The sequence below is a fragment of the Variovorax sp. GW458-11-26-14-LB1 genome, assembly GCF_059423965.1.
Map to the genome: position 1 here is coordinate 56,216 of NZ_JBWKYW010000019.1, position 54,502 is coordinate 110,717.

Consider the following 54,502-nt stretch of genomic DNA (forward strand, 5'->3'; position numbering starts at 1 on the left):
ACCGCGCGATCAACGCCGCGGTGGGCAAGGTGCTTGAGGAAAAGCAGGTCTTTCGCATCGACCACTACCTGGGCAAGCCCTCGGTGCAGAACCTGTTCGCGATGCGCTTCGGCAATGCCCTGTTCGAGCCCATCTGGCGCCGCGAGCACATCGCCAACATCCAGATCACCATGGCCGAGGACCTGGGCGTGGAAAAGCGCGGCGCCTTCTACGACCAGACCGGCGCCCTGCGCGACATGGTGCAGAACCACGCGCTGCAGCTGCTGTGCGCCGTGGCCATGGAGCCGCCCATCAACGCGCACGCCGACGCCATCCGCGACGAGAAGCTCAAGGTGCTGCGCGCCCTCAAGCCCTGGACGCCCGAGAGCCTGGGCCTGCACGCGGTGCGCGGCCAGTACACGGCCGGCACGGCCTACGGCGAGCGGGTGCAGGGCTACCGCGACGAGCCGGGCGTGAACCCCGACAGCCGCACCGAGACCTTCGTGGCGCTGCGCACCGAGATCGCCAACTGGCGCTGGGCCGGCGTGCCCTTCTACATCCGCACCGGCAAGCGGCTGGCCTCGCGCGACGCGCGCATCGAGGTCAACTTCCGCCCCACGCCGCACGCCATCTACCGCGCACCGGCGGGCAACGTGAACAAGCTGGTGATCAACCTGCAGCCAAAAGACGGCCTGGAACTGCACATGCTCGCGCAGGCGCAGGACAACCGCCAGCGCGGCGGCAACGGCCACGCCAGCGCCGCCCAACTGGCGCCGGTGCAGCTCGACCTGGACTTCGACAAGCGCTTCGGCGCCGAACGCGTGGGTGCCTACGAACGCCTGCTGCTGGACGTGATCGACGGGCGCCTCAACCTGTTCGTGCGCAGCGACGAGCAGGAAGAAGCCTGGCGCTGGGTCGAGCCGCTCATCGATTCGTGGGAGTCCGACGGCGGTCCGCGCCCCTATGCAGCCGGCACCTGGGGCCCCAGCGCGTCGAGCGCCATGATCGCGCGCGACGGCTTCGCCTGGGGCGAGGAGCAGTAAGACCGCCGCCGAACGCGCAGCGCCTTCAGCCGAACTGAAGGCAGCGCATGCTGAGCGTGCCCGACTGGAAGCCTTCGTAGACCGTCTTCGCACGCTCGCCCGGCGCCGCAGCGCCCAGGGCATACAGGAAGGGGAAGTAGTGGTCCGGCATGGCCACGGCGGTCGACGCCCCTTCGAGTTTTTCGTAGCCGATCAGCGCGCGGTCGTCCCGGCCGGCCAGCGCGGCCTTGACCGCCTCGTCGAACGACTGCGCCCACGGGCGGCTGGCCTTGAGCCCATCGGGCGCGCCGCGGTCGGTGACGCGCAGGTTGTGCACCACGTTGCCACTGCCCATCACGAGCACGCCCTGGTCGCGCAAGGCCGCCAGGTCGCGCCCCACCGCATGGTGGAACGCGGCCGGCTTGTCGTAGTCGATGCTGAGCTGGAAAACCGGCACGTCGGCCTTCGGGTACAGGTGCTTCAGCACGGTCCAGGTGCCGTGGTCCAGCCCCCATTGCTCGGTGGCGATCACCGGCGTTTGCTTGACGGCGCCGATCGCTTCGCGCGCGAGTGCAGGGTGGCCCGGTGCCGGGTATTCGATGTCGAACAGCGCCTGCGGGAAGCCACCGAAGTCGTGGATCGTCTTGGGCCGCGTCTGCACCGTGACCCCGGTCGCGCCCTGGCTGAGCCAGTGCGCCGACACGCTGAGGATCGCAGTGGGGCGCGGCAGTTCGCGGCCCCAGGCGGCGAGGCGGCGCGTGAAGGCGTTGTCCGCCAGCGCGTTCATCGGCGATCCGTGGCCGATGAAGATGACGGGCATGCGGCGCGCCGGTGCTGCGCCGGCCGCGTGTGCGATCTCGGTCATCGACGCCAGCGCGGCGGTTGCGCCCAGCGCCGAGCCCATGAGAAAGCCGCGGCGGCCGAGCAGGCGGGTCATCGGGGTGGAGGTCATCGTGTCAGGGGGTGTGGATTCGGGGCCAACCCGGGACTGTGCAACAGAGTGAGGGCTGGGAAAGTGCGTTTACGCACACCGCCCGGCGCAAGCGCCATGGTTCACGGCACGAATGCACGCAGGCGCTCGCCCAGCGGCGCCAGGAAATCGCGCAGCAAGGGCTCGCGCATCAGCGCGTCGAGGTAGCCCGGCGCCAGTCGCCCGTTCTCCGCATACACCGCCAGCACGCGCAGGCTCTCACCACGCAGCACGGTGGTCGCGTGGACGTCGCCCTGCTGCGCGCAGGCGCCCGCCATGTCGCGCAGCAGCGCCGTGGCATCGTCGGCATCGGGCGCCCATTGCTGGCCATAGAGCCGGGCCAGCCGCTGCGCATCGGCAGATGGCACGTCAGGGAAGACCAGCGGCAGCAGGCGTTCCCGCACACGGGTCAGCGCCGTCACATCGGTTTCCACGAGTCCCGCAACGTGGCGGGTCGTCAGTTGGCTGAGACTGATGCCGAGGTTGGCGAGCCGCGCGCCGCCGCGCACCAGTTCCAGCAACAGGCCGAGCCATGCGAACCGGCCGAGCGTGGCGTCGAAGCCCAGCCCGCGTTGCTGGATGCAGGGCAGCGACAGCATCAGGCCGCCCATCCACAGCGGTTGTTCATGCGGCAGATGCGCCAGCAGCGCGGCCAGGATCTGGTCGTGCATCTCCGGCAGCCGCTGCATCGGCGGTTCCGCGTCGCCGTCGCGGGTGTACCAGGCGCCGACCGCGCCGACCTCCGGCGACGTCCGCAGGAACGCGGACTGCACCTGCAAGCGCTCGGGCGCACAGCGCACGGTCGGCGACCACAAGGCCAGCGCATCGCCGCGCGCCTGCATCAGCCCCCATTGCGCGGCCGCCGCCCAACCCATCCGAACGGGCGCCTGCAACAGCTGCAGCCCGGCCAGCCGCGGATCAGCGGTCATGCGCGCGCGAACTACGGCGACGGTGGCGTCGGTGGAGCCGTCGTCCACCACGATGATCTGGTGCGGCTGCAGGGTTTGCTCAGCGATCGATGCCAAGGCCTCTGCGACGTTTGTCTCATCGTCGCGCGTCACCATCAGCACCGACACCTGCGAAGCAGGTCCACCATCGTTCAGCGCCTGCTGCCCCACCCATCGCTGCCGAGCCGCCGCGAGATAACGCTGCATCGCACCCGCCAGCACCTCATGCTGCGGCGGCAAGGACTGCAGCGCCCGCGGCCCGGCCATTTCCAGCGCACGCCGCCGCGGCGCATCGGCCACCAGCGCGCGCACGCGGTCGACCAGCTCGTCCTTCGTGCACCCTTCGACCGCGTCGCGCAGCACGGGCGGAATCTCGGAATGCGGATACAGCTCCGATACCACGGCCTTGCGGTGCCGCAGCAGGATCGACAGGCGCGGCAGCTCCACGGTGCTGGAGTGGTCGGCCTTGCGCATGTTCAGCCCGACCTTGGCGCGCGGCAGCAAGGCGTCGCGCTGCGCCGGCGTCCAGGCCTTTCCAAAAGGGTAGGCCACCCGCAGTCCGGCGGCCGTCAACGCCTCCAGCACCTGCAGCCGCCGGGGCGTCGTCTCGCCGAAGAAGATGACGTCGATGTCCTGCTGCGCGTCGTCCAGCACCGCGGACTCCGGCAGAAGCGGCGTGGCCAGCGGCTCGAAGCCCGGGCCCACGTAGTCGGATCGATGGATGCCCAGCGCCGGGTGGTGCACCATGTTCTCTAGGCTGTACTCCCACACATGGGCGCGCTGCAGCAGCCGTTGGTAGCCGGGCATCTCCGCAAGCAACGCGGGCAGGGCCGGCTCGAAGTTGACGACGATCGCGTTCGGCGGCAGCTCGTCGTCCGAGGGCAGGCTCAGGCCCATCGCGAAAAAGAAGAGATTGATGTCGTCGTTGTCGACACCCGGCCCCGGCGCGATGCTTGTGGTGTAGCCGAGGCGTTCGCAGGCGAGGCGAAAGCCCTCCATCACCTCCCGCACGTTCTCGTTGCCCAGCGAGCAGAAGCGCAGGTGCGGCCGGTACGGAAAGTCCGTCGGCCAGCCCTGCGGGCTGCCGCCCTCATTCACACACGGCCTTCCTCCACCGCGTGGCAGGCCACCTGCACACCCTTCAGGCTCAGCAGCTGCGGCCGCTCCGACGAACACCGCGCATTCGCATGCGGACAGCGCGGATGAAAGGCGCAACCGGTCGGCGGGTTCAGCGGGTTCGGCACTTCGCCCTGCACCGGCGTGCGCGCACGGCCCGTGTGCTTCATCTGCGGGATCGCGTCGAGCAGCATGCGGGTGTACGGATGCTGCGGCTCGGCGAAGAGTTTCTGCTTGTCCGCCACCTCGACCAGCCGGCCCAGGTACATCACGCCGACCTGGTCGGCCACATGACGCACCACGGCGAGGTTGTGCGAGATGAACAGGTACGTCAGACCCTGCTCGCGCTGCAGGTCCTTCATGATGTTGAGCACCTGCGCCTGCACGCTCACGTCGAGCGCCGAGGTGGGCTCGTCGCACACGAGGAACTCGGGCTGCGTGGCGAGCGCGCGGGCAATCGAAATGCGCTGGCGCTGGCCGCCCGAGAACTGGTGCGGGTACTTGCTCATGTCCAGCGGCGAAAGGCCGACCGACTGCAGCAGCTCGCCCACGCGCTGGCGCAGCGCGTCCTTGTCGCTCAGGATGCCGTGCTCGCGCAGCGGCTCGCCGATGATGTCCTCGACGATCCAGCGCGGGTTGAGGCTCGCGTAGGGGTCCTGGAAGATCATCTGGATGCGGCGGCGCAGCTGACGGCCTTCGGGCGTCTTGAACGCGGCGTGCGCGTCCTGCCCGTCGAACTGCAGGCCGCCGCGCGTGGGTGCATACAGGCCCACCAGCAAGCGCGCCACGGTGCTCTTGCCGCAGCCCGATTCGCCGACCAGCGCGAGCGTCTTGCCGCGCTCGATGGAAAAGCTCACGCCGTCGACCGCGTGCAGCAGCACGCGTGGCTTGCGTTCGAGCACGCGGTTGAGCCAGGGCGGCGAGACGTCGAAGGTGCGCGCGAGGTCGTGCGCGACCACGAGCGGCTCGCCGGTCTTGGTCTTTGCTGCCGCAGCGTCCTTGCGGGGTTCGATCACGGCGCTCATCGGGTCACCTCCGCCAGGGGTTCGGCCGCCTCGGGCGTGGCGCGCTCGCCGGCCGCCAGGGCGTCGTGGTGCTGCGCGGCGATCTCGGCCTGGCCCGCATGCGGGTCGGCGGCGTCGTGCAGCCAGCAGGAGGCGCGCGTGGCGCCCGCATGCATCAGCTCGGGCCGTTCGGTCAGGCAGCGTGCGAAGGTGCGCGGGCAGCGCGGGTTGTAGGCGCAGCCGGTCGGAATGGCATTGAGCCGCGGCATGGCGCCGTCGATCTGGTTGAGCCGTTCGCGGTCGCTCGTCATGTCGGGGATCGACGCCATCAGGCCCGAGGTGTAGGGGTGCGCGGGCTGGTGGATCACCTCGTGCACCGGGCCGATCTCGGCGATTCGGCCCGCATACATCACGGCCACGCGGTCGCAGGTCTCGGCGATCACGCCCATGTCGTGCGTGATGAGCATCACCGCCGCACCACGCTCTTTGCAGACCTGCTTGAGCAGCTGGATGATCTGCGCCTGGATCGACACGTCGAGCGCGGTGGTCGGCTCGTCGGCCACGATGAGCTTGGGCTCGGCCGCGAGCGCCAGGGCAATCACCACGCGCTGGCGCATGCCGCCCGAGAACTGGTGCGGGAAGTGGTCGATGCGCTGTTCGGCGGCGGGAATGCCGGTGTCCTGCAGCAAGCCGATGGCGCGCTTACGCGCTTCGGATTCGTTCACCGGCAAATGCGTGCGGATGGTCTCGATGAGCTGGCGGCCCACCGTGTACAGCGGGTTCAGCGAGGTCAGCGGGTCCTGGAAGATCGCACCGATCTTGCGACCGCGGATGGGGCGCATCGCATCGAAACCGAGGTTGTCGATGCGCTGGCCCTCGAGCAGGATTTCGCCGCCGGCCACGCGGCCCGGCGGTTCGAGCAGGCCGATGATGGCCGCGCCGGTGAGCGACTTGCCCGCACCCGACTCACCCACCACGCCGAGGATTTCCCCGGGCGCGATGTCGAAGGAAATGCGGTCGAGCGCACGCAGCGTGCCGCGGCGGTTCGGAAATTCGACGACGAGGTCTTTGACCTGGAGCAGCGTCATGAGGCGTTCTCCTTTTCTGTTCAGCGCAAGCGCGGATTGAGCGCGTCGCGCAGCCAGTCGCCGAGCAGGTTCACGCTGAGTGCGATCAGCACCAGCATCAGGCCCGGGAACACCGTGATCCACCATTCGCCCGAGAACAGGTACTGGTTGCCGATGCTGATGAGCGTGCCCAGCGAAGGCGAGGTCGGCGGCACGCCGACGCCCAGGAACGACAGCGTGGCCTCGGTGATGATCGCGGTCGCGACCTGGATGGTGGCCAGCACCATCACCGGCCCCATCACGTTGGGCAGCACGTGGCGCAGCATGATGCGCAGCGGCGCCACGCCAGTGACGCGCGCGGCCTGCACGTATTCCTTGTTGCGCTCCACCAGCGTGGAGCCGCGCACGGTGCGCGCGTACTGCACCCAGCCCGTGAGCGAGATCGAGATGATCAGCACGCCGAAGGCCAGCGACTCGTGCGCGCCCGGAAAGAGCGCGCGGCCGACGCCGGCGATGAGCAGCGCCACGAGGATCGGCGGGAACGACAGCATCACGTCGCACACGCGCATGAGGAAGGAGTCGAGCCAGCCGCCGAAGAAGCCGGCCAGCAGGCCGAGCACCACGCCGACCACGACCGACAGCACCACCGACACCACGCCGACGATCAGCGAGATGCGGGCGCCGTAGATCACGGCCGAAAGAATGTCGCGGCCCTGGTCGTCGGTGCCGAGGATGTATTTGGTGGAGCCTTCGGCGCTCCACGCCGGCGGCAGGCGGGCGTCGCCGAGTTCGAGGGTGGCGAGGTCGAAGGGGTTGTGCGGCGACACCCATCCGGCGAACACCGAACAGAAGACGCACACCAGCGCAATGACGGCGGCGGCGATCGCCACCGGCGAGGTGCGGAAGCTGTAGCCGACATCGCTGTCGAGCCAGCGAGCAAGGGTTTTTTTCATCGCCGGGCCGCGTGGGGGTTATTTTTCATCGTGAGGCAAAAAAGAATGGGCCCGCAAGAAGCGGGCCCATGGTCGGGCCGCTCAGGCAGCGGCCCACGGTCGACTTACTTGATGCTCATCCACTTGAAGTACATGAAGTTGTCGGCCAGCTGCACCAGCTCGACCTTCTTGCTCACGCCCCAGGCCAGCGACTGCTGATGCAGCGGCAGGTGGCCGATGTCGTCGGTGTGGACCTTGAAGGCTTCCTTGATCATCTCGTTGCGCTTGGCCTTGTCCGACTCGGACTGGATCTTCTTGGTCAACTCGTCCAGCTTCGGGTTGCAGTAGGCGCCCAGGTTGAACTGGCCCGTGCCCTTGTCGTCGGGGCACGAGGTGAGCGAGCTCAGCGCGTTGTGCGAGTCGTAGGTAGTCGGGGTCCAGCCCAGCATGTAGAAGCTGGTGTCGCGGCGCAGGATCTTCGGGAAGTAGGTGCCCTTGGTCTCGGCCACGAGGTTGATCTTCACGCCGATCTTGGCCAGGTTGGCGGCCACGCTCTGGCAGATCTGGCCGTCGTTGACGTAGCGGTCGTTCGGGCAGTTCATCGAGACTTCGAAGCCGTTGGGGTAGCCGGCTTCGGTCAGCAGCTTCTTGGCGGCATCGACGTCGAAAGGCAAGCGCTTGTCCTGGTCGGCGGTCCAGCCGTTGATGCCCGGGCCGACGAGCAGCGCGGTGGGCTTGGAGGCGCCGCGCATCACGGTGCGCTGGATGCCGGCGATGTCGATGGCCTGGTAGAAGGCCTGGCGCACGCGCTTGTCCTTGAACGGGTTCTTGCCCTTCACGTTCGAGTACTGCAGCTCGTCGCGCTTCTGGTCCATGCCCAGGAAGATGGTGCGCATCTCGGGGCCGGTGATGACGCGGGCGTTGGGCGCGGCGTTGATGCGCGCGATGTCCTGCACAGGCACGGGCTCCATCACGTCGACTTCGCCGGAGACCAGCGCGGCCACGCGGGTCGCGGGGTTGGCGATGGGCGTGAACACGATCTCCTGCGCGTTGCCGTCGATCTTGCCCCAGTAGGTGCCGTTGCGCGTGAACACCGTGCGCACGTTGGGCTGGCGCTCGCGCACGCGGAACGGGCCGGTGCCGTTGGCCTTGAACGAGGCGGTGTTCTCGATGCCCTTGCGGCGGTCGACGGGCTTGGTGGCCTGGTTTTCCTCGCACCACTTCTTGCTCATGATCATGGTGAGCGAGATCACGTCGGGCAGGATCGGGAACGGACCGTTGGTCTCGATTTCGACGGCGAGGTCGCCGACCTTGCGCACGGCCTTGATCTCGCTGAGCGTGGCCTTCATGTCGGAGCCGTCGCCCTGCGCACGCGCGAAGCTGAACACGACGTCGTCGGCGCTGAACGGCGTGCCGTCATGGAACACCACGCCCTTGCGCAGTTCGAAGCGCCACACGTTCGGCGAGGTCTGCTTCCAGCTCGTGGCCAGCAGCGGCGCCAGGCTCAGGTCCTTGTTGCGGCCCACGAGAGTTTCATAGACGTTGGCGGTGACGCTCAGTTGCAGCGACTCGTTGAGCGAGTGCGGGTCGAGCGACAGGGCGTCGCCCTGGTTCGCGATGCGGATGGTCTGCGCGCTGGCGACCATGCTGACGGCGCCCAGGGCGCACAGGACAGCGACCGCAGCCGCTTGCTTCTTGAAACTCATGGGAACACTCCTCGGGTTGAAATCGAACACATCACGGCGCCGCGGTGGCGGCGGCTTTCCCTGGCTGCAGGCTGCGGGTAGCAGCCAGCGGCATGCCCTGCTCGATCAGGCCCGCATGCAAAGCGGCGCCCAGCGGCAGGATCTCGTCGTTGAAGTCGTAACGGCTGTTGTGCAGGAAGGCGCCGCTGCGGGCGTCCTGGCCGATGCGCAGATAGGCACCGGCCTTCTTCTGCAGCATGAAGGAAAAATCTTCGGCACCCATGCTGGGCTCCAGGTTGCGATCGACGTTCTTCGCGCCGACCAGCGCCTGCGCCACGTCGGCCGCGAACATCGCTTCGGGCGCGGTGTTGATCGTGGCCGGGTAGATGCGTTCGTACTTGATCGTCGCGGTCGCGCCAAAGCCGGCGGCAATGGCCGTGCACAGCTCGCTCAGTCGCTGCTCGACCTGCGCCTGCACGCGCGCGCTGAAGGTGCGCACGGTGCCGACCAGCGTGGCCTCGCCCGGGATCACGCTCATCGCGCCGAGATCGCCGGCCTGCACGGCGCAGATGCTGACGACAGCTGCGTCGATGGGGCGCACGCTGCGCGACACGATGGTCTGCGCCGCGGTGATGATGTGCGCGGCCACCACGACGGGGTCGATGGTCTGGTAGGCATGCGCGCCGTGGCCGCCCTTGCCCTTGATCTCGATCGTCACGCGGTCGGCCGCGGCCATCATCGCGCCGCGGTTGATGCCGACGGTGCCGGCCGGCATCGCGGGCCAGTTGTGCATGGCGTAGACGGCGTTCACCGGGAAGCGGTCGAACAGGCCGTCTTCGATCATCACGCGCGCACCGGCCAAGCCTTCTTCGCCGGGCTGGAAGATCAGCACGGCGGTGCCGTCGAAGTCGCGCGTCTCGGCCAGGTAGCGCGCGGCGCCGACGAGCATGGCGGTGTGGCCGTCGTGGCCGCAGCCGTGCATCAGGCCGTCGTTGGCGGAGCGCCAGCCGAAGTCGTTGTCCTCGCGCATGGGCAGCGCGTCCATGTCGGCGCGCAGGCCGATCATGCGGCCGCTGGCCGTCGACTTGCCGCGGATGACGCCGACGACACCGGTCTTGCCGATGCCCTCGTGGATCTCGTCCACACCGCAGGCGCGCAGCGCCTCGCGCACGCGGCCCGCCGTGTAGACCTCTTCGAAGCCGAGCTCGGGGTGGGCGTGCAGGTCGCGGCGAAAGGCCGTGATCTCGGGGTAGAAGCTGGCGATGTGCGCGAAGGCCCGGCCGGAGGCCTGCAGGCGCGGCGTTGCGGCAGCGGTTGCGACACTCACCTCAATGGCCTCCCGCCTTGCCCACGCGCAGCCGGGGATCGACCACGAAGTACAACAGGTCGACCACGAGGTTGATCACCACGAAGATCAGTGCGATCAGGCACAGATAGGCGGCCATCACGGGGATGTCCGCGAAGGTCACGGCCTGGATGAAGAGCAGCCCCATGCCGGGCCACTGGAACACCGACTCCGTGATGATCGCGAAGGCGATCAGGCCGCCGAGCTGCAGGCCGGTGATGGTCATGACCGGCACCAGCGTGTTCTTGAGGGCGTGGCCGAAGTGGATCGCGCGGTTCGACAGGCCCCGTGCGCGCGCGAACTTGATGTAGTCGGTGCGCAGCACCTCGAGCATCTCGGCGCGCACCAGCCGCATGATCAGCGTGAGCTGGAAGATCGCCAGCGTCACCGCGGGCAGGATGATGTGGTGCCAGCCGTCGGCCTTGAACAGGCCGCTGGTCCACCAGCCGAACTGCACGGTGTCGCCGCGCCCGAAGCTCGGGAACCAGCCCAGCGTCACGGCGAAGACGAGGATCAGCAGGATGCCGATCAGGAAGGTGGGCAGCGACACGCCGAGCAGCGAGACGGTCATGAACACCTGGCTCATGAAGGTGCCACGGCGCAGGGCGGTGTACACGCCCATCGGAATGCCGACGAACAACGCCAGGGCCGCGGCCACGAGCGCGAGTTCGAGCGTGGCCGGGAAGCGCTCGCCGATCAGGCGCGACACCTTGGCGCCCTGGCGCAGGCTCAGTCCGAATTCGCCTTGCGCGGCGTTGACGAGGAAGTGCCAGAACTGCACGAAGAAGGGTCGGTCGAGCCCCAATGCGGCGCGCATTTCACGGATCTGGTCGGGCTTGGCATCCTGCCCCAGCAGGAACACGACCGGGTCGCCGACATATTGAAAGAGGAGGAAGGCAATGAACGCAACCGCGATCATCACGATCACGGCCTGGATCAGGCGGCGCAGTACAAAGGCAGTCATTCAGCAACAAGAGTGATCGCGGCATGCTAGCAGTGCAAACAGCGTGCCCGCACGGGGGTTCCCCGGGGGTGGAGGCGCAATTTTTACGAGTGAGAACAGGCGCGCGCCAAAAGAAAAAGCCACCCGGCTTGCGCCGGGTGGCTTTCAGTCTTTCGATTCGAAGCTGGCTTGCGCCAGCATCAAATTAGAAAGCGTGACGGATACCGAAGTCGTAGCCGGTCGAGGTCTTCGGGGTGAAGCCACCCGTGGTCACGAAAGCCGGGCCGCCGACGGTCAGCGAAGCACCGTTCTTGTTGCTCACGCGAGCAACGGTAGCGTACAGAGCCGTGCGCTTCGACAGGTTGTGCACGTAGCCGATAGCCAGCTTGTTGGCCTTCGGGTCAGCAACTGCGGGCTGGAACAGCACTGCGGGCTGGTTGTAGTCGTACTTGACGCTCGAGTACGAAGCGCGGATCAGGCCAGCACCGACCGGCACGGTCACGCCGAGCAGGTAACCGGTCAGGTCGATGTCAGGACGGCCACCGGCGAACGGGGTGACTTCGTAGTCAACCTTGTTCTTGGCGCGCGACAGTTCACCGAACAGCTTCACGGGACCGAAGTCGTACGAAGCGCCCAGGTTCAGCGTGTTGACCTTGGTGGTCGTGCCGACGTAGAACTGGTCACCCACGGTGCTGCTGCCGTAAGCCAGAGCAACGTCCAGGGGGCCGTTGGCGTAGCCGAAGCGACCGCCGACGTAACGACCTTGACGCTGGCTGTTAGCCACATCAGGCGTTGCCAGGCCAGGGCTGTACTTGGTCTTCTCAGCGAAGCCGTACTGCACTTGACCGTAGAAACCACCCAGGTTCGGCGGCAGGAAGTAGCCGATGGTGTTGCTGGCGCGAACGTAGTTGCTGGTGCCAACGTTGGTGAACGGAGCGGTCGAAGCAGCGGGGGTGCCGAATGCGCCGAACGAGCCGCTAGCCGTCGAGATCAGGTTGGTGCCAACGCCGTTGGTGCCGAACGGATCGAACACGGTGTCGTTCCAGAACGTCGGGGTGTAGTCACGGCCCAGACGGATTTCACCGAAACCGCCCGACAGGCTCACGGTCGAACGACGTGCGAACGTGGCGATGCCTTCTTGGCCGTTGTCGTTGCTGATCGGAGCTTCGAGCCAGAAGCTGGCTGCCAGGCCACCACCGAGGTCTTCCGTACCACGGAAGCCCAGACGGCTGGAGTTGTAGCCCGAGTTAGCCAGTTCGCGACGGCTTGCCTTGACGCTGCCCTTGTTCAGGTAGAACGGGTTCAGGAAGGTGGCACCGTTCAGGTCACGCGAGGTGGACGAGTAGCCGCTGATCGACGCGTCGACCACACCAAACAGCGTGACGGACGACTGAGCCGAGGCAACACCGGCAACAGCCAGGGCAGCCAGAGCAACTAGAGATTTTTTCATTGCAAGTTTCTCCAAGGTTAAACATAGGGCTCCGGTGCGAAGGGCTCACCGTGACTGGCACTTTTGTGCTCCCACCGGACCCCGGGCCAACCTCCTTTTGGGAAGTTGATGCTATTGCACCAGAGCCGCTGCGGCAGGGCAAAACAAATCGCCCTAAATCTTGGAAGCCCCGCGTGTTTCGTTGCAGTCGTGCAACAAAGGACTTAGACGGGTGGTTTTGCCACGATATGAAACGAAATGTGCTGTTCTTGCATCGCCGGACAGGTGCGTTCAAATAGACCCATGACCGCCCTGCTCGACCCTGCCCTCACAGCCGCCGATGCGGCTTTGCGCACGCTTTTTGCCCGATCTCACGCCACTCGGGCGCTTCCGCCCGCGATCCAGCCGCAAGGTGAATTGAGCGAATCGGAGCGCCGCGAGGCCGGTGCGCTGATGCGCGTGAACCATGTCGGCGAAGTCTGTGCCCAGGCGCTGTACACCGCCCAGGCCGCCGTGGCGCGGGACCCGGCGCTGCGTGCGCACTTCCTGGAAGCCGCGCATGAAGAAACCGATCACCTGGCCTGGACCCGGCAGCGGTTGGACGACTTGGGCGCCCGCCCGTCCCTCCTGAACCCACTCTGGTATGCAGGCGCCTTCGGTCTCGGCCTGATTGCCGGACGCCTGGGCGATCCCTTGAGCCTCGGCTTTGTCGCCGAGACCGAGCGCCAGGTGGAAGCGCACCTCGAAAGCCACCTGGACCGCCTGCCGTCGACCGATCACGCGTCCCGCGCCGTGGTCGAGCAGATGAAGATCGACGAAGCCCGCCATGCCACGCAGGCCGTCGACGCGGGCGCCGCGGAACTGCCGGCCCCGGCCAAGGCCCTGATGCGCTTGGCATCGCGGATCATGACGACCGTCGCCCACCGAATCTAGGGCCTTCGGTCGCCATCCAACGGGGTTTTCAGGTCTCGATCAGATCGAAGCTGGTCGTGATTTCCGCCGTCTTCGCCAACATGATGCTGGCGGAGCAGTAGGTTTCGTGGCTGAGAGCGATCGCCCGCTCCACGGCGGTGGCCGGAATCCCCTTGCCCGCCACGGTGAAGTGCATGTGGATCTTCGTGAAGACCTTGGGATCCTTCTCGGCGCGCTCGCTGGTCAGCTTGACGCTGCAGCGCTCGATGCGATGGCGCCCCCTCTTCAATATGAGCACCACGTCGTAGGCGGTGCAACCGCCCGTGCCCGCGAGCACGGTTTCCATCGGCCGCGCCGCCAGGTTCTGGCCGCCGTTCTCGGGCTTAGCCGCGTCCGGGGCGCCGTCCATCATCAGGACATGGCCGCTGCCGGTCTCGGCCACGAAGCCCATGGCCGATCGGGTGCCTGCGTCACCGGTCCAACTTACTGTGCATTCCATGGTGTTCAGCTCCAATTGGGATGAATTCGTGCGGAAAAATGCGCACCAAACATCAACTTGTGTGTGGGAAAAGCATCGCCTGCTTGTTGCATCGCAACAAAGGGTGGGTATACTCTATTTCATTGCTGCGCACTTCATGGTGCACACCCAGTTGTCTCCTCCACCCTTCCAATTGGTGGATTTAGCCCCGAGTCGCAAGACTCGGGGCTTTTTTCTTTGTGCGCCTCGATGGCCGCACCACTCTAGCCGTCCACTGCGAAAGGGCAGCTGCTCTGGCTGCCCTGGCTGTTGCCGGTGTTGCCTCGGCTCAGTCGTCCGTCACGCTGTTTGGTGTGGTCGACGCGTCGATCAGCGGCTACTCGTCCACCTCGCGGGACCTGGGCAATGGCGTCACGTACGACAGGCTCGGCTTCCCCATCTACAACCCGTTCTACCTGAACCGCGGCAGCATCAAGGCGAGCCGCCGCGAACTGGCCCACTCGGGCTACAACTCCAGCCGCCTGGGCTTCCGTGGCACGGAAGACCTCGGTGGTGGCTTGGCCGCCAGCTTCTGGCTCGAGGCCCCGATCAGCAACGACGACGGCCAGACGGGCGTCTCGACATTCACGCGCCGTTCGACCGTGAGCCTGTCGGGCGGGTTCGGTGAAGTCCGCCTCGGCCGCGACTACACCCCGACGTTCTGGAACGACACCGTGTTCGACCCGTTCGGCACCAATGGCGTCGGCTCCAACCTGGTCAACACAGCCAATGGCGCATTCGGCGGCTTCACCGGCTATGCCGACGGCAAGAAGCTCCCCGATGCCCTCAAGAACGTTCCGCAGCTCCCCGATGCTGGTGGCAGCAACTACGTTCGCGCCGGCAACAGCATCGGCTACTTCCTGCCGCCGAACCTGGGCGGTTTCTACGGCCAGGTGATGTACGGCTTCCACGAGAAGACCAAGTACAGCCCCGGCACCGCAACGCCCCTCGCGGAAAACGCCTCGCGCACCGGTCGCTATGTCGGCGGTCGCTTCGGCTACGCCAACGGCCCCCTGGACGTTGCGCTGTCTTATGGCAGCAGCACCGTGGGTGACCAGTTCTACGTCGGCACGACCACCAAGGTCAACACGCTGAACCTGGGCGCTTCGTACGACTTCGGTCCCGTGAAGCTGTTCGGTGAACTGTCGCGCGCCAAGAACAAGGTTGACTACGAAGTCGAACCGTACCTCGGCGGCCGTCCCGACATCGACCTGACCGGCTACCTGCTCGGCGTGACCGTGCCGGTCGGTGCTGGCCTGATCCGCGCTTCGTACTCGAGCGTCAAGTACGACGAGAACCTGGTTGCCCGCAACCCGTGGGAAGTGCTGCCCGCCGACAAGAAGGCCAACAAGCTGGCGATCGGCTACGTGCACAACCTGTCGAAGCGCACGGCCCTGTACGCCACCGTTGCTCGCGTGAGCAACAAGAACGGCGCATCGCTGACCGTCGGTGGCCCGAGCTTCCAAGGCACCGGCAACGGTTTCACGCCGAAGACCTCGACGGGCTACGACTTCGGCATCCGTCACGCCTTCTGATCGTTCACTGTCGATTCACATGCTGGCCCACGCCAGTTTGAATCTGCAAACACTCAAGCCGCCCGGTTCAAGCCGGGCGGCTTTTTGTCCTTCCTCAATTCATCCGGCCACGCCTGCTCTGCAGCAGCCCCACATTCATTTCTCCGCTCAGCACCGATGCGTAGAAACGCTCGACCATGTTGACGCTCGTTCGTGCATTGCGTGCCAGCGTCAGCATGTCGATCCCCTGCCCATACAGGAGCCGCAACGTGATGGCCGTATGGCGCAAGCAATACAGCGTCCTCGACTGACCCAGCGGTCCTTTCTCGAGACCGGTCTTTTCGAGCACCCAGTGAAAGAAGAAATTGAGAACCGCCAGCGCGTGCTCGCGGTTCTTCAGGTGCGGCATGAAGATGTAGTCTTCCGCCCCGCCGAAACCATGGATCTCGCGGTACGCGACCAGGCATTCATAGACACGAACGGCAGGTCGCAGGCTCACGATGGGCTGGCTGTGCCGCTTGGTCTCCGGCAGGTTCATCCGCAGGTAGACATGCTTGCCTCGCACCACCTCGATGTGCTTGTGCTTCATGAGCTTGATGTCGCTGGGACGCACGAAGGTGTTGACCATCCAGCGGATCAGCCACGGCAGCTCGTCGGGCATGACGAGCAACTCACGAGCAATCCAGAAACGTTCACCGGCCGTCAGCTGGTCCAGCACCGGGTGCGAATGGCCGCGCAAGCTGCGCGCCGCCGCGATCAGCGCACGGTACTCCGCCACGCTGAAGCTGCCGCGCGGCTGGCTGCGCACCTTGACCTTCGGGAACACCGGGGCCTCGCGCAATGCCCCGACGTGCACGCCATGCATGACCACCTTGCGGAGCAACACGAGGTATTGCGCGATCGTCGTGCTGGTGAAGCCTTGTTCGCCGAGGTGATCGATCAGGCGCTGCACGTCTGCGGTCGCGAACACGGCCACCGGCACATCGCCCAGCAACGGAACGATGTGCGCACGCAATCTGTTGCCCATGACCTGCCATGTGGGCCGTCCGATTTCGCCGCGTTGCACGCGCGCGGCCTCGGCCTGCATCAGTCCCTTCGAAAGGTCACTGACAGAAACTGATAACAAATTCTGCCCAACTGTTAGTGAATTAGCGGGCGCATGAATCGCGGGATAGGTGCGCGCAAAAAAACCGGAATCATTTGCAGCAGGAGCCTTGCGGAATAGGTTTATGACATTTGTGTCCATGCCATTCCCCGCATGCAATACCGATGCCTCTTATGATTGATGGTTAGCAAATGAAAACTCCCTGGAAAAGATCTTGCGCAATGCACCTGTTACTGCGGCGTTAACGCCCGCCGACTATCTCAGAAAAATCCTCAATGCGCGGGTCTACGACGTGGCCGTCGAGTCCGCGTTGGAGAAGGCGCGCGCGCTCAGCGAGCGGCTTGGCAATACCGTGTTGCTCAAGCGCGAGGACCAGCAGCCCGTATTCAGTTTCAAACTGCGCGGCGCCTATAACAAGATGGCGCACCTGAGCAAAGCGCAATTGGCGAGCGGCGTGATTTGCGCTTCGGCCGGCAATCACGCACAAGGCGTTGCGCTCGGCGCGCGCAAGCTCGGCACGCGCGCAGTGATCGTGATGCCCGTGACCACGCCGCAATTGAAGATCGATGCGGTGCGTGGTTTCGGCGGCGAGATCGTGCTGCATGGCGACAGCTATTCCGATGCCTACCTGCATGCGCTCGAATTGCAGACGCAGCAGAACCTGACCTTCGTCCATCCCTTCGACGACCCCGACGTCATCGCGGGCCAGGGCACCATCGCGATGGAAATCCTGCGCCAGCATCAGGGCCCGCTCGATGCGGTGTTCGTGGCGATCGGCGGCGGTGGCCTCATCTCCGGCGTGGCCAACTACATCAAGGCCGTTCGGCCCGAGATCAAGGTGATCGGCGTCCAGATGAACGACTCGGACGCGATGATGCAATCGGTCGCCGCGCACCAGCGCGTGAACCTCCCTGACGTCGGCCTGTTCTCCGACGGCACGGCCGTCAAGCTTGTCGGCGAGGAAACCTTCCGCATCGCGCAGAACCTGGTCGACAGCTACATCTCGGTCGACACCGATGCGGTGTGCGCCGCCATCAAGGACGTGTTCGTCGACACGCGCAGCATCGTCGAGCCGGCCGGTGCGCTGGCCGTGGCGGCCATCAAGCAGTACGCCGCCGAGCATGGCCGCCAGGGCGAGACCTACGCAGCGATCCTGTGCGGCGCGAACATGAACTTCGACCGGCTGCGCTTCGTGGCCGAGCGGGCCGAGGTCGGCGAGGAACGCGAAGCATTGTTCGCCGTGACCATCCCCGAAGAGCGCGGCAGCTTCCGCCGTTTCTGCGAACTCATCAGCCAGCTGCCGGCCGGCGGCGCGCCACGCAATGTGACCGAGTTCAACTACCGCATCAGCGATGCCGCCAAGGCCCACGTGTTCGTCGGCCTCACGACCTCGGCACGCGGCGAGTCGGCCACCATCGCGAAGGTCTTCATCGAACACGGCTTCGACGCACTCGACCTCACGCACGACGAACTCGCCAAGGAGCATCTGCGCCACCTGGTGGGCGGCCGCACGGGGCTGGCGCACGACGAGCGCCTGCTGCGCTTCGTGTTCCCCGAACGTCCGGGTGCGCTGCTCAAGTTCCTGAGCCTGATGCGGCCGAACTGGAACATCAGCCTGTTCCACTACCGCAACCAGGGCGCCGACTACGGGCGCATCCTCGTGGGCCTGCAGGTGCCGGCCGAAGAGTCGGCGGCCTTCGACAGCTTCCTCGAAACGCTGGGCTATCCCTGCGTCGAGGAAACGGCCAATCCGGCCTACCGCCTGTTCCTCCAGGCCTGAAGAAAGGAAGAGAAGAGAAAGAGACCGCCGCGCTTACTGCGCGGGGGTCTGCGCCTGCGGCGGTGGCTCCATCGCGGCGCCCGCCGTGGCGGGAAGTTGCTGCTGTTGCGGCGGCGGCATCACCATCGTCGGCATCGTGGCCGGCAACGGCCCGGCTGGCGCAGGTGACTGCACCGATGGCAGACCGGCAGGCGGCGTCGGAAGCCCCATGCTCAGCGGCGCACGCACCGGCAGCTGCAGCGTGAACGCCGCGGGCCCGTCGCGCTGGGCACCGAGCGTCGCCGCGCGCACGCCCACCGACTGCAGCACATAGCTCTCGCCGACCTTCGAACCCACGCGGAACGGCCGCGGCGGCTTGCCGTCGATCGAGATCAGTGCCGCCCCCTGGTTCGACGGGTCCGCCACCACGCCCGACAGCGCGAAGCGGCTCGCGGCCTCCGGCGCCACGGGGGCGTTCGACGTCACCGTGACCACGCCCAGCAACCGGGCCACCGCCTCGGCATCGGCCGCCACCGGCGCGCGCGGCATCGTGGCCGCTGCTGCCACGGCATCGGCCGGCGACGCCAGCCGCAGCGCCCAGAACACCGCGGCGCCCGCGGCCAACGCCCAAAGCCCCGTCGTTGCAAGTGGGGCATGCCAGCGGGCTGCGGAGTAAGGACTTGTCATGGCCGCGGATTATCATGCAGCGCGCTTACTGCCTCATGTCCCCGCAAGCTATGAACAAACTCCTTCGTTCCGTCTCCCGCACCGCACAACGCGGCTTCACGCTGATCGAACTCATGGTGGTGCTTGTCATCATCGGCGTGCTCGCTGCGCTGATCGTGCCGAACGTGATCGAGCGCGCCGACGATGCCCGCGTCACCGCCGCCCGCACCGACATCAACAACCTGATGCAGGCGCTCAAGCTCTACCGCCTCGACAACCAGCGCTACCCGACCGCCGAGCAGGGCCTGCAGTCGCTGCTGACCCGCCCCACCGCGGGCCCGGCCGCGCCCAACTGGAAGCCCTACGTCGAGAAGCTGCCCAACGACCCCTGGGGCCATCCGTACCAGTACATGAACCCCGGCATCAAGGGCGAAATCGACGTGCTCTCCTTCGGCGCCGACGGACAGAGCGGCGGCGAGGGCAAGAATGCCGACATCGGCAGCTGGCAGTAAGCGCATCGCCCCCGGCCGCGTGGTGCTGCCACCGCCTCGCGCAGCGCGTGGCTTCACGCTGCTGGAGCTGATCGTGGTGATCGCGATCATCGCCATCGCGACCGCCAGCGTGAGTTTCGCGATGCGCGACACCAACGCCGCCGCGCTCGACCGCGAGGCCGACCGCCTCGCCGCGCTGCTCGAATCGGCCCGTGCCCAGTCGCGCGCCAGCGGCGTCATGGTGCGCTGGCGCCTCGTCGAAGGCGGCGGCTTCGTTTTCGACGGCCTACCGGCCGACGCGCTGCCCACCGGCTGGACCCACGCCGGCATCACGGCCCAGCCCCTGCTGGGCGGCGGCACGCCGGTGGCGGCGCTGCAGCTCGGGCCCGACCCCATCATTCCGGCGCAGCAGGTCATGCTGCACAGCGAAGGCCCGCCCGCGCGCATGCTGCGCGTTGCCACCGACGGGCTGCGGCCCTTCACCGTGTTCGCCGTGCCATGACGCAACGGCTGCGGCGCGCCGCGCACAACCATGGCTTCACGCTGGTCGAGGTGCTGATCGCGCTGGGCATCGTCGCGCTCGCGCTGGCGGCCGGCTCGCAGGCCACGATGTCGCTCACGCGCAATGCGCAGCGCCAGTCCGACCTCGTGCTGGCCGGCCTGTGCGCCGAAAACGAACTCGCCAAGGCGCGCCTGTCGCGGCAGATGCCGGCCGTCGGCGACTCGGGCTCCATCTGCCTGCAGGCCGGCCTCACCTTCCTGGTCACGACCACGACCGTGCCCACGCTCAATCCGAATTTCCGGCGCGTCGACGTGCAGGTGCGCGACGAAGGCAGCGCACCGCTGCTGCGCGTGTCGACCGTGGTGGGGCGCGTCTGATGACGAAGCCTTCGCGCGCGCGCGGCTTCACGCTGATCGAGCTGCTGGTCGCCATCGCGGTGATGGCGCTGCTCGCGCTGGTGAGCTGGCGCGGCCTGGACAGCATGTCGCGCGCCACCACGCAGAACCAGCAGCGCGCCGACGCGGTGCTCACGCTGCAGGCCACGCTCGCGCAATGGAGCGCCGACCTCGACGCCATCACCCTGCTCGCGCAGACCCGCCCGATCGACTGGGACGGCCGCGTGCTGCGCATGACGCGCCGCGGCAGCGACACCAGCACGCCGACCGTGCAGGTCGTCGCCTGGACGCTGCGCCCCGGCGCCGACGGCACGCGCTGGCGGCGCTGGCAGTCGGCGCCCTTCGCCACGCGTGGCGAATGGGTGCAGGCCTGGAACCTCGCGGCGGCGTGGGCACAAGATGGCGCCGCGCCCACCGGCGGTGCCACCGATGTGGCGCTGATGCCGGTCAACAGCTGGCAGCTCGCGTACTTCCGCAACAACGCCTGGGTGCCGGCAGAGCCGCTGCCCGTGGCGGCGGCGAACCCGTCCAACCCGGCCGGCGCGCTCATCGCCATGCCCGACGGCGTGCGGCTGGTGTTGACCCTGCCGCCCGGCGACGGGCTCTCGGGCACGCTCACGCGCGACTGGGTGCGCCCGACGCTCGGGGGGCCGCGCTCATGACCGCGCCGCAACGCCATCGCGTGACCAGCACACGCCGCCAGCGCGGCGCCGCGCTGCTCGCCGCCATGCTGACCGTGATGCTGGTCGCCACCTTTTCCGCCGCCGCGCTCTGGCAGCAATGGCGCTCCGCCGAGGTCGAAGGCGCCGAGCGCGCGCGCGTGCAGGCGGCCTGGGTGCTGATCGGCGCGCTCGACTGGTCGCGCCTGATCCTCGGCGAAGACGGCCGCGCCGGCGGCCCCGACCACCTCGGCGAACCGTGGGCCGTGCCGCTCGAAGAGGCCCGCCTCACCAGCTTCCTGTCGGCCGAAAAGAACGTGGCGAGCGACAACCTCGAAGGCCTGCCCGACGCCTTCCTGTCGGGCCGCATCGTCGACGCGCAGTCCAAGCTGAACGTGCTGTCGCTGGTGGACGCCGGCAAGCCGGTGCCGGCCAGCGTCGCGACCTTCACCCGCCTCTTCAACCTGCTGGGCCTGCCGGCCGGCGAGCTGACCCAGATGACCGCACGGCTCGCGAGCGCGCTGCACACCGGCAGCACCGACGCCGCCTCAGGCGGTAGCGGCGGTGGCGGCGGTGGCGGCGGTGGCGGCAGCAGCGGCGGTGGCGATGCCAGCGCCGACACCGGCGCCGCCCCGCTGATGCCGCAGGAAGTCGCGCAGTTGGTGTGGCTCGGCCTCTCGCCCGCCACCGCCGCCGCGCTCGAGCCCTACGTGACGATCCTGCCGGAGCGCACCACGCTCAACCTCAACACGGCCAGCGCCGAGGCCATCAGCGCGAGCGTCGAATCGCTGGGCATCGCCAGCGCGCGCCAGCTGGTGGAGCGGCGCACCCGCTCCTTCTTCAAGAACATCGAGGAAGCCAACGCCGGCCTGCCCAGCGGCGGCTCGCGCTTCAATGCGGCCCAGCACGGTGTGGGCACCCAGTATTTCGAGGTGTATGGCCGGCTGCGGCTGGACCGCACCTGGGTCGAGGAGCATTCGCTGCTCTTTCGCAAGGGCCTGGCCGTGACCACCGTCTGGCGCACCCGTGGCGCGGGCGCCACCATGCCCCCGGCAAAACCCTGACGCCGCTTTCCTTTTCTCTGATCAAAACACCGTCAAACGCACGTAGTCTCTGCAAGATATGCTATTCAAACAATAGCAACAACTTGTAAGCCACCCTCCTACAATCACCGGCTTTTCCGACACCCCCCGACATGACCCCGCTGCTGCTCCTTGCCCCCCTCCCTCCGGCCGATGCCGCGGGCGAGTACGACTGGGCCCAGGCCGGTGAGGACGGCATCGCCCTGCGCGACCAGGGCCGCGCGCTGCTGACGCTGTTGCCGTCGGGCCCCGAGGTCACGCTCGGCATCCCGTCCGCGGCGCTGTCGTGGCACCGCGTCACGCTGCCCAAGGGCAGCATGGGCAGCACCTCGAAGCTGCGCGCCGTGCTCGACGGCCTGCTCGAAGAGCACCTGCTCGACGACCCGGAAGCCCTGCACTTCGCGCTCGCGCCCGACGCCAAGGCCGGCGAGCCGGTGTGGGTCGCGGCCTGCAACCGCATCTGGCTGCGCAGCGTCGTGCAGGGGCTCGAAGCGGCCGGCCGACGCGTCGTGCGCATCGTCCCCGAATTCACGCCGCAGCCGGCCGACGCGCCGCCGCTGCTGCAGGTCACGGGCGAGCCCGAGGCACCGCAGCTCACGGTCTGCGACGGCGATGGCGTGGTCTCGCTGCCGCTGGCCGGCGCGGGCCTGGCCCTGTCGAACGGCCTGCCGCTGGACACCGCCGTCATCACCACCGAACCCGCCGTGGCCGAAGCCGCCGAGCACCTGCTGCAGCGCCGCGTGCCGATCGTGCAGGCGCCGCAGCGCTGGCTGCACGCCACGCGCACGCCCTGGGAGCTCGCGCAGTTCGACCTCGCCGTGACGGGCCGCGCGCGCGCCGGCAAGAAGTTCGCGTCGGTGCTTCAAACACTTCGCTTCGCGCCCGAATGGCGCGCCGCACGCTGGGGCGTCGCGGTGCTGTTGCTGACGCAATTGATCGGCCTGAACGCCTGGGCCTGGAAGGAGCGCAACGCGCTCGAGTCCAAGCGCCAAGCCACGCGCGCCATCCTGACGCAGACCTTTCCCTCAGTGAAGATCGTGGTCGACGCACCGCTGCAGATGGGCCGCGAAGTGGCCGCGCTGCAGCAGGCCGTGGGCGACGTGGCGCCGAGCGATTTCGAACCCATGGTCGGCGCCATCGCCGCCGCCCTGCCGCCCGGGCGCTCGCCCAGTGCCATCGACTTCAGCGCCGGCCAGCTGCGGCTGCGCGGCCTCGGGCTGCAGCCGCAGGAGGTCACGCAGATCACCGCCGCGCTGTCGCCGCGCGGCTACCAGGTGCGCACCGAAGGCGATCTGCTGCTGGTGCAGGCCGAGGCCAACCGATGAACTTCAGCGAACAACTCAAGGCCCGCTGGGCCGTCCTCGGGATGCGCGAGCGCCGCCTCGTCATCGGCGCCGTCGCGCTGGTGGCACTGGCCTTGCTCTGGTGGATCGCGCTCGCCCCCGCGCTGCGCACGCTGGCCGCGGCACCGGCCGAACACGCACGGCTCGACGCCCAGCTCCAGCAGATGGCCACCTTGCAGAACCGCGCGAAGGCGCTGCAGTCGCAACCGCGCCTGGCGCGCGACGACGCCCTGCGCGCGCTCGAAAGCTCGGTGCGCGACGGCCTGGGCGTCACGAACGCGCAGCTCATGACGGCCGGTGGCGATGGCGCCGCCACCGTCACGCTGCGCGGCGCGCCCGCCCAGAACCTGGCGCAATGGCTCGCACAGGCGCGCGGCAACGCCCACGCCGTGCCGCGCGAAGTGCACCTGACGCGCGCGCCCGTCGCACCGCCGCCGCCGGGCGCCAAGCCCGCGCCGGCCACGCCCGACCAACCTCCGCAACCCCGCTGGGACGGCACGCTCGTGATGGCGCTGCCCGCCCCGCGCTGAAGCAGCCCCACGCACCGCACGGCATGGCGAGACGTCCCCCGGTCCCCGACCTCCAGCCGCGCCGCGGCAGCTGGCGCTGGGCCGTGCTCGGCGCCGCGACCGGCATGCTGGTCGCGGTCGTGCTGTTCGCACCGGCACGCTGGCTCGCCTCGGCGCTCTCGGGCTGGACGCAAGGCCGCCTGCTGCTGGTCAACCCGCGCGGCACGGTCTGGAACGGCACCGCCGCCGTCGTGTTCGCCAGCGGCGCCGGCGGCACGCAGGCCGTCTCGCTGCCCGGCCTCTTGAACTGGCGCATGTGGCCGAACTGGCGCGGTCTGTCGGCACGCCTTGATCTTTCCTGCTGCGCGGCGCAGCCCCTCGGCCTGCAGGCCAGCCCGCGCGCCAACGGCCTGCAGCTCGCCTGGCAGGACGCCCGCTCACGCTGGCCCGCCACGCTGCTCACCGGCCTGGGCGCGCCCTGGAACACGCTCAAGCTCGAAGGCGCCCTCGACCTCAATACCCGCGCCTTCGCCATGCAGTGGGACGGCCCCGCCTTGCGCATCGAAGGCCAGGCCACGCTCGACGCCACCGATGTGTCATCCGCCCTGTCGACCTTGCGGCCGATGGGCAGCTACCGCCTGTCGCTCGAAGGCGGCACGCGCCCCACGCTGCTGCTGAGCACGCGCGAAGGCAGCCTCGAACTGAACGGCAGCGGCAGCTGGAGCGGCACCGCGTTGCGCTTCAACGGCGAAGCCAGTGCGGCACCGGGCCGCGAAGACGCACTTTCCAATTTGTTGAACATCATCGGGCGGCGCGACGGTGCGCGCTCGATCATCACCCTGGGTTGATCCGACCATGAAGAAGCCTCTGTCCTCGTCCGGCACCCGCCCCGGCCTCGTCGCGCTCGCGGTACGCCTGCTGATCGCGGCATCGTTCGTGCCGGTGCTGCCGCCCGCCTACGCGCAGACCGGCGACGCCCCGCGGCGCGGCGAACCGATCACGCTGAACTTTGCCGCCGCCGACATCGAGGCCGTGGCCCGCACCATGGCCGTGGTCACCGGGCGCGACGTGGTGGTCGACCCGCGCGTCAAGGGCACCATGAACCTGGTCACCGACCGCCCGCTGGCGCCGGCCGCCGCGTTCAACCAGTTTGCCGCCGCGCTGCGCCTGCAGGGCTTCGCGGTGGTGGAAGCCGACGGCCTGTACAAGGTCGTGCCCGAGGCCGACGCCAAGCTGCAGACCAGCACCGTCAACACCTCCATCGGCGGCGCCAGCGCGGCCGCGGGCAACCAGATCGTCACGCAGATCTTTCGCCTGAACTACGAGTCGGCCAACAGCCTGCTGCCGGTGCTGCGCCCGCTGATCCCGCCGAACAACACCATCAACGTGAACCCGGGCAACAACTCGCTCGTGATCACCGACTACGCCGACAACATGCGCCGGCTGGCGCGCATCATCGCGTCGCTCGACGTGCCCAACGCGTCCGACATCGAAGTCATCCAGCTCAAGCATTCGGTGGCCACCGACATGGTGCCGCTGGTCACGCGGCTGGTCGAAGGCGGCGGCGCGGGTGCGCCGGGCGCGGCGGCACCGGGCGGGGCCGACGCCTCGTTCCGCACCACGCTGATGGCCGACCCGCGCAGCAACTCGCTGATCCTGCGCGCCGCCAACCCCGCGCGCGCGCAACTCGTGCGCACGCTGGTCGAGAAGCTCGACCGTGCGCCAGCCGAAAGCAGCAACGGCGCGGCCGGCAACATCTACGTGGTCTACCTGAAGAACGCCGACGCGGTGCGCCTGGCCGCCACGTTGCGCGCCGCCATGGCCGCGAGCCAGCAGCAGTCGCAGGTGCCGGGCGCGCCCGGCGCCGCGGGCAGCGCCGGCTCGTCGGTGCCGCCGGCCAGCATGCCGATGACGCAGGCCGGCTTCGGCGGCAACAACACCCAGGGCGGCGGTTCGGCCGCGGCCAACGCGCCGCTGAACAACGCCAACCAGCCCTCCACCGGCGGCCAGATCCAGGCCGACCCGAGCACCAACTCGCTGATCATCACCGCGCCCGAGCCGCAGTACCGCCAGATGCGCGCCGTGATCGACAAGCTCGACGGCCGCCGCGCGCAGGTGATGATCGAGGCGCTCATCGTCGAAGTCAGCGCCAAGAAGGCCGCCAACTTCGGCGTGCAGTGGCAAAGCGCGCTGGGCAACAACGCCGTCATCGGCACCAACTCCAGCCTGGCCAGCGCCAACATCCTGGCGCTGACGCAGGCCCTGGCCACGCGCGACGTGGCCGGCATCCGCCCCTCCACCGGGCTGAACCTGGGCATCGCCGGCAAGATCGGCGGCCAGTACATCCTGGGTGCCATCGCCAACTTCTTCAACAGCGACGGCGACGCCAACGTGCTGTCCACGCCCAACCTGCTGACGCTGGACAACGAAGAAGCCAAGATCGTCATCGGCCAGAACGTGCCCTTCGTGACCGGCCAGTACGCCAGCACCTCGGGCTCGGTCGGCATCAACCCGTTCACCACGGTGGAGCGCAAGGACGTGGGCCTCACGCTGCGCGTGCGCCCGACCATCAACGAGAACGGCACCGTGAAGATGACCATCTTCCAGGAGACCTCCACGGTCGACCAGAACACGGCCAAGGACCCCAACGGCCCGACCACCAACAAGCGCTCCATCGAGTCGAGCGTGCTGGTGGAAGACGGCGGCCTCGTGATGCTCGGCGGCCTGCTGTCGGACAACTACGGCAACACCGTCGAGAAGGTGCCCGTGGCCGGCGACATCCCCGTGCTCGGCAACCTGTTCAAGAACGAGGTGCGCACGCGCGACAAGAGCAACCTCATGATGTTCCTGCGCCCCGCCGTGATGCGCGACGGCGCCTCCACCGAAGCCTTCGCCTACGACCGCTACGACGAGATCCGCGGCATGCAGCAGCGCACGCAGCCCAACACCGACAACATCATGCTGCGCGGTGTCGACTCGGCGCCCGTGCTGCCCGAAGCGCCGCTGGTGCGCATCAACCGCCTCAACAGCAGCGACAGCGGCAAGAAGACCAGCGAAACCCGCATGGAAGGCACGCAGCTCATCCCGCCGCCGCGCCCTGCCACCGACAACCGCCGGCTCGCGCCCAGCCCGCTGCGCGGCGCGCTGCCGCCCACCGCCGACCCGACCAGCTCGCGCGAGCTGCCCTGAGCCCCGTCCCGCACACGCCATCCCCCCATGCGCTATCCCCTGCCCTACGCGTTCGCACGCAGCCAGCAACTGCTGCTCGAAGCCACGGACGACGGCCGCCACACGCTGTGGATGTCTTCCCATCCGGCGCGCAGCGCGGTCGGTGAAGTGACCCGCAAGTACGGCGTGCAGGCCTTCGAGGTGCTCGACGACGGCCCGCTCGCGCAGCGCATCAGCGCCGCCTACGCGCAGGGCGAATCGAGCGCCGCCGCGGTGGTCAGCGAAGTGCAGAACGACGCCGACCTCTCGCGCATGATGCAGGAGCTGCCGGCGGTCGAAGACCTGCTGGCCAGCGCCGGCGACGCGCCCATCATCCGCATGCTCAACGCGCTGCTCACGCAGGCCGCGCGCGACGGCGCCAGCGACATCCACATCGAGCCCTACGAGCGCACCTCGTCCGTGCGCTTTCGCATCGACGGCACCTTGCGCGAAGTGGTGCAGCCCAACCGTGCGCTGCACGCCGCGCTGATCTCGCGCCTGAAGATCATGGCCGACCTCGACATCTCCGAGAAGCGGCTGCCGCAGGACGGGCGCATCAGCCTGCGCATCGGCACGCGCGCGGTCGACGTGCGGGTGTCGACACTGCCCAGCGCGCATGGCGAACGCGCCGTGCTGCGCCTTTTGGACAAGAGCGAATCGAAGCTCACGCTCGAATCGGTCGGCATGCAGGGCGACTCGCTGGCGCGCTTCGAAAAGCTCATTGCGCAGCCGCACGGCATCATCCTCGTGACCGGCCCCACCGGCTCGGGCAAGACCACCACGCTGTACGCCGCGCTGGCCCGGCTCGATGCGAGCCGCAGCAACATCATGACGGTGGAAGACCCGATCGAGTACGAGCTGCCGGGCGTGGGCCAGACGCAGATCAACGCCAAGATCGAACTCACCTTCGCCAAGGCCCTGCGCGCCATCCTGCGGCAAGACCCCGACGTGATCATGATCGGCGAAATCCGCGACTTCGAAACCGCGCAGATCGCCATCCAGGCCTCGCTCACCGGCCACCTCGTGCTGGCCACGCTGCACACCAACGACTCGGTGAGTGCCGTCACGCGCCTGACCGACATGGGCGTGGAGCCCTTCCTGCTGAGTTCGTCGCTGCTCGGCGTGCTGGCCCAGCGCCTCGTGCGCAAGGTCTGCACGGCCTGCGGCGGCGCGGGCTGCGAGGCCTGCGGCCAGACCGGCTACCAGGGCCGCACCGGCATCTTCGAGCTGCTCGTGGCCGACGACGAGGTGCAGGCACTCATCCACGGCAAGGCCGCAGAAAGCGCGCTGTTCGAAGCCGGCGCGCGCGGCGGCCTGCGCTCCATGCGCGAAGACGGCGAACGGCTGGTGCAGGCCGGCATCACCTCGCGCGCCGAACTGCTGCGCGTCACCCGCGAGTAGCGACCCGCGATGCCCGCCTATTCCTTCGAAGCCATCGATGCCAGCGGCCAGTCGCGTGAGGGCGTGCTCGAGGCCGACACCGCGCGCGCCGCGCGCGGCCTGCTGCGGGCACAGGCGCTCATTCCGCTGTCGGTCAAGCCGGTCGGCGGCGGCGATGCGGCCGGCGGTGGCGGCAGCGCCGGCAGCACGCTCACGCGCTGGCTCGGCGGCGGCAAGCGCGTCTTCAACTCGACGAACCTCGCCGTGTGGACGCGCCAGCTCGCCGGCCTCATCTCGGCCGGCCTGCCGCTGGAACGCGCACTCACGGCGCTCACCGACGAAGCCGAATCGGAACCGCAGCGCAACCTCGTCGCCTCGCTACGCGCCGAGGTCAACGCGGGCTCGCCCTTTGCGCGTGCGCTGTCGGCGCACCCGCGCGAGTTCTCGCCCATCTACACCGCCGTGATCGGCGCCGGCGAGCAAAGCGGCAACCTCGGGCTGGTGCTCGAACGCCTGGCCGACGACCTCGAAGAGCGCCAGGTGCTGCAGCAGAAGCTGATCGGCGCCGCGCTGTACCCGGCCATCGTCACGCTGGTGGCGATCGTGATCGTGATCTTCCTCGTGAGCTACGTGGTACCGCAGGTGGCGCAGGTGTTCGCAGGCACCAAACGCTCGCTGCCCTTCCTCACCACCGTGATGCTGTCGCTGAGCGCGGCCGTTCGCAACTACGGTTGGTGGATGCTGGGCGCCGTGGTGATCGCCGCCATCGGTGCGCGCATCGCGCTGGCGCAGGAGGCCTTCCGCCTCAAGTTCGACGCCGCCTGGCTCAAGCTGCCGCTGGTCGGCAAGCTCGCGCGCGGCTACAACGCGGCGCGCTTCGCCAGCACGCTCGCCATGCTGGCCACGGCCGGCGTGCCGATCCTGCGCGCGCTGCAGGCCGCCTCCGAAACGCTGGGCAACCGCGCCATGCGCGCCGACGCGCTCGACGCGCTGGTGCTGGTGCGCGAAGGCGCGCCGCTGGCCTCCGCGCTGGCGCAGAAGAAGCGCTTCCCGGGGCTGGTGTCAATGTTCGCGCGCCTGGGCGAACAGACCGGCACGCTGCCCGTGATGCTGCAGCGCGCCGCCAACCAGCTTGGCGCCGAAGTGCAGCGCCGCGCCATGCACCTGGCCACCATCCTGGAGCCGCTGCTCATCGTCGCCATGGGCGGCGTGGTGATGCTCATCGTGCTGGCCGTCATGCTGCCTATCATCCAGCTCAATCAGTTCGTCAAGTGACGACGGACGGGGAGCCCCTCACATGCCCGTAACGCTCGAAGACAAACTCGTGGTCGCGATCTCCTCGCGGGCCCTGTTCAACCTCGAAGAAGAAAACAAGATCTTCGAGGCCGGCGACAACGAGGGCTACATGAAGCTGCAGCTCGACCGCATCGATGAGCCGGCCGCCCCCGGCATCGCGTCGTCGCTGATCCGCAAGCTGCTGCGCTTCAACGAAGACGGCGTGCAGCGCGTCGAGGTGGTCATTCTTTCGCGCAACGATCCGGTGTCGGGCATGCGCATCTTCAAGTCGAGCGCCGCGGCCGACATCAAGCTGCAGCGCGGCGTGTTCACGCAGGGCCGCCCGCCTTTCGGCTACCTGCGCCCGCTGCGCGCGCACCTGTTCCTGTCGGTCAACGCGCAAGACGTGCGCGAGGCACTCGCCGCGGGCTTTCCCGCCGCACGCGTGCTGGTCGAATCGGTGAAGGCCAGCGATGCCTGGCCGAACGAAGTGCGCATCGCCTTCGACGGTGATGCCGTGCTGTTCAGCGACGAAGCCGAGCGCGTGTTCCAGGCCGAGGGCCTCGACGCCTTCCAGGCGCACGAACTCAGCAAGGCCGACCTGCCCCTGCCCGAAGGCCCGTTCAAGCCGCTGCTGATGGCCTTGCACCGCCTGCAGATGGCGGGCAATGCGCAGATGCGCATCCGCACCGCACTGGTCACGGCACGCAGCGCACCGGCGCACGAGCGCGCGATCCGCACGCTCATGAAATGGAACATCCGCGTCGACGAAGCGATGTTCCTGGGCGGCCTGCCCAAGGGCGAGTTCCTGCGCGAATTCGAGCCCGACTTCTTCTTCGACGACCAGACCGGCCACGTCGATGCGGCCTCGCGGCATGTGCCTGCGGGGCATGTATCGAGCGGCATCAGCAACGAGCCCTGACGCCGTTCAGGGCGCGATCCCGCCGACGGGGCACCTTGCTCCGCGAATGTCCCCCGGGCTTCGCCCTCCTCCTTGATTTCGCTGCGCAAGGCACCCCATCGACGTGATCGATGGGCAGTGCGGTCGCTGATCGGCCGCACACCCGCGCTGCTTCCCGTGCCCAGGGCACTGGGTGCTTCCCGCAGCGAAATCAAGGAGGAGGCCGCAGGCCGGGGGACATTCGCGGAGGGAAGTACCCGGTGGCCTGGGCACGCGCCCCAGCCCTTCTCTCGTCATCTCAAAGACCAGCGCGTTGTCACACGCGTTTCGTCCCACTGTCATCGCTCGTTCACTGCCGAGTAACGGGTTCTCCCTAGTCTTGTCGCCTGTCCGGTGCGCAGTGCCTTCGTGGCACTTTTTTTTCGCGCCGGCCTTTCACCTCCCTCGACAGACAACAAGAACCGAACGGCTTTTCCGATGCGTCCGAACTCCCTCACGCACGCCGCGCCTCTCACGCGCTGGCTGTTGCCCCTTGCGATTTCCACCGCGCTCGCGGCCTGCGGCGGTGGAGGCGGCGGTGGCGTTGCCTTTCCCCCCATCAGCGGCACCCCGACGCCGCCCCCGAGCAGCACGCCCAACGAAGGCAAGAGCGGCCCCAAGGCGCTGATCGTCGAGATCGACGGGCTCACGCATGCGGCCTTGCGCGAAGCCATCGCGCAGAACAAGGCCCCGGCCCTGCAGGCCCTGCGCCTCGCCCCGGCCTGGACCGGTGGCACGAACGGCACACCGACCGAGCAACGCACCACCGACGGCCCCGGCTGGGCCTCGCTGGTCACAGGCACCTGGGTGTCGCGCCACGGCGTGCGCTGGGACACCGCCGACCAGCGCATCGACGCGCAGCTCGCACCTTCGGTCTTCGCGTTGGCACGCCTGCGCAAGGAGGCCGGCTACAAGACAGCCGCGGTCACCGCGAACACGCGCTACCCCGGCCTGATGGCGGGCGAAACGGGCACGGTGGACACCGCAGTCGACTGCGCAGGCGCCGACGCCTGTGTGACCGAGCGCACCACACAGCTCATCGGCGCGGGCTATGACCTGCTGGTGGCCCAGTACGGCGCCCCCGCGACGGCGGCCGTGGCCAACAGCGGCCTGAAGAACGAGCCCTACCGGCGCGCGGTCGCCGACACCTCGGCGGCCGTGGGCCGGCTGCTGGCGCGCATCGCGCAGCGCACCGCCAACGACGCCAAGGAAGACTGGCTCGTGATCGTGACCTCCGGCCACGGCATCGACACCTTCGGCACCACCACCGGCCTGCAGAACGCCGAGGGCAAGACCATCTTCATCGCCAGCAACAAGACACTCGCGGCTTTGCCGGGCGTGGGCGCCGACGCGCCCACCGATGCCTCGCTGCAGCAGCTGGCCGCCGCGACCGACATCACGCCCACCGTGCTGCGCCACCTCGGCGCAATGCCGGCGGCCGAGGCCTACGGCCTGAACGGCCAGCCGCTGCAAGCGGCGTCGCTGCTGCGCGACCTCACGGCCCGCACCGGCGCCGACAAGACGAGCGTGGACCTGTCGTGGACGCTCACGGGCGACAAGAGCGCCCCCGTGAAGGTGATGCGCGACGGCAAGCTGGTGGCCACGCTGCCGGCCGGCAGCACCGCGTACAACGACCCCGTCACGGCCGCGAGCGACGGCGTCTACACCTACCAGTACACGATCGCCGCGGGTGAAGCCGTCACCGCGCTCACCGCGCAGGCCGCCTACCTGAAGCCGGCCACGCTGGCACCAACGCTGCTGAACGGCCTCGCCGCCTACTACCCGCTCGACGTCCTGCCGGCGGTGGACGTCAAGGGCGCGTCCACGCTCGCACCGTGGGCCGCCGATGCCAACGGCGGCACGCTGGTCGATGACGGCTTCAAGGCCCTGTACAAGGCCAAGGCACTGCGCGTCGACGCGCGGGTGAAGAACGCCGCCGGCACGGCCGGCCACCGCCTCGTACAGACCCGCGACGTGACCACCGACGCGGGCGTCACCGCGTTCACCATCGGCTTCTGGATGCGCACCGACGACACCTGCAGCCAGGGCGTGAGCAACGGCGGCACCGTGATCGCCAACAAGAACTACACCAGCGGCGGCAACGCGGGCCTGGCCATCGGCCTGTTCAGCAGCTGCGAGATCCGCTTCAACGTGGGCACCGGCAGCGCGCGCGCCGACAGCAACGGCTACAGCCTGAGCGCCGGCCAGTGGGCCTATGTGGCGGTGGTGATCGACAAGGCCGCTCTGCAGATGACCGGCTACGTGTTCGATCCGGCCCGGGCCACGCAGACGAAGAGCGTGGCGATCACCTCCGACCTCGTGGCCAAGCTCGGCGGCCTGGGCAACGGCCTCGGCTTGAACGAGGACGGCACCGGCCAGTACTACCAGCGCGAGAGCAGCTCGCCGCGCGGCGCGATGGACTTCAACGACTTCGCTGTCTGGAACCGCGCGCTCACCAGCGACGAGCTGGCCAGCCTCTTCAAGTCCGGACAGCCGCTGTCCACCCTTGCCCCATGACCTTCTTCTCCACAACGACGATTCCAGAGGACCTCACCATGCGCACTCTCTCCCTCCTGCCCACGCCCGCACGGCTCGCCGTTGCATTGATGCTGGCCTGCGTCCTGTCCGCCTGCGGCGGCAGCGATGGCGGCGGCAGCGCCCCGATCATCGTGCCGCCCACGGGCACCACGCCCCCGCCCGACACCAGCGTCAAGCCCGAGATGCGCTGCGCGCCCTGACGCGACCCGAAGGAAGACCCACACCCATGTCCGGCAAACACGACACCCCCATGAATTCCCGTCGCAACTTCCTCACCAGCACCGCCACCACCGGTGCCGCCGCGCTCGCACTCTCGGCCTTTCCGCCGGCCATCCGCCGTGCGCTCGCCATTCCGGCCAACAACAAGACCGGCACCATCAAGGACGTCGAGCACATCGTCATCCTGATGCAGGAGAACCGCTCGTTCGACCACTACTTCGGCACGCTCATGGGCGTGCGCGGCTTCGGTGACCGCTTCACCATTCCGCTGCCCAAGGGCCTGAACGTCTGGCAGCAGAGCGATGCCACCGGCAAGCCCGTGCTGCCCTACCACCTGGACAGCCGCAAGGGGAACGCGCAGCGCGTGAGCGGCACGCCGCACTCGTGGATCGACGGCCAGAACGCCTGGGACGGCGGACGCACCTACCAGTGGCCGCGCTACAAGAACAACGTCTCGATGGGCTATTTCAAGGAAGCCGAGCTGCCGCTGCAGTTCGCGCTGGCCAATGCCTTCACGCTGTGCGACGACTACCACTGCAGCATGCACACGGGCACCAACTCGAACCGCATGTTCCACTGGACCGGCACCAACGGCCCGACCGGCGCAGGCGTGGCCACCGTGAACAACGAGTGGGACGAGATCGGCCCCTCCACCCTCGGCTACGAATGGAAGACGTACCCCGAGCGGCTGCAGGAAGCCAAGGTGAGCTGGATCACCTACCAGAACATGCCCGAGAACTACGGCGACAACCCGCTCGCGGGCTTCAAGCAGTACCGCAAGGCGAACGAGGCCTCGGGCAAGCCGGTGAGCAACGGCGGCGTTTCGCCGGCCTACGACCCGGCGAGCGACGATGCCGGCAACCCGCTGTACAAGGGCATCGCCAACACCATGCCCGACGGCGGCTTCCTCGAGCAATTCCGCCAGGACATCAAGAACGGAAAGCTGCCCCAGGTGTCGTGGATCGTGGCACCCGCCACCTACTCCGAGCACCCCGGTCCGTCGAGCCCGGTGCAGGGCGGCTGGTACATCCAGGAAACGCTCGATGCGCTCACCGCCGTGCCCGAGGTGTGGAGCAAGACCGTGCTGCTCATCAACTTCGACGAGAACGACGGCTACTTCGACCACTACCCCTCGCCGGCCGCGCCTTCGCTCAACGCCGACGGCTCGATGGCCGGCAAGACCACGCTGCCCGAGGCCGACCTCGCGGTCGAGCGCTTCACGCACCCGAGCCCGCCCGGCACCAGCAGCCAGCCCGCGCCCGACGGCCGTGTGTACGGCCCCGGCGTGCGCGTGCCGATGTACGTGGTGTCGCCCTGGAGCCGCGGCGGCTGGGTGAACTCGCAGGCTTTCGACCACACCTCGGTGATCCGCTTCATCGAGGCGCGTTTCGGCGTCAAGGAGCCCAACATCTCGCCGTTTCGCCGCGCGGTGTGCGGCGACCTCACGAGCGCCTTCAACTTCGCCACGCCGAACAGCGAGACGCTGCCGACGCTGGCAGGACGCACCACCAAGGCCAACGCCGACAAGCTGCGCGCCGACCAGCAGGCGCTGGCCCAGGTGCCGCTGCCGCTCGATCCGCAGCTGCCGCGCCAGGCCACCGGCACGCGCCCTTCGCGCGCACTGCCGTACGAGCTACACACGAGCGCGCGCGCCGACACGGTGACCGGCAAGGTCCAGCTGCTGTTCTCCAACACCGGCAAGGCCGCCGCCGTGTTCCATGTGTACGACAAGCTCAACCTCGATCGCCTGCCGCGCCGCTACATGGTCGAGCCGGGCAAGACGCTCGACGACGCATGGACCGTGGCCACCGACAACATGGGTGCTTACGACCTGTGGGTGCTCGGCCCCAACGGCTACCACCGCCATTTCAAGGGCGACCTGAACAACCTGCGCCAGGGCAGCGCGCCGAAGAACCCCGAGGTGCGCGTGTGCTACGACATCGCCAACGGCAATGTCTACCTGCAGATGCTCAACGGCGGCCAGACGCCCTGCAAGTTCACGGTGCGCGCCAAGGCCTACCGCGACGACGGCCCATGGACGGCCACCGTCGCCGCCGGCGCCAAGGCCGAGCAGCACTGGGAGCTGGCCGCCAGCGGCCAGTGGTACGACTTCGCCGTCACCTGCGATGCCGACCCGAGCTTCTACCGCCGCTTCGCCGGTCGCGTGGAAACCGGCAAGCACACGGTGAGCGACCCGGCCATGGGCATGGGCGACCTCTGACGCACACCATGACCTCCCGTCGCAACTTTCTCACCGGCACTGCCACCACCGGTGCCGCCGCGCTCGCGCTCTCGGCCTTTCCGCCGAGCATCCGCCGTGCGCTGGCCATTCCGGCCCACAACAAGACCGGCACGATCAAGGACGTCGAGCACATCGTCATCCTGATGCAGGAGAACCGGTCGTTCGACCACTACTTCGGCATGCTCAAGGGCGTGCGCGGTTTCGGCGACCGCTTCGGCATTCCGCTGCCCGGGGGGCGCAGCGTGTGGCAGCAGGCCGACGCCAACGGCAAGCTGCTCATGCCCTACCACCTGGACCAGAGCAAGGGCAACGCGCAGCGCGTGAGCGGCACGCCGCACTCGTGGGTCGACAGCCAGAACGCCTGGGACGGTGGCCGCCTCTCGCAATGGCCGCGCTACAAGACCAATGCGGCGATGGGCTACTTCAAGGAGGCCGAAGTCCCGTTCCAGTTCTCGCTGGCCAACGCCTTCACGCTGTGCGACAGCTACCACTGCGCCATGCACACGGGCACCGACGCCAACCGCTCCTTCCACCTGACCGGCACCAACGGCGCGACCGCGCAGGGCGTGGCCTACGTCAACAACGAATGGGACTGGCTCGACGGGCGCGCCGCCGCGGTGAACACCGGCTACACGTGGAAGACATACGCCGAGCGCCTGGAAGATGCCGGCGTGAGCTGGATCTGCTACCAGAACATGCCCGACGAGTGGGGCGACAACATGCTCGGCGCCTTCCGCCAGTTCCGGCGCGCCAACCGCGCGTCGGCCTACCCCGTGTCCAGCGGCGACCCCAACGCGCCCTACTCCGACAGCGGCCAGGCGGTGCCCTACCACGCCTACGACCCGGTCAGCGATAACCCGGGCAACCCGCTGTACAAGGGCATCGCCAACACCCTGCCGGGCACCCAGCCCGAGGAGTACCTGGACGCCTTCCGGCGCGACATCAAGGCCGGGCGCCTGCCGCAGGTGAGCTGGATCAACGCACCGTCGATCTACTGCGAGCACCCCGGCCCGTCGAGCCCCGTGCAGGGCGCGTGGTTCCTGCAAGAGATCCTGGACGCGCTCACCGCCGTGCCCGAGGTCTGGAGCAAGACCGTGCTGCTGGTCAACTTCGACGAGAACGACGGCTACTTCGACCACGTGCCTTCGCCGTCCGCGCCCTCGCTCAACGCCGACAAGACGCCGGCCGGCAAGACCACGCTCGCCGCCGACGACCTGAGGGCCGAGTACTTCACGCAGCCGGCACCCGAAGGCAGCACTTCGCAACCCACACCCGACGGCCGCGTGTTCGGCCCTGGCCCGCGCGTGCCGATGTACGTGATCTCGCCCTGGAGCCGCGGTGGCTGGGTGAACTCTCAGGTGTTCGACCACACCTCGGTGCTGCGCTTCATCGAGGCACGCTTCGGCGTCAAGGAGCCCCACATCTCGCCGTTCCGTCGCGCGGTGTGCGGCGACCTGACGAGCGCCTTCAACTTCGCCACGCCCAACGGCGAGACGCTGCCGACGCTGACGGGTCGCACGACCCGCACCGATGCCGACACGCTGCGCAAGACGCAGGAGTTCGAGGCCGACGGCAAGACGAAGCGGCCGCAGGTTCCGCTGCCGATCGACCCGCAGCTGCCGAGCCAGCCCACCGGCACGCGCCCCTCGCGCGCGCTGCCCTATGAGCTGCACACGAGCGCGCGCGCCGATGCCGCCGGTGGCAAGGTCCAGCTGCTGTTCTCCAACACGGGCAAGGCCGCGGCCGTGTTCCATGTCTACGACAAGAAGAACCTCGATCGCCTGCCGCGTCGCTACATGGTCGAGCCGGGCAAGCTGCTGGACGACACCTGGGACCTCGCAGGCAGCAGTGCAACCGCCTACGACCTGTGGGTGCTCGGCCCCAACGGCTACCACCGCCACTTCAAGGGCGACCTGAACAGCCTGCGCGCCGGCGGCGCGGCCGCGCCCGAGGTGCGTGTCTGCTACGACATCACGAACGGCAACGTCTACCTGGAAATGCGCAACGACGGCAAGAACGCCTGCAAGTTCACGATGCACGCCAAGGCCTACCGCAACGACGGCCCCTGGACAGCCACCGTGGCCGCCGGTACCGAGGCCGAGCAGCACTGGGAGCTCGCCGCCAGCGGCCAGTGGTACGACTTCGCCGTCACCTGCGACAGCGACCCGGCCTTCTACCGCCGCTTCGCCGGCCGCGTGGAAACCGGCAAGCACACGGTCAGCGATCCGGCGATGGGCTTGCCCGACCTCTGAAGACGTAGGCATGATCCCCCCGCGCCCGCCAGCGGCGCGGGGGAATTCATGCACGCCAAGGTCATCCGGTACTTCGTCGAAGTGGTTCGCGCGGGCTCGATCCGCAAGGCGGCCGAGCAGTTGCACGTGGTGCCCACGGCCGTCAACCGCCAGATCCTCAACCTTGAGGAAGAGCTGGGCGCGCCGCTGTTCGAGCGCATCCACAACACGCTCAAGCTCACGCCCGTGGGCGAGATCGTGCTGGCGCATGCGCGCGGCACGCTGCGCGAGTTCGACCTGGTGCGCCAGCGCATCGAGGACGTGCGCGGCCTGCGCCAGGGCGAGGTCACGCTGGCCACCACGGCCGGCCTGGCCGACGCCTTCCTGCCGGCCGTGGTGCAGCGCTTTCGCGCCGCGCACCCGGGCATCCAGCTGAAGCTGCTGGGCCTGCCCATCGCGGCCGTGCTGCGCAGCGTGGCCGAAGGCGATGCCGACCTCGCGCTGGCCTACGACGTGCCCGGCACGGCCGGCTTTCGCACGCTGTTCAGCAGCGAGTGGCCGATCGGCGCGGTGGTGCCACCGGGCCATCCGCTCACGGCGCATGCGACCGCGCTGCTGGCCGAGTGCGTGGGCTACCCGCTGATCCTGCCCGCGCCTTCGCTGTCGATCCGCCCGATCCTCGACGCCGCGTTCGAGCGCTCGGCCATCCGCGTGTCGCCGGTGGTCGAGACCACCTCCACCGCGCTGATGCGCCGGCTGGTGCGCGACGGCGGCGGCATCACGCTGCTCAACCGCCTGGACGTGGACGAGGAGCGCAACGACGGCAGCCTGGTCTTCGTGCCGCTGCGCGACACCACGCTGCGCGCCCAGACGCTCACGCTCGAGACCCGCGCCGCGCAGGCGCCGAGCGCCGCGGCGGAGCTGTTCGCGAACCATGTCGTGGCCTGCCTGGACGACCTGCTGGCGCCCTGACATGCACCCTGGATGACCGTCCACTTCTTGTGCACAGGGCGCGTCATTTATTGACTTTGCATGTGCAAAGGCATCGCTCCTAGACTGCCGCGCCGGTTCATCGGCAGGAAAGGTTCCCATGTTCTCGAATGATAAAAAGACCCCCGCAGGAGACGGCGAAGGGGTCGACCAGAAGCTTCCGCTCGCCCGCTGCGGCGCATTGAGCCTGCAGCACGTGCTCGTGATGTACGCGGGCACGGTGGCCGTGCCGCTCATCGTGGGCGGCGCGCTCGGCCTCTCGAAGGCCGACATCGCCTTCCTCATCAACGCCGACCTGTTCGCCGCCGGCATCGCCACGCTGGTGCAGGCCATCGGCTTCTGGCGTTTCGGCATCCGCATGCCGGTGATGATGGGCGTGACCTTCGCCGCCGTCGGGCCGATGATCGCCATCGGCATGGACCCCTCGCTCGGGCTGCCCGCGATCTACGGCGCGACCATCGTGGCGGGCGTGTTCGGCATGCTGGTCGCGCCGCTCATGGGGCGCGTGCTGGGCGTGTTTCCGCCGCTGGTCACGGGCACGGTCATCACGCTGATCGGCGTGTCGCTCATGGGCGTGGCCATCAACTGGGCCGCCGGCGGCCAGCCCAGCGCGACCCGCATGGTCGACGGCGTGGCGCACGCGGTGGCCAACCCGGCCTACGGCGAACCGGTGAACCTGGCGATTGCCGCGGCGGTGCTGGCGGTGATCATCGCGATCACGCGCTTCGGCAAGGGCCTCATCGCCAACATCGCCGTGCTGCTGGGCATCGTGTTCGGCGTGGGCCTGTCGCTGGCGCTCGGGCGCATGCACTTCGACGGGCTCGAGGAAGCCAGCTGGATGGCCGTGACCACGCCCTTCCACTTCGGCCTGCCGCGTTTCGAACTCACGGCCATCGCCTCGATGTGCATCGTGATGCTCATCACGCTGGTCGAATCGACCGGCATGTTCCTCGCGCTGGGCGAGATCACCGGCCGCAAGGTGACGACCGACGCGCTCACGCGCGGGCTGCGCGCCGACGGGCTGGGCACCGTCATCGGCGGTGTGTTCAACACCTTCCCCTACACCTCGTTCTCGCAGAACGTGGGGCTGGTCACGGTGACGGGCGTGCGCTCGCGCTACGTGGCGGCGGGCGGTGGCCTGATGCTGATCGCGCTGGCGCTCTTTCCGAAGATCGCGCACATCGTGGCCTCGGTGCCGCAGTTCGTGCTCGGCGGCGCGGGCATCGTGATGTTCGGCATGGTGGCGGCCACGGGCGTGCGCATCCTGGGTGCCATCGACTATGCGCACAACCGCCATGCGCTGTACGTGATCGCCATTTCCATCGGGCTCGGATTGATCCCCACGCTGTCGCCCAACTTCTTCCAACACTTCCCCGCCTGGACCCATCCGCTGACGCACAGCGGCATCGTGCTGGGCACGCTGGCCGCGGTGCTGCTCAATCTTTTCTACAACGGCGTGCTGTCGAAGGAACGCTCCTTCGCGATGGCGGCGCGCACTTCGCACGGTACCGAATGACTTTCCAGAACCCTTCGTCCTCTTCACCGCAGCGTCCGCCGCTGCTGATCGTCCGCCACGCCGACGTGCTGGTCACCATGGACGCCGCGCGGCGCGAGATCGCCGACGGCGCCGTGGTGATGAACGGCCCCGCCGTCGCCTGGGTGGGCGCCACGGCCGAGCTGCCGGCGCCCTACCTCGACGCGCTGCGCAGCGGCCAGGCCGAGGCCATCGACATGCACGGCCATGTCGTGATGCCAGGCCTCGTGAACACGCACCATCACATGTACCAGAGCCTCACGCGCGCCGTTCCCGAGGCGCAGGACGCGGAGCTCTTCGGCTGGCTTACGAACCTGTACCTGCTGTGGGCGCGGCTCACGCCCGAGATGATCCGCGTGTCGACGCAGACCGCCATGGCCGAGCTCATGCGCTCGGGCTGCACCACCACCAGCGACCATCTCTACCTGTTTCCCAACGGGTCGCGGCTCGACGATTCGATCGAGGCGGCCGACGCCATGGGCATGCGCTTCCACGCCGCGCGCGGCAGCATGAGCGTGGGCCGCAGCGCCGGCGGCCTGCCGCCCGACGAGGTGGTGGAGACCGAGGCCGCGATCCTGCGCGACAGCGAACGCCTCATCGACCGCTGGCACAACCCCGCGCGCCATTCGATGCGCCGCATCGTGCTGGCGCCCTGCTCACCGTTCTCGGTGTCGCGCGACCTGATGCGGCTGTCGGCCGAGCTGGCGCGCGAACGCGGCGTGTCGCTGCACACGCACCTGGCCGAGAACGACAACGACGTGGCGTACTCGCGCGAGAAGTTCGGCATGACGCCGGCCGAGTACGCCGAAGACCTGGGCTGGGTTGGCCACGACGTGTGGCACGCGCACTGCGTGAAGCTCGACGACGCCGGCATCGCGCTCTTCGGGCGCACCGGCACCGGCGTGGCGCACTGCCCGTGCTCGAACATGCGGCTGGCCTCGGGCATCGCGCCCATCGGGGCGATGCGGCGCGCGGGCGTGCCCGTGGGCCTGGGCGTGGACGGCAGCGCGTCGAACGACGGCGCGCACATGCTGGGCGAGGCGCGCCAGGCCATGCTGCTGCAGCGCGTGGGCTACGGCCCCGCCGCCATGACGGCGCGCGAGGCGCTGGAGATCGCCACGCTCGGCGGCGCGCGCGTGCTCGGGCGCGACGACATCGGCGCGCTGGCGCCGGGCATGTCGGCCGACCTCGTGGCCTTCGACATGCGCGGCGTAGACCACGCGGGCGCCTGGCACGACCCGGTGGCGGCGCTGGTGTTCTGCACGCCGGTGGCGGCCGCGCTGAGCGTGATCGACGGCGTGGTCCGCATCCGCGACGGACGCTTCACGGGCTTCGAGCTGGCGCCGCTGCTGGCCACGCACCGCGACCTGGCGCGCACGCTGTACGAGAGTGCGCGGCATCCGCACACCGCCTGAAAAAGCGGTGCGCCCTGCGCGTCAGCGGCGCATCGTGTCCAGCTGCGTGACCGGCGCGGCGTTGTTGCCCCACGACCCGCGGATGTAGGTCAGCACCTCGGCCACCTCGGTGGCGTCGAGCACGTGTCCGAACGGCGGCATGCCGTAGGGGCGCGGGTTGCCGGCCGTCGCGGGCAGGAAGCCGCCGTGCGCGACCACCTGGATGAGGTTGGTGGGCCGCGCCATCGTCACCACGCGGTTGCCGGCGAGCGGCGGGTAGGCGCCGGCCGCGCCCTGGCCCTGGTCGCCGTGGCAGTAGGCGCAGCGCTGGTCGTAGATCTTCGCGCCGCGCACCATCGCGCCAGCGTCGCGCCGCACCGGCGCGGCGGGGGCCTTGGTTGCTTCGGGGGCGTCCTTCTTCACGGCCTCGGGCAGGTCCTTCAGGTAGATGGCCATGGCGCCCAGGTCGGCGTCGCTCAGGTACTGCGTGCTGCGGAACACGACGTCGGCCATCGGGCCCATCACCGAGCCGCGCGGGGCGGTGCCGCTCTTGAGCAGCGCCACGACATCGGCCGCGGGCCAGTCGGCCACGCCCGCTTCGTGCGGATCGGCCAGCGAGGGCGCGTACCAGTTCTCCACCGCGATCAGGCCGCCCGAGAGCCCGAGCTTGGTTTCGGTCGCGCCCAGCGAGTTGCGGCTGCCGTGGCAGGCGATGCAATGGCCCAGCCCGCCGACCAGGTAAGCGCCGCGGTTCCACTCGGCCGGCTTGTTCGCGTTGGCCACGAAGGGCTGCGGCTTGAACGAGAGCGCGCGCCACACCGCGAGCGCGGCCTGCGTGTCGTACGGGAAGCGCAGCCGGTGCGCCTTGTTTTCCGTGTCGGCCGGCGCCACGCTGCGCAGGTAGGCGTACAGGGCGTCGGAGTCTTCGCGCGTGACCTGCGTGAAGTTCGGGTACGGGAAGGCCGGGTACAGCAGGCGCCCGTCCTTGCTGCGGCCGTTGTGCATGGCGCGCCAGAAATGCGCGCTGCTCCAGCCGCCGATGCCGTGCGTCGCATCGGGCGTGAGGTTGGTCGCGTAGATGGTGCCGAACGGCGTTTCGAGCGGCACGCCGCCCGCATAGGGCTGGCCGCCGCGCGTGGTGTGGCAGCCGGCGCAGTTGCCTGCCAGCGCGAGGTAACGCCCGCGCTCGACCAGTTGCGGCGTGGCCTCGAAGGCTTCGGCGCCCTCGGGCAGCGGGTCTTCGCCGCGCAGGTTCAGCGCCAGCACGACGCCGGCCAGCACGGCCGCCAGGGTGACCAGGCCCAGCAGGGCCCAGCCGAAATGTCTCAGTCGCGCGGTCATCGGGTTCTCAGGGTTTCGCTGCGGTCGGCATGCCGCCGCAGGTCACGGGCAGCGGCGCGGGCAGCGAGGCCGCCGGGCGGGTGTCGGCCGGCATCGGCTGCACGGCCAGCCAGCTGGCCACGGCGTTGATGTCGGCGGTGGTCATGCGCTGGCCGATCTGCGCCATGCAGTCAGGCGCGGGCGCATGGCGCTCCTTGGTGAGCCAGGCGCCCAACTGCGACGACACATACAGCCGCGGCAGGCCCAGCAGGCCCGGAATGGCCGGCTGCACGCCCGTGAGCGCGGCGCCGTGGCACTGCACGCAGGCCGGGATCTGGCGCGCGGCATCGCCTTCGAGCGCCAGCTGGCGGCCGCGGCGCAGCTGCTCGGGCGAGGCGTCGCTCTGCGGCGAGACCGCCGCGTACGGCAGCGACAGGTTGGCGAAGTACTCGGCCATCTCGCGCAGGTAGTCGTCCGACAGGTGCTGGACCATGTAGGTCATGTCGCTGTTGAAGCGGCGCCCGTCGCGAAAACTCACGAGCTGGTTGAACAGGTAGCCCGCCGGCTTGCCCGCCAGGCGCGGGAAGAAGCCGGCGTTGGTGGTGGCGCCCTCGCGGCCGTGGCAGGCGATGCAGGCGGCCACGCGCTGCTCGATGGTGTCGGGCACGGTGGTGGCGGCCTGCGCCGCAACCGGGGCAAGCGGCAACAGCAGCGCCAGGGCCAGCGCTGCCCGATGGAGCACGGCCTTCATCACGTGCCTGCCGCGAAATGCGCCAGGGCCAGCAGGCCCGCGATCAGCAGCAGGGCCATGCACAGCCCCACGCCGATCAGCGGCAGGATGCCCAGCTGGGCGGTCCGCTTGTCGGCGTCGGCCCGGCGGCCGCCCAGCCCGATGAAGCTCCAGAGTACGGCGCGCACCGCGCGCATCAGATTGAACATGGGTCCACTGTCGCGCAAACGGGCCAAAAAAAACAGATGCAGATCCAGCTCGATTCACCATATCAGATTAGAGTCCCCGCGAATGACAACGGCCCACCGATGAAGCGTTATGAAGCCCTGGCCTCGGACATCGAGGCCTCGATCCGCAACGGCACCCTCAAGACCGGCGACCGCCTGCCCTCCGTGCGCCACACGGGCAGCAGCCGCGGCGTGAGCGCCTCCACCGTGTTCCAAGCCTACTACCTGCTGGAGGCGCGCGGGCTGGTGCGCGCGCGCGACCGCTCGGGCTACTACGTGGCCGGCGGCGGCCTGCGCGACGCGCCGCCCGAGACCACCCTCACCTCGCGCCCCGCCGAAGGCCCGCGCGCGCTCGAGGTGAGCGACCAGGTGTTCGACATCCTCGAAGCCAGCATGTCGCGCCAGGTCGTGCCCTTCGGCTCGGCCTTTCCGAGCCCGCTGCTGTTTCCGCTGGCGCGGCTGGGCCAGTTCATGGCGGCCAGCGCCAAGGCGCTCGACCCCTGGCGCACCGTGGACGACCTCACGCCCGGCAGCGCGGCCCTGCGCCGGCAGATCGCGCTGCGCTACCTGGCCGACGGCCTGCCCGTGCCGGCCGAGGAGATCGTGGTCACCAACGGCGCACTCGAGGCGCTCAACCTGTGCCTCTCGGCCGTGACGCGGCCGGGCGATGCGGTGATCGTCGAATCGCCCACCTTCTATGCCGCGCTGCAGGCGCTCGAGCGCATGGGCCTGCGCGCCATCGAGGTGCCGACGCACCCGGGCGAAGGCATCGACCTCGACGCGCTGGCGCAGGCCATCGCCGCACACAAGCCGACCGCCTGCTGGCTCATGACCACCTTCCAGAACCCGCTGGGCAGCCTGATGCCCGACGCGAAGAAGAAGGCGCTGGTCGAACTGCTCGCGCGGCACGAACTGCCGCTCATCGAAGACGATGTGTACGCCGAGCTCTACTTCGGCGAGCGCCGCCCGCCGCCGGCCAAGGCCTTCGACACGCAGGGGCTGGTGCTGCACTGCTCGTCATTCTCGAAAAGCCTCGCGCCCGGCTACCGCATCGGCTGGGCCTCGGCCGGGCGCTTCGCGCGCAAGGTGGCGCGCCAGAAGCTCACGACCACGCTCAGCACCTCGGTGCCCGCGCAGTTGGCGCTGGCCGACTACCTCGAGAAGGGCGGCTTCGACAAGCACCTGCGCAAGCTGCGCCAGACGCTGGCGCTGCAGCAGGCCAGCTTCGCGCAGGCCGTGGGGCATTACTTTCCAGGGGGCACGCGCGCCACGCGGCCGCTGGGCGGTTACTTCCTGTGGGTGGAACTGCCGCCGCAGGTGGATGCGCTGGAGATCCATCGCCTGGCGCTGGAGCGCGGCATCAGCGTGGCGCCCGGCCCGATCTTCTCGGCCACGCGCGCGTTCTCGAACTGCTTGCGGCTGAACTACGGCCACGCGTGGGACGCGCACAGCGAGCAGGCCCTGCAGACGCTCGGGCGGCTGGTGGCACAAGCGAGCTGAAACGACAACGCCCGCCGAAGGGCGGGCGTTGTTCGGGCATGTCGACCTACTCCTGCGGTTCCAGCGCCACCGTCGCCGGCGCCCCGCTCTTCTTGCGCGCCTGCAGCACGAACGCCACCAGCTGCCACACCACGAAGACCGCGATCAGCCCCAGCAGCGTGCCGCTGATGGGCCGCGACACGAAGGTGCCGAAGCCGCCGCGGCTGAGCAGCATCGCGCGGCGGAAGTTCTCCTCGAGCATCGGCCCGAGGATGAAGCCCAGCATGAGCGGCGCGGCGTCGAGCTCCAGCCGCATGAACATGTAGCCCATGAAGCCGAACGCGGCGGTGATGAACACGTCCTGCAGGTTGTTGTTCACGCTGTAGGTGCCGATGCAGCAGAAGAACAAAATCGACGGGAACAGCACGCTGTACGGGATCTTGAACACCGAGAGCCAGTAGCGCACCAGCGGCACGTTCAGCACCAGCAGGAACACGTTGCCGATCCACATGCTGGCCACCAGGCCCCAGAACAGCTCAGGGTGGCTGGCGATCATGTTCGGGCCCGGCTGGATGCCCTTGATGATGAAGGCCGCCAGCATCAGCGCCATGACCGCGTTCTCGGGAATGCCGATGCTCATGAGCGGAATGAAGCTCGTGCGCGCCGCCGCCTCGTCGGCCGCCGCCTGGCCGGCCACGCCCTCGATGCAACCGGTGCCGATCTCGTGCTTGTACTTGCTGACCTTCTTGTCCAGCGCATACGCCGCGAACTGCGCAATGGTCGGGCCGCCGCCGGGCAGGATGCCCAGGATGGAACCGACCACGCTGCCGCGCAGCGCGCTCGGAATGATCCGCTTGAACTCCGCCCAGGTGGGGATGAGGTTGATCTTGCCGTTGAAGGGCGAGCGCTCCTCGCGCGAGTCGAGGTTCTTGGTGATCTCGGCGATGCCGAAGCAGCCCAGCGCAATGCTCACGATGCCCACGCCGTCGGTCAGGAACGGCATGTCCATCGTGAAGCGCGCCATGCCGCTGTTCACGTCGGTGCCGATGGTGCCCAGCAGCACGCCGATCATGCACATCGCCAGCCCGTTCAGCAGGCTGCCCGTGGTCACGAAGCTCACGCACACGAAGCCCACCAGCATCATCGCGACGTAGTCGGCCGGACCGAACAGGAAGGCCACCTCGCCCAGCGTCGGCGCCAGGAACGACAGCACCAGGATCGCGACCGTGCCGCCGATGAAGCTGGAGAAGCCCGCCGTGAACAGCGCCAGGCCCGTCTTGCCCTTGAGCGTCATCGCGTAGCCGTCGATGCAGGCCACGATGCTGCTGGCATGCGGGATCTTCATCGTGATCGCGCTCACGCTGTCGCCGTACTGCGCGCCGTAGTAGATGCCGGCCAGCATGATCAGCGCGCCGGTGGTGGGAATCGAGTACGTCAGCGGCAGCAGCAGGCTGATGGTGGCCAGCGGCCCCAGGCCCGGCAGCAGGCCGACCAGCGTGCCCACCGTGCAGCCGATGGCGCAGTACATCAGGTTGTGCAGTGTCAGGGCGTGCGAGAAACCGAACGCCAGGTTGTTCAGAACTTCCGTCATGGTCGTGGCCTCAGAAAAGCGGCAGGTTCAGGCCGAGCAGCTTCTGCAGCGCCAGCGCCATGGCGATCAGGCCCGCCGAGATCTTCACGTTGCGCAGCCACGAGTTGGAACTGCCCGCGAAGGCCGAACAGAACACCATGAAGACGATGCCCGCGATCATGTTCACGTACATCGAGATCAGCGCGAACCCGCACAGGCTCGACAGGATGAGCCCGATGTTCTTGAAGTTCAGGTCCAGCGTCACCGGCGCCACCACGAACGACCGGACCACCGTAGCCACGCCGATCAGCAGCAGCAGGCTGCTCACCATCACGGGGAACAGGCCCGGCCCCGCCCGGCTGAAATCGCCGATGGGATAGCGCAGCGCGGTCAGGCCGAAGGCCAGCGCGATCGCCATGAGGAACAGACCTCTGACAAGGTTTCTATTTTTCATTCATACGCTCACGGAATGTTGTGATTCGAATGCGCCCGCGACCGATGCAACCGGTGCGGGCGTGTCTCCGTCCGGAGGGAGTCGCCGGACGGATCGATGCTCTTTTTGCAAGCTGATCGGAATCTGACGCAGCCGCGAGGGGAACTACGTACCGGGCGCGAAGGCGGCGAACGCGCCCGGGTCACAATGCGCGGGACCTCCTTGCGAAGGATTGCGGAACACCGATGAAGACACCACGCCACGCTCCCCGATACGCGCTCCTGGCGGTCGCCACCACCGCCGCGCTGCTCGCCGCCTGCGCGGCACCGCCGCCGCCGGCGCCCGGCGAATGGTCGCCGCAGCCCCCCAACCCGAACGCGCCCTACCCGGCCGAATCGCGGATGAACGGGGAGCAAGGCATGGTGCTGCTGCGCGTGCGCACCACGCCGGACGGCCTGCCGGCGAGCGTCGAGGTGAAGGAATCGAGCGGCCACGCACGGCTGGACCGCTCGGCCGTCGAGACCGTCCGCACATGGCGCTTCAAGCCGACGCCGGATGACGGCACGGTGGTGTGGCGCGAGGTGCCGATCCGGTTCTTCATCACGTCGCCGCCGCAGCAGCCGACGTTCAACTAGGAGGGACGAAGCACGATGTCATGCCCCACTTGCAATCATCTCAACGCAGCGACAGACGTTCGCTGCATCCGATGCGGCACTACGTTGATCCACGAGGCCCTGGGGCACTCGGAGGCCTATCGAAAAACCACGGACTCCATGGACGCTCGCGTGTATGGAGGCGTCGGCGCCTTTTTCGGGTTTTGTGTCGTCGCAACGCTTCTGAAGTTTGTCCTGGCGCCCCCATGGCTTGACGATCGCGAGCTCTACGCTTTTGCTACCGGTGGTGCCGTCGTTGGCGGACTGCTGGCCCGTCTGTTCCTTCGCTCGAAGCAACGCATGTTGTGACCTTCGCCCCGGGGCCGGACGGGCAACTTCAAGCAGCCACCGCCACCCCACCCCGTCGCATCCGGCGCACCCTGAACAGCAGGAACGCCGCGATGCTCACGTTCACCAGGTTCCAGCCGATGCCGTTCAAAAAGGCCGCGTGGTAGCTGCCCGTCAGGTCGAACACCTTGCCCGACATCCAGCCGCCCAGCGCCATGCCGAACAGCGTGAACATCAGCACCGTGCCCACGCGCGCACCGGCTTCCTTGGGCGGGAAGTGCTCGCGCACGATGATCGCGTACGAGGGCACGATGCCGCCCTGGAACAGGCCGAACAGCGCCGAGATCACGTACAGCGGCACCAGCCCGTCGAAGGGGAGGAACAGCAGCAGCGCCACGCACTGCAGCACGCCGCCCAGCATCAGCGTGCGCAGCCCGCCGATGCGGTCGCAGATGGCGCCCGACACCAGCCGACTCACGATGCCGAAGCCCAGCATCAGCGACAGCATCATCGCGCCCTGCGCCGGGCCGTAGCCCAGGTCGCCGCAGTAGGCCACGATGTGCACCTGCGGCATCGCCATGGCCACACAGCAGGCCACGCCCGCCACGCACAGCAGACCCTGCGCCGTGCCCATGCTCAGGCCGAAGGGCCGTGTCATGTCGCGCACCAGGGTGCTGCCCGCCACCTGCGACACCGGCGCCACCTCGGCCAGTGCCGGTGGCCGCGCGCGGAAGAAGAGCGCCAGCAGCGCCATCGTCACGCCGCAGAAGATGCCCATGCCGATGTAGGTCTGGCGCCAGCCCACCTGCTCGACGAAGTGCTGCGCAATGGGCGGCCACACCGCGCCCGCGAGGTAGTTGCCGCTGGCGCACACCGCCACCGCGATGCCGCGCCGCTTGACGAACCACAGCGAGGTGTCGGCCACCAGCGGCGCAAAGGCCACCGAGCTGCCGAGCAGGCCGACCAGCAGCGCCTGCGCGACGGTGAAGGACACGATGCCTTCCGACAGGCCCGTGGCGATGTAGCCGGCGGCCAGGAAGACCGAGCCCATCAGCAGCGGCTTCATCACGCCGATGCGGTCGGCCAGCTTGCCCATGAGCACGCCGCCGAAACCGAAGCCCAGCATCAGCAGCGTGTAGGGCATGGAGGCATCGGCGCGCGCCACGCCGAACTCGGCCTGCACCGCGGGCAGCATGACCGACACCACGTACATGCCGCTGCTGCCGACCGTCATGACCAGCAGCGTGAGCGCCAGGCGCACCATGGCGTAGCGCGAGTCGGGCTGATGGACGATGGCTGTCTCTTGCGTCTTCATTCTTGTCTCCACGCATGCATCGGGCGGCGCATGTCGTGTGGCATTCTCGCGGAAGGCCGCGCCGCCTGCTGCGCGCGCCCTCGAACACCCGACGCATGCCCATCACCTACAGACAAGCCATTCCCGAAGACACGCCCGCGTGCCTCGACCTGCGCGGCCGCACGCGAGAGAACGCCTTCTCCGTCGACGAGTTGAAGGCGCTCGGCATCACCTTGGAGAGCTGGCAGGCCGGCATCGCCGACGGCTCCCTGCCCGGCTACGTCGCGCTCGTCGACGGCGAGCTGGCGGGCTATTGCTTCGGCGATCGGGACACCGGCGAGATCGCCGTGCTGGCACTGCTTCCTGCGTACGAAGGCTTGGGCATCGGCAAGGCGCTGCTCGCGCTGATGGTCGAAGAGTTCAAAGGGCTGGGCTTTCAGCGGCTCTTCCTGGGCTGCTCGCCCGATCCGCAGGTGCGCTCGCACGGCTTCTACCGGCACCTGGGCTGGAAGCCCACGGGCGAATTCGATGCGGCGGGCGATGAAGTGCTGGCGTACGTCCCGTCCTGAGACGTTCGCCGCGGCCGGTGCGCTGAACGCTCCGGCAGCCTCAACCCACGAACGGCGCAGGTGCCATCACCACCACGACGCTCGACGACAAGAAGGCCTTCGGCATCGGAATGCCGGGCTTGCGCTTGCCGTCGCAGGCCGCGGTCAGCAGGCCGAGACAGAGCAGAAGAACAAAGGCTGTGCTTCGCATGCGGCGCATGCTAAGCCCGCGAAGTGACGCGTCAAGTCGGACGGCAGCGCCAGCCACCGTCGGTAAAGCGAGCTTTCTGCTTCAGCGCAAGAGGACTTCCGGCCGCTCGCCGGCCTGCAGGCGGCGCTCGATGTCTTCCAGCACGTTCGGCAGGTCGGCCACGCTGTCGATCACGTAGTGCGCGCCGGCGGCCTGCAGCTCGGCGGTGGCGCGGGCGCGGCGGGCCTGCTGGCTGTCGGTGTCGAGCGCCTGCCATTCGGCCAGCGTCAGGCCGTTGACGTTGCCGCTGACCGACACGCCGACGGCCCAGGTGCCGGCGTTGAGGCCTTCCTGCAGGCCCACGCCGGTGTCGTCGACCTTGACGACGGCGTGCGGCGGCCACACGCCGAGGTCGGCGAAGCAGCGGTACATCATGAGCGGCGACGGGCGGCCCGCTGCGAGGTCGCCCGCGCACACGAGGTTGTCGGGCTCGTAGCCGCCGGCTGCGGCGAGCGGCGTGACGACGTCCATGATCGGGCGGTTGTAGCCGGTGGTCGAACCGATCTTCAGGCCGCGCTCGCGCGCCGCGTGGACCGCCTCGAGCGCGCCCGGAATGAAGTCGGTGTGGTCGCGCACGCTGGCCGCGTTCATGGGCGTGAACACCTCGTACAGGCGGTCGACGTCGGCGTCGCTGAAGGCATGGCCGTGCTTCGCTGCCCACTGCGCGGCGATGCGCGGCTGCGTGCCCAGGGCCTTGATGTGGTCCCACTTGGCCATGCCCATCGGGGCGCGCGCCTCGTCGATGGTGATGTCGATGCCGGACTGTGCGAACAGCTTCACGAAGGCGCCCATGGGGGCGCAGGAACCGAAGTCGAGGATGGTGCCGGCCCAGTCGAAGACGACGGCCTGCAGCCTGGCATGGGGGTGGGCGTTCATGGCGAGGGAAGAAGAAGGATGAAGAAAGGGGCGGTGTTCACCACGCGTCGAACACATCGGCGGCAATGCCGAAGCCGGTGCTCGCGCCGCTGCCACTGGTGACCAGCACCACGCGCGTGGCGTCGTCGGGCGCGTCGATCACGCAGGGCGTGGTCTTGGACGACGGGTACACGCCGGTCCAGCGCTCGGTGACCTGCGCGGTCTCGAGATTCAGCGTGCTGCGCAGGTGGCGCAGGATGAGCTGGTCGACCGCTTCGATGGCGAAGGGTTCGGGCGCATCGCCGTAGTGGTGCGAATCGCCGACCACCAGCGAGCCGTCGGCGCTCTGCACCACGATGAGGTGGATGCCGTGGTCGAGCGAGGCGCGCTCCTCCTGCATCAGCCGCGCGCGCAGCGCCGCCGCTTCAGGCAAGCTGCTGTAGCCCTCGTAGCGCACCAGGCTCAGGTCGGTCATCACCGCGCCCGGCAGGCGAAAGCCGGCCTCGGGCTGCACGCGCAGCATCTGCAGGCGGCACAGCGTGAGGTCGTGCGTGGCGATGCGGCCGGCGAACAGGCCGTGCAGTTCGGTGTTGGTGCAGACCACCACGCGCTCGCCGCGCAGGGTGCCGCGCGAGGTGCGCACGCGCGGGGTTTCGACCTCGTGCACGGTCTCGCCGAAGCGGAACACCACGCCATGCGCCTCGGCCAGCCAGCGCGCGAGCAGGCCGACGGCGGTGCGCGATTCGACGCGCAGTTCGTGCGGGCTGAACAGCACCGAGCGCGCCTGCGCAAGGTTGAGGCTGGGCGCGCGCTCCTGCGCATCGGTGGCGTCGATGAGCGCGCAGGCCTCGGCCATCGGCGTGCGCAAAAAGGCTTCGAGCACGGCATGCGCTTCGGGCCGGTAGGCCGCAAGCCAGAGGTGGCGGTGCACGATGTCGATGCCGGCCTGCGGCGCGATGGCCTGCCACACGTCGCGCGAATGCATGGCGCGGCGCCACATGTCGCCCGGCGCCTGGCCGGTGACGGTGATGAAGCCGAAGTTGCGGATCGATGCGCCCAGGCACGCGGCATCGCGCTCGACCACGCACACGCGCAGGCCGCGCTGCGCAGCGGTGTAGGCATGGGCCAGGCCGACGATGCCGGCGCCGACCACGATCACATCGAAGCTGTCCACGGACATGCTGGGGTTCATCAACGTTGTCTCCAGGCTTGCGTGCGCTTCAGCGCCCAGTGCCCGGCCAGCGCGAACAGGCCGCGGCCGACGGCGGCCGTGAGCATGATGAGCGAGGCCATGGCGGCGGCGGGCGCCACGTCGCCGGCATCGTCCATGTTGAGCACGGCGATGGCGGCCAGCGTGGTCTGCGGCGAATAGAGGAACACGACGGCCGACACGGTGGTCATCGCGTTGACGAAGAAGTAGCCGGCCACGTTGAGCACCGTGGGCAGCGCCACCGGCAGGTGCACGCGCCACAGCGTGCGCCAGAACGGCACGCCCATCGATTCGGACACCAGCTCGTATTCGCGGTCGAGCTGGCGCAGCGCGGTGAGCGAGGTGAGGTGCGCCACCGAGAAGAAGTGCGCCACGGTGCAGATCACCAAAATCGCCATGCCGCCGTACAGCCCGTGCAGCGGGTTCGCGGCCGAGTTGAAGAAGAAGATGTAGCCCACGCCGAGCACGAGCCCTGGCACGGCGAGCGGCAGGTTGGCCAGCAGGTTCAGCAGCTCGCGCAGCAGGCCGAAGTGGCGCGGCTTCTCCACGAAATAGGCCGACACGAAGGTGGCGAACGCGCCCGCCACGGCCGCGCACAGCGCCAGGCGCAGCGAGTTGCCGTAGCTGCCCCAGCCGCCGCCGTCCATGTTGCTGAAGTCGTAGTTCTTCAGCGAGGGCGTGAGCTTGTAGGGCCAGTAGCTGGCGAGCGAGGCGAACACGGCCATGCCGATCATCACGACGATGGCGATGGCGGTGAGCGTGCAGAACACGAGCAGTGCGCGGTCGCGTGATTTCACGGGCTCGGGTTGGTACGGCGTGGCGCGCGCCGACAGCGCGGCGGCCTGCTTGCGGCGCACGCGGCGCTCGACGAGGAACGACAGCACGGCCGGAATCAGCAGCACGAGGCCGACCACCGCGCCCATCTGGAAGTTCTGCTGGCCGACCACCTGCTTGTAGATGTCGGTCGCGAGCACGCCGGTCTGCCCGCCCACGACCTTGGGCACGCCGAAGTCGGTGATGACGAGCACGAACACGACCATCGCGGCCACGATGAGGCCGTAGCGTGACGAGGGCAGCGTGACGGTACGGAAGATGCGCCAGCGCGAGGCGCCCAGTGTCTGCGCGGCTTCGTACAGGCGCCCGTCCGAAGTGGCCATGGCGGTGGTGAGGATCAGCAGCGCATGCGGCAGCGTCCAGAACACCGAGCCGAGCACGATGCCCAGCGGCCCGTAGATCGACAGGTCGCCCAGCAGCCCCTTGAACAGGCCCTGGTTGCCGAACAGGTAGATCAGGCTGATGGCCGGCAGCAGCGAGGGCGCCAGCAGCGGCATGAGCGCCACGGCGCGCAGCAGGCCCTTGGCGGGCATGCACGAGAGCGTGAGGCCGTAGGCGTACACGTAGGCGATGGCGGTGCACAGCACGGCGCTGATCACCGCGAGCAGCACGCTGTTGAAGGCCGACTGCACGAGCGCGGGGCTCTCGAGGTAGCGCGCGAAGTTGGTCAGGCCGACGAAGCTGCCCGCGCGGTCGTAGAAGCTCTGGCCGACCAGCGCGCCGACGGGCAGCGCGACGATCACGACGAGCAGCAGCACGACGAGCAGCACGGCGGCGCCGGTGAGCCAGCGTTCGCGGTCGAAGTGATTCGAGCGCGGGATGGCGATCGGGGCTAGGGCTTCGGAAGGGGTGCTCATGTTGTTGTTCTTTTGGTGTCGTTGTTCAGGGCGTGTGCACAGGCCACCGGGTACTTCCCTCCGCGAATGTCCCCCGGGCTTCGCCCTCCTCCTTGATTTCGCTGCGGGAAG

Annotated in this window: 48 protein-coding genes (1 of these 48 only partly in view); 26 read left to right on the top strand and 22 right to left on the bottom strand. The window is 68.6% G+C overall.

What is annotated here, in order from left to right; all coding sequences use genetic code 11:
• Positions 1 to 1,022, top strand: partial view of a glucose-6-phosphate dehydrogenase gene (gene zwf / locus AC07YS_RS14890; RefSeq protein ID WP_492742372.1) — the 3' portion only. It extends 451 nt beyond the left edge of the window; only the last 1,022 of its 1,473 coding nucleotides appear in the window; its start codon lies off the left edge, out of view; the stop codon is at positions 1,020 to 1,022.
• Positions 1,023 to 1,047: 25 nt separating this feature from the next.
• On the opposite strand, the gene ygiD is transcribed toward zwf, so the two are convergent.
• The 9 genes from ygiD to AC07YS_RS14935 all read right to left on the bottom strand — a co-directional run bounded on the left by ygiD (position 1,048) and on the right by AC07YS_RS14935 (position 12,460).
• Positions 1,048 to 1,953 carry a 4,5-DOPA-extradiol-dioxygenase gene (gene ygiD, locus AC07YS_RS14895; RefSeq protein ID WP_495269962.1) on the bottom strand — a complete coding sequence of 302 codons (906 nt, stop codon included), beginning with the start codon at positions 1,951 to 1,953 and terminating at the stop codon, positions 1,048 to 1,050.
• Positions 1,954 to 2,054: 101 nt separating this feature from the next.
• On the bottom strand, positions 2,055 to 4,016 hold the full coding sequence (locus AC07YS_RS14900; RefSeq protein ID WP_495269961.1) for a glycosyltransferase family 2 protein: 1,962 nt from the start codon (positions 4,014 to 4,016) through the stop codon (positions 2,055 to 2,057).
• Positions 4,013 to 5,059 (bottom strand): ABC transporter ATP-binding protein, encoded by a 1,047-nt coding sequence (locus tag AC07YS_RS14905; RefSeq protein WP_495269960.1) that lies wholly within the window; start codon positions 5,057 to 5,059, stop codon positions 4,013 to 4,015. The genes AC07YS_RS14900 and AC07YS_RS14905 overlap by 4 nt, the downstream gene beginning before the upstream one ends.
• On the bottom strand, positions 5,056 to 6,126 hold the full coding sequence (locus AC07YS_RS14910; protein WP_495269959.1) for an ABC transporter ATP-binding protein: 1,071 nt from the start codon (positions 6,124 to 6,126) through the stop codon (positions 5,056 to 5,058). Before AC07YS_RS14910 ends, AC07YS_RS14905 begins: the two co-directional genes overlap by 4 nt.
• A gap of 20 nt (positions 6,127 to 6,146) precedes the next feature.
• Positions 6,147 to 7,058 carry an ABC transporter permease gene (locus AC07YS_RS14915; protein ID WP_095948286.1) on the bottom strand — a complete coding sequence of 304 codons (912 nt, stop codon included), beginning with the start codon at positions 7,056 to 7,058 and terminating at the stop codon, positions 6,147 to 6,149.
• Positions 7,059 to 7,162: 104 nt separating this feature from the next.
• On the bottom strand, positions 7,163 to 8,743 hold the full coding sequence (locus AC07YS_RS14920; RefSeq protein ID WP_070060000.1) for an ABC transporter substrate-binding protein: 1,581 nt from the start codon (positions 8,741 to 8,743) through the stop codon (positions 7,163 to 7,165).
• 31 nt (positions 8,744 to 8,774) lie between these two features.
• Complete coding sequence (locus AC07YS_RS14925) at positions 8,775 to 10,049, bottom strand: M20 aminoacylase family protein (protein ID WP_095948285.1); 1,275 nt, start codon at positions 10,047 to 10,049, stop codon at positions 8,775 to 8,777.
• Between the two features lies 1 nt (position 10,050).
• Entirely contained in the window at positions 10,051 to 11,031 is a 981-nt protein-coding gene (locus AC07YS_RS14930) for an ABC transporter permease (protein ID WP_056573001.1), read from the bottom strand.
• Positions 11,032 to 11,215: 184 nt separating this feature from the next.
• A complete protein-coding gene (locus tag AC07YS_RS14935; RefSeq protein ID WP_492686214.1) occupies positions 11,216 to 12,460 on the bottom strand; it encodes a porin in 1,245 nt (414 codons plus the stop codon).
• A gap of 282 nt (positions 12,461 to 12,742) precedes the next feature.
• Between AC07YS_RS14935 and coq7 the strand changes: the two genes are divergently transcribed.
• Positions 12,743 to 13,372, top strand: a complete 630-nt coding sequence (coq7, locus tag AC07YS_RS14940; RefSeq protein WP_495269958.1) for a 2-polyprenyl-3-methyl-6-methoxy-1,4-benzoquinone monooxygenase — start codon at positions 12,743 to 12,745, stop codon at positions 13,370 to 13,372.
• Between the two features lie 28 nt (positions 13,373 to 13,400).
• Here coq7 and AC07YS_RS14945 read toward each other — a convergent pair whose 3' ends face one another.
• Complete coding sequence (locus AC07YS_RS14945) at positions 13,401 to 13,850, bottom strand: OsmC family protein (protein ID WP_493196057.1); 450 nt, start codon at positions 13,848 to 13,850, stop codon at positions 13,401 to 13,403.
• 272 nt (positions 13,851 to 14,122) lie between these two features.
• On the opposite strand from AC07YS_RS14945, the gene AC07YS_RS14950 reads away from it, so the two are divergent.
• Entirely contained in the window at positions 14,123 to 15,403 is a 1,281-nt protein-coding gene (locus AC07YS_RS14950; protein ID WP_495269965.1) for a porin, read from the top strand.
• Positions 15,404 to 15,497: 94 nt separating this feature from the next.
• Here the strand turns inward: AC07YS_RS14950 and AC07YS_RS14955 are convergent, their stop codons facing one another.
• Positions 15,498 to 16,628, bottom strand: coding sequence for a site-specific integrase (locus tag AC07YS_RS14955; protein ID WP_495269957.1), 1,131 nt, complete (start codon positions 16,626 to 16,628; stop codon positions 15,498 to 15,500).
• Between the two features lie 73 nt (positions 16,629 to 16,701).
• Here AC07YS_RS14955 and ilvA point away from each other — a divergent pair, with 73 nt between their 5' ends.
• On the top strand, positions 16,702 to 18,267 hold the full coding sequence (ilvA, locus tag AC07YS_RS14960; RefSeq protein ID WP_253252430.1) for a threonine ammonia-lyase, biosynthetic: 1,566 nt from the start codon (positions 16,702 to 16,704) through the stop codon (positions 18,265 to 18,267).
• 33 nt (positions 18,268 to 18,300) lie between these two features.
• Here the strand turns inward: ilvA and AC07YS_RS14965 are convergent, their stop codons facing one another.
• Entirely contained in the window at positions 18,301 to 18,933 is a 633-nt protein-coding gene (locus AC07YS_RS14965) for a type II secretion system protein N (RefSeq protein WP_492686216.1), read from the bottom strand.
• Between the two features lie 50 nt (positions 18,934 to 18,983).
• On the opposite strand from AC07YS_RS14965, the gene gspG reads away from it, so the two are divergent.
• From gspG to AC07YS_RS15060, 19 genes are all read left to right on the top strand, one after another.
• The gene (gene gspG, locus AC07YS_RS14970; RefSeq protein ID WP_056573020.1) at positions 18,984 to 19,424 is read left to right on the top strand and encodes a type II secretion system major pseudopilin GspG; all 441 of its coding nucleotides are present in this window, start codon (positions 18,984 to 18,986) and stop codon (positions 19,422 to 19,424) included.
• Positions 19,399 to 19,905, top strand: a complete 507-nt coding sequence (locus AC07YS_RS14975) for a prepilin-type N-terminal cleavage/methylation domain-containing protein (protein ID WP_159273968.1) — start codon at positions 19,399 to 19,401, stop codon at positions 19,903 to 19,905. Before gspG ends, AC07YS_RS14975 begins: the two co-directional genes overlap by 26 nt.
• Positions 19,902 to 20,282: a type II secretion system minor pseudopilin GspI gene (gene gspI, locus AC07YS_RS14980; RefSeq protein ID WP_495269956.1), complete on the top strand. Its 381-nt coding sequence runs from the start codon at positions 19,902 to 19,904 to the stop codon at positions 20,280 to 20,282. The genes AC07YS_RS14975 and gspI overlap by 4 nt, the downstream gene beginning before the upstream one ends.
• Positions 20,282 to 20,962 (top strand): PulJ/GspJ family protein, encoded by a 681-nt coding sequence (locus tag AC07YS_RS14985; RefSeq protein ID WP_159273966.1) that lies wholly within the window; start codon positions 20,282 to 20,284, stop codon positions 20,960 to 20,962. The genes gspI and AC07YS_RS14985 overlap by 1 nt, the downstream gene beginning before the upstream one ends.
• Positions 20,959 to 22,023 (top strand): type II secretion system minor pseudopilin GspK, encoded by a 1,065-nt coding sequence (gene gspK, locus AC07YS_RS14990; protein WP_495269955.1) that lies wholly within the window; start codon positions 20,959 to 20,961, stop codon positions 22,021 to 22,023. Before AC07YS_RS14985 ends, gspK begins: the two co-directional genes overlap by 4 nt.
• A gap of 131 nt (positions 22,024 to 22,154) precedes the next feature.
• Positions 22,155 to 23,366: a type II secretion system protein GspL gene (gene gspL / locus AC07YS_RS14995; RefSeq protein ID WP_495269856.1), complete on the top strand. Its 1,212-nt coding sequence runs from the start codon at positions 22,155 to 22,157 to the stop codon at positions 23,364 to 23,366.
• Positions 23,363 to 23,914, top strand: coding sequence for a type II secretion system protein M (locus tag AC07YS_RS15000; protein WP_095948277.1), 552 nt, complete (start codon positions 23,363 to 23,365; stop codon positions 23,912 to 23,914). Before gspL ends, AC07YS_RS15000 begins: the two co-directional genes overlap by 4 nt.
• Positions 23,915 to 23,937: 23 nt before the next feature.
• On the top strand, positions 23,938 to 24,741 hold the full coding sequence (gspN, locus tag AC07YS_RS15005; RefSeq protein ID WP_495269840.1) for a type II secretion system protein N: 804 nt from the start codon (positions 23,938 to 23,940) through the stop codon (positions 24,739 to 24,741).
• 7 nt (positions 24,742 to 24,748) lie between these two features.
• Entirely contained in the window at positions 24,749 to 27,082 is a 2,334-nt protein-coding gene (gspD, locus tag AC07YS_RS15010; RefSeq protein WP_495269841.1) for a type II secretion system secretin GspD, read from the top strand.
• 27 nt (positions 27,083 to 27,109) lie between these two features.
• Positions 27,110 to 28,501: a GspE/PulE family protein gene (locus AC07YS_RS15015; RefSeq protein ID WP_062472610.1), complete on the top strand. Its 1,392-nt coding sequence runs from the start codon at positions 27,110 to 27,112 to the stop codon at positions 28,499 to 28,501.
• A gap of 9 nt (positions 28,502 to 28,510) precedes the next feature.
• Positions 28,511 to 29,755 carry a type II secretion system inner membrane protein GspF gene (gspF, locus tag AC07YS_RS15020; protein ID WP_159278472.1) on the top strand — a complete coding sequence of 415 codons (1,245 nt, stop codon included), beginning with the start codon at positions 28,511 to 28,513 and terminating at the stop codon, positions 29,753 to 29,755.
• A gap of 22 nt (positions 29,756 to 29,777) precedes the next feature.
• The gene (locus AC07YS_RS15025; protein ID WP_070060017.1) at positions 29,778 to 30,677 is read left to right on the top strand and encodes a 5'-nucleotidase; all 900 of its coding nucleotides are present in this window, start codon (positions 29,778 to 29,780) and stop codon (positions 30,675 to 30,677) included.
• A gap of 456 nt (positions 30,678 to 31,133) precedes the next feature.
• Entirely contained in the window at positions 31,134 to 33,212 is a 2,079-nt protein-coding gene (locus tag AC07YS_RS15030; protein ID WP_495269842.1) for a LamG-like jellyroll fold domain-containing protein, read from the top strand.
• A gap of 38 nt (positions 33,213 to 33,250) precedes the next feature.
• Positions 33,251 to 33,433, top strand: coding sequence for a hypothetical protein (locus tag AC07YS_RS15035; protein ID WP_062472685.1), 183 nt, complete (start codon positions 33,251 to 33,253; stop codon positions 33,431 to 33,433).
• 50 nt (positions 33,434 to 33,483) lie between these two features.
• The gene (locus AC07YS_RS15040) at positions 33,484 to 35,673 is read left to right on the top strand and encodes a phosphocholine-specific phospholipase C (RefSeq protein ID WP_495269843.1); all 2,190 of its coding nucleotides are present in this window, start codon (positions 33,484 to 33,486) and stop codon (positions 35,671 to 35,673) included.
• 8 nt (positions 35,674 to 35,681) lie between these two features.
• Positions 35,682 to 37,946, top strand: a complete 2,265-nt coding sequence (locus tag AC07YS_RS15045) for a phosphocholine-specific phospholipase C (RefSeq protein ID WP_495269844.1) — start codon at positions 35,682 to 35,684, stop codon at positions 37,944 to 37,946.
• Between the two features lie 48 nt (positions 37,947 to 37,994).
• The gene (locus AC07YS_RS15050; RefSeq protein ID WP_095948271.1) at positions 37,995 to 38,897 is read left to right on the top strand and encodes a LysR substrate-binding domain-containing protein; all 903 of its coding nucleotides are present in this window, start codon (positions 37,995 to 37,997) and stop codon (positions 38,895 to 38,897) included.
• 118 nt (positions 38,898 to 39,015) lie between these two features.
• Positions 39,016 to 40,431: a nucleobase:cation symporter-2 family protein gene (locus AC07YS_RS15055; protein ID WP_495269845.1), complete on the top strand. Its 1,416-nt coding sequence runs from the start codon at positions 39,016 to 39,018 to the stop codon at positions 40,429 to 40,431.
• Positions 40,428 to 41,864 carry an 8-oxoguanine deaminase gene (locus AC07YS_RS15060; RefSeq protein ID WP_495269846.1) on the top strand — a complete coding sequence of 479 codons (1,437 nt, stop codon included), beginning with the start codon at positions 40,428 to 40,430 and terminating at the stop codon, positions 41,862 to 41,864. The genes AC07YS_RS15055 and AC07YS_RS15060 overlap by 4 nt, the downstream gene beginning before the upstream one ends.
• 21 nt (positions 41,865 to 41,885) lie before the next feature.
• Here AC07YS_RS15060 and AC07YS_RS15065 read toward each other — a convergent pair whose 3' ends face one another.
• Genes AC07YS_RS15065 through AC07YS_RS15075 form a run of 3 tightly spaced genes read right to left on the bottom strand, consistent with a single transcriptional unit; the run spans position 41,886 to position 44,102 of the window.
• On the bottom strand, positions 41,886 to 43,184 hold the full coding sequence (locus AC07YS_RS15065) for a c-type cytochrome (RefSeq protein WP_495269847.1): 1,299 nt from the start codon (positions 43,182 to 43,184) through the stop codon (positions 41,886 to 41,888).
• Between the two features lie 7 nt (positions 43,185 to 43,191).
• Positions 43,192 to 43,914 carry a c-type cytochrome gene (locus AC07YS_RS15070; RefSeq protein WP_495269848.1) on the bottom strand — a complete coding sequence of 241 codons (723 nt, stop codon included), beginning with the start codon at positions 43,912 to 43,914 and terminating at the stop codon, positions 43,192 to 43,194.
• Positions 43,914 to 44,102, bottom strand: coding sequence for a DUF2970 domain-containing protein (locus AC07YS_RS15075; protein ID WP_056573062.1), 189 nt, complete (start codon positions 44,100 to 44,102; stop codon positions 43,914 to 43,916). Before AC07YS_RS15075 ends, AC07YS_RS15070 begins: the two co-directional genes overlap by 1 nt.
• Before the next feature lie 99 nt (positions 44,103 to 44,201).
• Between AC07YS_RS15075 and AC07YS_RS15080 the strand changes: the two genes are divergently transcribed.
• Positions 44,202 to 45,620, top strand: coding sequence for an aminotransferase-like domain-containing protein (locus tag AC07YS_RS15080; protein WP_495269849.1), 1,419 nt, complete (start codon positions 44,202 to 44,204; stop codon positions 45,618 to 45,620).
• 46 nt (positions 45,621 to 45,666) lie between these two features.
• Here AC07YS_RS15080 and AC07YS_RS15085 read toward each other — a convergent pair whose 3' ends face one another.
• Both AC07YS_RS15085 and AC07YS_RS15090 read right to left on the bottom strand, forming a co-directional pair.
• Positions 45,667 to 47,190: a tripartite tricarboxylate transporter permease gene (locus AC07YS_RS15085; RefSeq protein WP_495269850.1), complete on the bottom strand. Its 1,524-nt coding sequence runs from the start codon at positions 47,188 to 47,190 to the stop codon at positions 45,667 to 45,669.
• A gap of 10 nt (positions 47,191 to 47,200) precedes the next feature.
• Positions 47,201 to 47,623, bottom strand: a complete 423-nt coding sequence (locus tag AC07YS_RS15090; protein WP_354345540.1) for a tripartite tricarboxylate transporter TctB family protein — start codon at positions 47,621 to 47,623, stop codon at positions 47,201 to 47,203.
• Positions 47,624 to 47,847: 224 nt separating this feature from the next.
• Between AC07YS_RS15090 and AC07YS_RS15095 the strand changes: the two genes are divergently transcribed.
• Entirely contained in the window at positions 47,848 to 48,237 is a 390-nt protein-coding gene (locus AC07YS_RS15095) for an energy transducer TonB (protein ID WP_495269851.1), read from the top strand.
• 355 nt (positions 48,238 to 48,592) lie between these two features.
• On the opposite strand, the gene AC07YS_RS15100 is transcribed toward AC07YS_RS15095, so the two are convergent.
• On the bottom strand, positions 48,593 to 49,858 hold the full coding sequence (locus tag AC07YS_RS15100; RefSeq protein WP_495269852.1) for an MFS transporter: 1,266 nt from the start codon (positions 49,856 to 49,858) through the stop codon (positions 48,593 to 48,595).
• 95 nt (positions 49,859 to 49,953) lie between these two features.
• Between AC07YS_RS15100 and AC07YS_RS15105 the strand changes: the two genes are divergently transcribed.
• Entirely contained in the window at positions 49,954 to 50,406 is a 453-nt protein-coding gene (locus AC07YS_RS15105; RefSeq protein ID WP_495269853.1) for a GNAT family N-acetyltransferase, read from the top strand.
• Between the two features lie 40 nt (positions 50,407 to 50,446).
• Here the strand turns inward: AC07YS_RS15105 and AC07YS_RS15110 are convergent, their stop codons facing one another.
• The 4 genes from AC07YS_RS15110 to AC07YS_RS15125 all read right to left on the bottom strand — a co-directional run bounded on the left by AC07YS_RS15110 (position 50,447) and on the right by AC07YS_RS15125 (position 54,391).
• A complete protein-coding gene (locus AC07YS_RS15110; RefSeq protein WP_167394971.1) occupies positions 50,447 to 50,596 on the bottom strand; it encodes a hypothetical protein in 150 nt (49 codons plus the stop codon).
• Between the two features lie 81 nt (positions 50,597 to 50,677).
• Entirely contained in the window at positions 50,678 to 51,511 is an 834-nt protein-coding gene (gene phnX / locus AC07YS_RS15115) for a phosphonoacetaldehyde hydrolase (RefSeq protein WP_495269854.1), read from the bottom strand.
• Positions 51,512 to 51,548: 37 nt separating this feature from the next.
• Positions 51,549 to 52,682 (bottom strand): TIGR03364 family FAD-dependent oxidoreductase, encoded by a 1,134-nt coding sequence (locus tag AC07YS_RS15120; protein WP_447741261.1) that lies wholly within the window; start codon positions 52,680 to 52,682, stop codon positions 51,549 to 51,551.
• Positions 52,682 to 54,391, bottom strand: a complete 1,710-nt coding sequence (locus AC07YS_RS15125) for a putative 2-aminoethylphosphonate ABC transporter permease subunit (protein ID WP_495269855.1) — start codon at positions 54,389 to 54,391, stop codon at positions 52,682 to 52,684. The genes AC07YS_RS15120 and AC07YS_RS15125 overlap by 1 nt, the downstream gene beginning before the upstream one ends.
• Positions 54,392 to 54,502: the final 111 nt, after the last annotated feature.

Coding starts and splice junctions, on each gene's coding strand:
- coq7 (WP_495269958.1), top strand. CDS start 12,743: ATGACCGCCCTGCTCGACCCTGCCCTCACAGCCGCCGATGCGGCTTTG.
- AC07YS_RS14975 (WP_159273968.1), top strand. CDS start 19,399: ATGCCGACATCGGCAGCTGGCAGTAAGCGCATCGCCCCCGGCCGCGTG.
- AC07YS_RS15050 (WP_095948271.1), top strand. CDS start 37,995: ATGCACGCCAAGGTCATCCGGTACTTCGTCGAAGTGGTTCGCGCGGGC.
- AC07YS_RS15025 (WP_070060017.1), top strand. CDS start 29,778: ATGCCCGTAACGCTCGAAGACAAACTCGTGGTCGCGATCTCCTCGCGG.
- AC07YS_RS15085 (WP_495269850.1), bottom strand. CDS start 47,190: ATGACGGAAGTTCTGAACAACCTGGCGTTCGGTTTCTCGCACGCCCTG.
- ygiD (WP_495269962.1), bottom strand. CDS start 1,953: ATGACCTCCACCCCGATGACCCGCCTGCTCGGCCGCCGCGGCTTTCTC.
- AC07YS_RS15045 (WP_495269844.1), top strand. CDS start 35,682: ATGACCTCCCGTCGCAACTTTCTCACCGGCACTGCCACCACCGGTGCC.
- gspI (WP_495269956.1), top strand. CDS start 19,902: ATGACGCAACGGCTGCGGCGCGCCGCGCACAACCATGGCTTCACGCTG.
- gspL (WP_495269856.1), top strand. CDS start 22,155: ATGACCCCGCTGCTGCTCCTTGCCCCCCTCCCTCCGGCCGATGCCGCG.
- phnX (WP_495269854.1), bottom strand. CDS start 51,511: ATGAACGCCCACCCCCATGCCAGGCTGCAGGCCGTCGTCTTCGACTGG.
- AC07YS_RS15075 (WP_056573062.1), bottom strand. CDS start 44,102: ATGTTCAATCTGATGCGCGCGGTGCGCGCCGTACTCTGGAGCTTCATC.
- AC07YS_RS14910 (WP_495269959.1), bottom strand. CDS start 6,126: ATGACGCTGCTCCAGGTCAAAGACCTCGTCGTCGAATTTCCGAACCGC.
- AC07YS_RS15035 (WP_062472685.1), top strand. CDS start 33,251: ATGCGCACTCTCTCCCTCCTGCCCACGCCCGCACGGCTCGCCGTTGCA.
- AC07YS_RS15105 (WP_495269853.1), top strand. CDS start 49,954: ATGCCCATCACCTACAGACAAGCCATTCCCGAAGACACGCCCGCGTGC.
- AC07YS_RS15080 (WP_495269849.1), top strand. CDS start 44,202: ATGAAGCGTTATGAAGCCCTGGCCTCGGACATCGAGGCCTCGATCCGC.
- gspG (WP_056573020.1), top strand. CDS start 18,984: ATGAACAAACTCCTTCGTTCCGTCTCCCGCACCGCACAACGCGGCTTC.
- AC07YS_RS15095 (WP_495269851.1), top strand. CDS start 47,848: ATGAAGACACCACGCCACGCTCCCCGATACGCGCTCCTGGCGGTCGCC.
- AC07YS_RS14935 (WP_492686214.1), bottom strand. CDS start 12,460: ATGAAAAAATCTCTAGTTGCTCTGGCTGCCCTGGCTGTTGCCGGTGTT.
- AC07YS_RS14965 (WP_492686216.1), bottom strand. CDS start 18,933: ATGACAAGTCCTTACTCCGCAGCCCGCTGGCATGCCCCACTTGCAACG.
- AC07YS_RS15125 (WP_495269855.1), bottom strand. CDS start 54,391: ATGAGCACCCCTTCCGAAGCCCTAGCCCCGATCGCCATCCCGCGCTCG.
- AC07YS_RS15040 (WP_495269843.1), top strand. CDS start 33,484: ATGAATTCCCGTCGCAACTTCCTCACCAGCACCGCCACCACCGGTGCC.
- AC07YS_RS15055 (WP_495269845.1), top strand. CDS start 39,016: ATGTTCTCGAATGATAAAAAGACCCCCGCAGGAGACGGCGAAGGGGTC.
- AC07YS_RS15060 (WP_495269846.1), top strand. CDS start 40,428: ATGACTTTCCAGAACCCTTCGTCCTCTTCACCGCAGCGTCCGCCGCTG.
- AC07YS_RS15000 (WP_095948277.1), top strand. CDS start 23,363: ATGAACTTCAGCGAACAACTCAAGGCCCGCTGGGCCGTCCTCGGGATG.
- AC07YS_RS15030 (WP_495269842.1), top strand. CDS start 31,134: ATGCGTCCGAACTCCCTCACGCACGCCGCGCCTCTCACGCGCTGGCTG.
- AC07YS_RS14915 (WP_095948286.1), bottom strand. CDS start 7,058: ATGAAAAAAACCCTTGCTCGCTGGCTCGACAGCGATGTCGGCTACAGC.
- AC07YS_RS14985 (WP_159273966.1), top strand. CDS start 20,282: ATGACGAAGCCTTCGCGCGCGCGCGGCTTCACGCTGATCGAGCTGCTG.
- AC07YS_RS15090 (WP_354345540.1), bottom strand. CDS start 47,623: ATGAAAAATAGAAACCTTGTCAGAGGTCTGTTCCTCATGGCGATCGCG.
- AC07YS_RS15070 (WP_495269848.1), bottom strand. CDS start 43,914: ATGAAGGCCGTGCTCCATCGGGCAGCGCTGGCCCTGGCGCTGCTGTTG.
- AC07YS_RS14905 (WP_495269960.1), bottom strand. CDS start 5,059: ATGAGCGCCGTGATCGAACCCCGCAAGGACGCTGCGGCAGCAAAGACC.
- gspF (WP_159278472.1), top strand. CDS start 28,511: ATGCCCGCCTATTCCTTCGAAGCCATCGATGCCAGCGGCCAGTCGCGT.
- AC07YS_RS14955 (WP_495269957.1), bottom strand. CDS start 16,628: ATGGACACAAATGTCATAAACCTATTCCGCAAGGCTCCTGCTGCAAAT.
- AC07YS_RS15120 (WP_447741261.1), bottom strand. CDS start 52,682: ATGAACCCCAGCATGTCCGTGGACAGCTTCGATGTGATCGTGGTCGGC.
- AC07YS_RS15100 (WP_495269852.1), bottom strand. CDS start 49,858: ATGAAGACGCAAGAGACAGCCATCGTCCATCAGCCCGACTCGCGCTAC.
- gspN (WP_495269840.1), top strand. CDS start 23,938: ATGGCGAGACGTCCCCCGGTCCCCGACCTCCAGCCGCGCCGCGGCAGC.
- AC07YS_RS15065 (WP_495269847.1), bottom strand. CDS start 43,184: ATGACCGCGCGACTGAGACATTTCGGCTGGGCCCTGCTGGGCCTGGTC.
- AC07YS_RS14920 (WP_070060000.1), bottom strand. CDS start 8,743: ATGAGTTTCAAGAAGCAAGCGGCTGCGGTCGCTGTCCTGTGCGCCCTG.
- gspK (WP_495269955.1), top strand. CDS start 20,959: ATGACCGCGCCGCAACGCCATCGCGTGACCAGCACACGCCGCCAGCGC.
- AC07YS_RS14945 (WP_493196057.1), bottom strand. CDS start 13,850: ATGGAATGCACAGTAAGTTGGACCGGTGACGCAGGCACCCGATCGGCC.
- AC07YS_RS15015 (WP_062472610.1), top strand. CDS start 27,110: ATGCGCTATCCCCTGCCCTACGCGTTCGCACGCAGCCAGCAACTGCTG.
- gspD (WP_495269841.1), top strand. CDS start 24,749: ATGAAGAAGCCTCTGTCCTCGTCCGGCACCCGCCCCGGCCTCGTCGCG.
- AC07YS_RS15110 (WP_167394971.1), bottom strand. CDS start 50,596: ATGCGAAGCACAGCCTTTGTTCTTCTGCTCTGTCTCGGCCTGCTGACC.
- AC07YS_RS14930 (WP_056573001.1), bottom strand. CDS start 11,031: ATGACTGCCTTTGTACTGCGCCGCCTGATCCAGGCCGTGATCGTGATG.